Here is a 57,671-nt window from a genome sequence, read left to right as displayed (position 1 = left end):
CGGTGTCCCGAGCCCGGCATCCTTCATTACTTCACGAAGCTCATCATTCTCCAGCTGTTTGCCCGCACTTTCCATGGCCTTGAGCAGTGTGCCTTCCGTGTAGGCTTTCGGTGGTTTGGTCGCCTTCTCTTTGGCATCTGCCTTCTTGCACTGAACTGGACGATCCGAATCAATGGAAAAAGGCTCGTTCACCAGCTCTTCCTCGGTTTCCTCTTCATCTTTCTTTCTTCCCCTGCCGCTTGAAGAGCCTGCCGCCTCATCATTCTGGCAGATTTTCCAGCCCGGCGAGAGCAGCTCTTTGACATTGGTCTTAAAGGTTTCCTCCTGCACCAAAGTAAACAGCGTATGCTGTTTATATTCCGCTGGCGAATAGAAATGGGACAGAAACCGCCGAATCACCAGATCATAAATCTGCTGTTCTTCTTTGCTTAATACAGGAGGACGCTTCAGGGTCGGCAGGATGGCATGGTGGTCCTCAACCCGCTCCGGGTTGCAGACCGCTTTATTATTTTTATGGATTCTGCCAGGTTCTGCGCCTTCTGCAAGCTCTTTGTACGGAGTTGATTTCAGCATATGAAGCGCTTTGTGCATGCCGTCGATATTCTGCTCGGTAACGTAGTTGGAGTTCGTCCGCGGATACGTAATCACTTTATGCCGTTCATACAGCGCCTGCGCGATGTCGAGCGTCTTCTTGGCTGAGAAGCCGTATTTGGCGTTCGCCTCACGCTGCAGCAGAGTCAGGTCGTACAGCCGGTAAGGATATTCTTTCGTCTCTTTAACCTCGTACTGCTTGATGCTGCCTTCCTGCTTCCGAACCTTGTCAGCGATTGCCGCCGCTTTGTCCGCGTCCGTCAGCCTGTCTCCCTGCCACGTACCGGTATATGTACGTTCTCCCTGCTGAAATACCGCCTTAATCTCATAAAAAATCTGCGAATCAAACTGTTCAATCTCGATTTGCCGGTCATAGATCAGCGCAAGCACCGGGGTTTGTACCCGCCCCACGGACAGGAGCTCGCGGTGTTTGGTCGTAAACGCCCGTGAGGCGTTCATCCCAACCAGCCAGTCAGCTTCACTTCTGGCCCTGGCCGCAAGCGTCAAATTATCAAATTCATGGCCATCCCGTAAGCCGCTGAAGCCTTTGGCAATACTTTCAGAGGTCAAATCCGAAATCCACAGCCGCTGAACGGGCTGCTTCAGCTTGAGCTGCTGCTGGATCAATGCAAAAATATACTGCCCTTCCCGCCCGGCGTCGCAGGCATTAATGATCCGGTCGCAGCGCTTGGCCAGTTCTCCAATCGTCTTCAGCTGGTCCTTCGTTCTCGGGTTCGGTACAATACGGAACTGCTCCGGCAAAATGGGCAGGTCGTTAAAATTCCACTTCTTGTACTTCGGATCATAAGCGTCCGGCTCAGCCAGCTCCAGCAGATGCCCGATCGCCCAGGTAATAATATAGTTGTCGCCCTCCAGATAGACTCGGTTATTCTTGGCCCGCGGTTCAATGACCTTGCCAATTGTCCGTCCCATGTCCGGTTTCTCTGCTATAACGAGCGTCTTCAAACCCATTCTCCTTTCTCTCGAGAAGAAAGGACCTCCGCCAGCTCTGATGTGACCCGGCGAAAGTCCTTTTCTACCATTAACTCTATTATAACATAATTTTGCTGAGTATAGAAAAAAGGCCGGAATCACCCGAAGATGATTCTGGCCTCTGTAAACCATAAATAATGATGATCATTAGGATTGCTGCAACTTCAATTAAGCAAGAACTGTTGCACCCATCAGGAATTTATCTACTTCACGAGCTGCTTCACGGCCTTCGTTGATCGCCCAAACGACCAGGCTTTGACCGCGGCGCATATCCCCTGCAGCAAAGACCTTCTCATTGTTCGTCACAAACTTGCCGTATTTCGCCTTAACGTTAGATCTGCGGTCGGTTTCCAATTCCAGCTGTTCAACAAGCGTTTGCTCAGGCCCGTCAAAACCGATCGCAATCAAAGCCAGCTGAGCCGGGAAAACGCGCTCCGTACCTGGAATCGGCTGATAAATTTTACGGCCAGTTTCGTCCACAATACGTTCAATTTGAATCGTATGCAGCTCCTTGAGATTGCCGTTCTCGTCGCCCACAAATTTGGTGGTCATGATTGAGAACTCGCGCGGATCGCTGCCGAACACCGCTTTCGCTTCCTGATGTGCGTAGTCCAGCGTATACACATTCGGGAACTGCGGCCAAGGGTTCTGGATCGGGTCGCGTTCCAGAGGCGCTTTAGCGTGAGTGCCAAATTGGGTTACGCTGTTGCAGCCATGGCGCAGAGCAGTCGCTACGCAGTCGGAACCGGTGTCGCCGCCGCCAATAACGATGACGTCCTTGCCATCTGCTGACAAGTATTGACCGTCTTCCAGATTGCTGTCCAGGTAGCTCTTAATTGTACCGTTCAGGTATGGCATTGCATATTCAACACCGTTCAGGTCGCTTCCTTCAATATTGAATTCACGAGGCTTCGTTGCGCCGCCGCACAACACGACTGCATCATAATCGTCAACCAGCTGCTGAGCCGGAATGTCTTTGCCGATTTCGGTGTTCGTAACAAACGTGATCCCCTCTGCTTCCAGCAGCTTCACCCGGCGTTCAACAATACCTTTGTCCAGCTTCATGTTTGGAATTCCATAGGTGAGAAGTCCGCCGACACGGTCAGAACGTTCATAAACCGTTACCAGATGGCCAGCTTTGTTAAGCTGGGCTGCCGCAGCCAGTCCGGCTGGGCCTGAGCCGACAACCGCTACGCGGCGTCCGGTCCGTTTCTCAGGAGGCTCGGGAACAACCCAGCCTTCCTCAAAGCCTTTTTCAATAATCGCTTCTTCAATTGTCTTGATCGTAACAGGCTGTCCAATCAAACCAACCGTACAGGACCCTTCACATGGTGCCGGACAGATCCGGCCCGTAAATTCAGGGAAATTGTTCGTCTTATGAAGACGGTCTAAAGCCTCTCTCCAAAGCCCGCGATAGACCAGATTGTTCCATTCCGGAATTAAGTTGTGCACCGGGCATCCCGATGTGCCGCCTGTCATATCAATACCTGTGTGACAGTATGGCGTACCGCAGTCCATGCAGCGTGCACCCTGTGTACGAAGTTCTTCCTCTGACATATGATCGTGGAACTCTTTCCAATCCTTAATCCGCTCCGCAGGACTACGATCGCCCGGAAGCTGGCGCTTAAATTCCATAAAACCCGTAGGTGTAGACATAACCATTCCCCCAGTCTGCTTCGTTATCCTTACTCTTGTTCATGTTTCAAATAGTTTATCACCGCATATGTCAGCATTTTAATGGACTTATAGGTGAATTATTTGTACTTTTATACATGTCATTTCGAACGTTCATACGTGACGAACTTGTATTTGTACGGATTTTTCTCATCACGTACGCCCTGCTGCTCTTCCACAACGCGGAACTGGTCCCAGTCAAACTCCGGAATAACCACGTCGCCCTCGAAGGACTCGTTAATAATGGTAACCAGCAGTCTGTCGGCAATCGGCAAAAAGTATTTGAAGATTTCGGCGCCGCCAATAACCATTAATTCTCCCTGCTCCGCATATTTCAAAGCTTCTTCAAACGTATGAATGACTTCAGCGCCTTCCGCCTTAAACGCTTTATCGCGGGTAAGCACAACATTTAGACGATTTGGCAGTGGTCTGGCGTTCATGGATTCCCAGGTTCTGCGTCCCATCAGCACGGTTTTCCCCATTGTCTGTGCTTTAAAGAAAGCCATATCTGCAGGCAGACGCCAAGGCAAAGCATTATTTCTTCCGATAATACCGCCTTCAGCCATCGCCCATATCAACGTAATGCTCATTGCTTCAACCTCCGCTAGATGGCCACCGGCGCTTTAATCCCCGGATGATGCTGATAATTAACAAACTCGAAATCCTCATATTTATAATCAAAAATAGAGTTCGGCTTCCGCTTTATCATAAGCTTAGGCGACTCAAACGGTTCCCTGGAAAGCTGCGTTCTTACCTGCTCCAGATGGTTCAGGTAAATATGAACGTCTCCGCCGGACCAGATAAACTCTCCGACTTCGAGGTCACACTGCTGGGCGACCATATGCGTCAGCAGTGCATAGCTGGCAATATTAAACGGCAGACCAAGGAACGTATCGACCGAACGCATGGTCAGCATGCAGGACAGCTTGCCGTCTGCGACATAAAACTGAAAAACAAAATGGCAGGGCGGCAGCTTCATTTGATCAATTTCAGCTACGTTCCAGGCACTGACAAGATGACGGCGTGAATCCGGATTCTTCTTGATGCCCTCGATCAGCGCTGCAATCTGGTCAATCTTGCGGCCGTCAGGCGCCTGCCAGGTGCGCCACTGTGACCCGTACACCGGACCAAGCTCGCCATTCTCATCCGCCCACTCGTCCCAGATCGATACCCCGTTCTCTTTGAGGTAAGAGGTGTTGGTATCTCCCTTCAGAAACCAAAGCAGCTCGTGAATCACCGATTTCAGATGAATCCGCTTTGTGGTTACAAGAGGGAACCCTTGGCTGAGATCAAACCGCAGCTGGCGGCCGAAGACGGATAAAGTGCCGGTTCCTGTCCGATCTTCCTTTTTCGTGCCATGGTCGAGAATATCTTGCAATAACTCCAAATATGCTTTCATTAAAGTCTCCTGCTCCTCATTATGCTGCAGCCTGCAACGATAGCAATACTGCAATATATTTAACGTACATTATATCATCCCGCGTCAGGTTTAGGGATTCAAATCCTTTATCAGGGTAACAAACGCTCTGTATATTAAATAGTAAACAGAAAAAAAAAGAGCGAGAACAAAACGTTCTCGCTCCTTGTGTATCTTGATTCTGCAGCTTATTTTTTTGGTGCCAACACGTGGATTGGGTGGCCTTCAACAAGCTCTGCAGTTTCCATAACCAGTTCACCAAGAGTAGGATGAGCATGGATCGTCAAGGAAATATCGTCAAGCGTTGCGCTCATCTCAACTGCCAAGCCCAGCTCAGCGATCAAGTTAGAAGCTTCAACGCCCACTACCTGAGCACCGATGACCACATTGTTCTCTTCGTTAGCTACGATCTTCACGAAGCCGTCAGGCTGATTCAGAGACAAAGCACGGCCGTTGCCCGCATAAGGGAATTTGCCGACTTTGACTTTGTAGCCTTTCTCTTTCGCTTCAGATTCTGTGTAGCCTACGCTTGCGCATTCCGGATCAGTGAAGCATACAGCCGGAATCGCTTTGTAGTCCACAACAGATGGAAGACCGGAGATCGCTTCAGCAGCCACTTTACCTTCGTAAGAAGATTTGTGAGCCAGAGCAGGGCCTGGAACAACGTCGCCAATTGCGAAGATTTTAGGGTTGGAAGTACGGCCCTGGTGGTCGACTTTAATCAAACCGCGGTCTGTTACTTCTACGCCAGCCAGTTCAAGACCGAAGTCACCATCTGTGTTAGGACGGCGGCCAACGGTTACAAGCAGATAGTCTGCTGTAATTTCTTTGGATTCGCCGTTAACGGAATACTTAACCGTAACTTCTTTATCGTTCTGCTCAGCACTTTCCGCTTTAGCGTTAGTAATGATTTCGATATTGGTTTTGGCCATGTTCTTCGCTACAAGGCGGGTCATGTCCTTGTCAAAACCAGGCAGGATGCTGTCCATGCCTTCGATAATCGTTACTTTTGTACCGAATTTAGAATACATTTGACCAAGCTCTGCACCGATGTAGCCGCCGCCGATCAATACGAGACTCTTAGGAATCTCAGGCAGGCTCAACGCTTCTGTTGAGGACAGGATACGGCCGCCGAACGGGAATGCTTTCAACTCAATTGGACGGGAACCTGTAGCGATAATGCAATGCTTGAAGCGGTAACGAGGAGCTTCGTTGTCGTTGAACAAACGAGCTTCCGATTCGTTAATGAACATGCATTCGCCTCGGAAAATTTCTACTTTGTTCCCTTTCAGCAGGCTGCCAACGCCGCCGGTCAACTGCTTAACGACTTTGTTCTTGAACGCTTGAGTTTTGCTGAAATCAACTTTTACGTTCTCAGCGGAAATACCGAAATCGTCGCCATGAGTTGCATTCTCGTATTGATGAGCTGCAGAGATCAAGGCTTTAGAAGGGATACAGCCGACGTTCAAGCAAACGCCGCCCAGTTCATTTTTCTCAACGATCAGTACCTTTTGTCCGAGCTGAGCGGCTTTAATAGCCGCTACATAACCGCCGGGACCAGCACCAATGACCAGTGTATCAATATCAAGAGACGCGTCTCCTACTACCATTACTTACACCTCCATAACAAGCAGCTCTGGATTAGCGAGCAGCTCTTTAATGTAGTTCATGAAATTTTGAGCCGTTGCGCCGTCAATCAGACGGTGGTCAAAGCTCAGGGAAAGAGCCATTACAGGAGCAACAACAATTTCGCCATTTTTCACAACAGGTTTTTGGGAAATACGGCCAGTACCCAGGATCGCAACCTCAGGATAGTTGATGATCGGAGTAAAGAACATACCGCCTGCGGAACCGATGTTCGTGATGGAAATCGAGCTGCCTTTCATTTCAGCCGGAGACAATTTGCCGTCACGGCCGCGGCCAGCCAGATCGCGGATGGCGTCAGCAATCATCCAAATGCTCTTACGGTCGGCATCTTTGATAACTGGAACGATCAAGCCGTTATCTGTATCGGTAGCAATACCGATGTTGTAGTATTTCTTATAAACAATTTCATTGTTCTCTTCATCAATGGTAGCGTTAAGCGCTGGGAACTTGCGGGAAGCTGCAACCAAGGCTTTAACGATGAATGGAAGATAAGTAACTTTTGTACCTTTCTTCTCAGCGATTGGCTTGATGCGGGTACGGAACGCTACCAGCTCGGTTACATCAACTTCGTCCATAATGGTAACGTGCGGAGCTGTGTAAGCCGATTTAACCATCGCATTGGAGATCGCTTTGCGGATACCTTTAAATGGTACACGCTCTTCTTCTCCGTTGGCAGCCGCTGCTGGTGCAGATGCTGCTGGAGCCGCTTTAGGAGCTGCTGCGGAAGCTGCTGGTGCAGAAGCTGAAGATGCCGCCGCTTGCGTTGCAGGAGCAGCTGCTGCGGAGCCGCCTTTCTTGAAGGCTTCAACGTCTTCGCGTGTAATTCTTCCAGCTTTGCCGCTGCCTTTAACGAGCGACAGGTCTACGCCCTGTTCACGCGCAAATTTACGAACGCCAGGAGTAGCCAGTACTTCAGCGTTTGGAGCACCTGGAACTGTAGAAGCGTTTGTGTTGGCGCCGCCTTTAGCTGCGTCAGCTTCTTGTGCAGCAGCCTGTGCAGGAGCAGATTCATGACCAGCTTGATCAGGAACTTCACCTTCTGCGTCGATAACAGCAACTACCTGACCTACGCGGAATACTGCACCGTCTTTACCAAACACTTCAAGCACAGTACCATTTACCGGACAAGGAACTTCAACGACAGCTTTGTCGTTTTGAACTTCCATGATGATGTCCTCATCAGTCACTTTATCGCCTGGTTTGATGTGCATTTTAATGATTTCGCCCTCATGAAGTCCTTCACCCAGTTCAGGGAACAGGTATTGGAACTTGGAGGAACCCGCAGATGCTGCTGGAGCTGGAGCTGGAGCTGCTGCTGGAGCCGCTGGAGCTGGCTCACTGTGTGCCTCGGAAGCAGCTTGTTCAGGAAGCTCGCCTTCCGCTTCAATAACAGCAACTACTTGACCTACGCGGAAAACCGCACCGTCAGTGCCGAACACTTCTTGAACGACGCCGTTCACCGGACAAGGAACTTCAACTACGGCCTTGTCGTTCTGTACTTCCATAATAATATCTTCGTCGGTTACTTTATCCCCCGGCTTGATATGCATCTTAATAATTTCGCCTTCATGCAAACCTTCCCCCAATTCGGGAAAGCGGTATTCAAATTTTGCCACCAGGAAGACCTCCTCTGGAATGATGATTAATTAAAATTCACGAACTTTCTGAACTGCATCAATGATACGTGCTGGAGTCGGGAGCCATGCATCTTCGATTTGCGCAAACGGATAAATGGTATCCGGCGGAGTAACACGAAGAACAGGCGCTTCCAAGTGAAGAATCGCTTTTTCATTGATTTGAGCAATCACTTCCGCAGCAATACCTGCGGATTTTTGAGCTTCCTGAACCACGATTGCGCGGTTAGTCTTCTTAACGGAAGCCACAATTGTATCAATATCGAGCGGCACCAAAGTGCGCAGGTCAATTACTTCAGCCTTAACACCCGTTTTCTCAAGCTCGTCTGCCGCTTTGAGTGCAGTGTGTACCATCATGCCGTATGCAATGATCGTTACATCGGAACCTTCACGTACAATTTTTGCTTTGCCAAGCTCAACAGTATAGTCGCCTTCAGGCACTTCATCACGGAATGCATGATAAAGGTTCAAGTGCTCCATAAAGAACACAGGGTCATTATCGCGGATAGCAGAGATCATCAGACCTTTTGCATCATAAGGGTTAGAAGGAATTACCAGCTTAATACCCGGAGTTTGAGCAATCAAACCTTCCAAAGCGTCGGTATGCAGCTCAGCCGCTTTAACACCGCCGCCGTATGGAGTGCGGAATACGATTGGAGCGTTGTAGCGTCCGCCGGAACGGTAACGCATGCGCGCTGCCTGAACTACGATCTGGTCCAGAGCTTCAAAAATAAATCCGACAAATTGGATTTCGGCAACCGGGCGGAATCCCTGAATACCCAAACCAACAGCCAAACCGCCGATCGCGGATTCAGCCAGCGGAGTATCGAATACACGTTCTTCACCAAATTGCTTCTGCAGACTTTCAGTTGCGCGGAATACACCGCCGACATGGCCTACGTCTTCCCCGAAGATTACAACGCTCGGGTCGCGTTCCAGTTCAACGCGCATTGCGTCGCGGATCGCTTCTTTCATATTCATTTGTGCCATTGCTATTACTCCTCCTTAACAATTAACTCATCACGTTCACGTTCAAATCTATGGATCAATCCAGACAGCCATTCACCGGCAGCCCTTCCAATATGTAAGAAGCTGCAGCCGGCGGAGACTGGCGGATATAAGGTCCGATCTTATTTGTACTCTGCTTTTTGCTCTTCAAGATGTTTAGGCGTGTTCTCAAACATGCTGTCAATCAAACCAGGGATGGTCATCTTCTCGGTTTGTTCAGCCTTCTTAATCTGCTCGTTCACTTTCGCTTTCGCTTCATCTTTCACACGCAGCGTATCTTCTTCCGTCCAAAGACCTTTCTTCTCCAGGTACTTGGCAAGACGGTTAATCGGATCTTTCTCGCTCCATTGTCCTTCTTCTTCTTTCGTACGGTACTTGGAAGTATCGTCAGACAGGGAGTGAGGACGGAAACGGTAAGTTACAGCTTCGATCAGCGTAGCGCCTTCACCGTTGCGTGCACGTTCTGCAGCTTCTTGAACGGCTTTGATAACCGCAAATACGTCCATGCCGTCAATCTTAACGCCCTTAATACCAGCAGCAACCGCTTTATGTGCAATAGACAAAGCGCCTGTTTGTTTGGCAAATGGAGTTGTGATGGCATAGCCGTTGTTTTGAACAAAGAAAATAACCGGCAGCTTAAATGCCCCAGCATAGTTCAAACCTTCGTAGAAGTCGCCTTCGGAAGAACCGCCGTCACCTGTGTAAGTGATTGCGACTTGCTTTTGCTTCTTCAGTTTGAAGCCCATTGCAATACCCATCGCATGCAGAATTTGTGCACCGATGATGATCTGCGGCATAAGCACGTTAACACCTTCAGGAATCTGGCCGCCATGCTGATGGCCGCGGGAATACAGGAATGCTTGGTAAAGCGGAAGGCCGTGCCAAACGATTTGCGGCATATCACGGTAACCCGGACATACGAAGTCTTCTTTCTGCAATGCAAATTCACTGCCCACCATTGTAGCTTCCTGACCGGAAACCGGAGCATAGAAACCAAGACGTCCTTGGCGGCCCAGGTTGATGGCGCGTTCGTCCCAAGTACGAGTAAATACCATACGGTACATTACTTCTTTCAATTGATCATCAGTCAGGTCGGGTACTTTATCTGGATTAATAATTTCGCCGTCCGGAGAGAGTACGGACAAAGCTTCTACTTCCTCCGTGTATACTTCATAAGGAACCTTGCTCATGCTTTTCACCTCGACAAAAAATTTGAATATCATGTTCCGCTGTTATAGAATTATTATACTCCTGTTATATCAGTTTCGTCAAAGGATATCCTGAAAAATGTATCCGGAACTATTCTTTGTATATATAACAGTGTTTCGGTAATTGTATAACAGAAGTGAGAATTGTCACAACAGAAAGCGTGTTCATGCTCCATGGATAATCTTACCTGATCACGCCTGCAATTGCAAAATCAAAAGGGAGAGTGACGAAAATGACAGATAGCCGCTATCTCAAGCGAACTGTCGTTAAACACGAGATTCACAGCCATTTTTTAAACGAAACGCGCAAGCTGCGCATTTACCTTCCTCCTGGTTACAACGAACTGCTGAGTTATCCTGTGGTGTACTGCCAGGACGGCGAGGAATTTTTCAACTTTGGGCGGATTGCCACTTACGCAAACCAGCTTATTTTAGATGAAGACATCGAGCCTTTCATTATTGTAGGCGTTGAAGTCAATGTGAAGGTCAGAACCCAGGAGTACGCTCCTTTCGGCAGCCGTCATGAGGCTTATGTTTCTTGTTTTACTGAAGAAATTATTCCCTATGTGGAAAAGAATTATCCCGTGCGCCGCACAGCCGAGGACCGCATTTTAGCCGGCGATTCGCTAGGCGGATCTGTTTCGCTTCACATTGCACTAAAGCACAAAGACATGTTCTCCAAGATCATTACCCTTTCGGGAGCCTTTTACATCCCCAGCCAGGAAATAATTGCAGCAGAGACGGATCTCTCCTCTCTCAGCTTGTATATGGTTGTTGGGCTGCAGGAGCGCGACTACCAGACCGACACCGGAATTTACGATTTTGTTGACCTGAACCGCAGAACCAAAGAACTGCTGGAGAAGCGCGGAGCAAAAGTCGTTTATTATGAAAAAGACGGGAAGCATCTATGGGGCTTCTGGCAGCAGGAGCTGCCCGGCGCGCTTCGCCACTTCCTTAAATAGAAGTTTTGCAAATAATTGAAAAAAGGCCTTGTCGTCAAGACGAGGCCTTTTGTTCTTTCATGCTCATTTCAGCACTTTCCGTTTTTCCGGTGAACAGACTATTCTTGAGCGATCTTCTCGGCAGCTTCCAGCGGTAATGAACAGACAGCATGCGAGAGCAGACGATCACTACAAACAGCACAATCATTTCAGCCGTTGTCTTAGACCAGCCAAATGCAACTGCCAGCCCGCCAATAATGGCCCATACAGCATAAATTTCGTCCCGCAGAACGACCGGCTTGCGGCCAGCCAGCAGATCGCGGATGATTCCGCCGCCAACGCCCGTTAACAAGGCAGCGACTGCCACCGCACTTACCGGATGATTCATCTTCACCGCATACAATGCCCCTTGAATTGCAAAAGCACCTAGACCAATAGCATCCAGCCATGCCTCCGCCCTCTTCCAATGACGTATCCAGGAAACAGGAACGAGAAAGGCGGCAGCAATTGAAATACACGCCACCAGCATAAGCGGCCCTTGGGTCCAAATGGTGGTTACGGGAACTCCGATCAAAATGTTTCTCAGAATCCCTCCCCCAAATGCAGTTGCAAGCCCCAGCACGACAACGCCAAGCACATCGTATTCCTCTTCCATGGCAACAAGAGCTCCGGACACAGCAAACGCGACCGTACCAATAATGCTGAAAAGTTCAAATAGCTCCATTTCCCCTGCTTCGTTCCTCTCCGCAATCTCACATATGACGTTAACATTGTAGCTTTTCCTTCCAAATTGTACAACCAAAAAATCTGTTCTATACTATAACTGACTATAGTCTAATACATAAGCTTCCAAAACGCAGCAAGGAGAGATCAATAATGACATCTTCAAATCGGGTACTTATATTTGCCGGAGGCAATATTATTCCGGACTTTAAAGAGCACATTCGAGAGGGCGATTATATTATCGGAGCGGATTTCGGGGCTTATTTTCTGATGCAGAACGGAATTGTTCCTGATATCGCCGTAGGTGACTTTGACTCCATGACTCCCGATCAATTCAGCCAGCTGAAAGAGGTATGCCGTGAGGTTAAAGCGGTGGATGCGGTCAATAAAGACTTAACCGACGCTGAACTCGCCTTTGACATTGCCTTAAATCGGCAGCCGTCAGAAATACTGATGTTCGGAGTTCTTGGCAGCCGTTTTGATCATTCCCTGGCCAACATCCAAATGATGCTTAGAGCCCTCCAGCACCAAGTTTCCAGCTCCATCTGGGACAAAAATAACTACATTACTTTAACCGGTTCTTCGGCAGTGGTCGAAAGCCGCGGTTACACCTATATCTCTCTGCTGCCTATGACTCCTGAAGTGACGGGAATCACCCTGGAGGGGTTCGAATACAAACTGGACAACGCCTCGCTCAGGATGGGGCAATCCCTTGGAATCAGCAATAAGCTCGAGAACGAACAGGGAACCATACGCATCGAGAGCGGCCTTCTGCTGATTGTTCAGAGCAAGGATTGAGGCAAGCTTTGTGAAGCCGGGGTACTGGTAACATTAATGCCGTGTGATGAGTAACAAAATTGTAATCTTTTTACTTTCGCTGAAAAACGTGAAATAAAAGGCTCAAACCTCTACGCTGTTAGGGTTTCGAGCCTTTTTTCGTTGTTAAGTAAAATTCATTTCTTAAATTTTTGTAATTTTTAATCTATTTTTAATAAAGCAGATCAAACGGTTGATGCCGCTGGGCTTCTCGTGTCCGTGGAAGATCCTAGAAGGTTAAGAAGCTGTTATACTTTGAGCAGGCCCGAGAATACAACATCAGGAGGAACTCACAAATGATTAAAGTTCAAGGACTCTGCAAGAAAGTAATGACAGTTGGTATTTGCGCTTCTGTAGGACTCACAGCTTATATGTTTGGTGGACAAGCATCAGCCTATGCGGCTGCTAACGATACAGCTACTGCAACTGCTTATGAATATTTGAACAATCCCATCACACTTGATTCTCTTGATACACTTAATAAGATTGATACACTTAATACAATTGATACGCAGAATTCGAATACCGATTCCGATCTCACAGCTTCCGATCTCACTGCTTCCGATCTCAATGACAACACTATCAATGCGGACAGTACAGCTGCTTCCAAGGGTCAGAGCATTATTGACTATGGAAAAAGATTTCTGGGTACACCCTATAAATTCGGCGCTTCAACTTCAACAACCAAAAACTTCGACTGCTCGTCATTCACTAAATACGTATTCAAGCATTTTGGAATTACCTTGCCGCGCACCTCTGTGGATCAATCGAAAGTAGGCGTTGCCGTCTCCAAAGCCAACCTGAAAGTAGGCGATCTTGTCTTCTTCTCCAGCGGCAGCCGCGCTAATGGCAGCAATGTTACACATGTCGCTATCTATGCGGGCAACGGCAAAATTTTGCACACTTACGGTTCGCCGGGTGTGATCATTTCGAACCTTAACTCCAGCAACTGGAAGAAGACTTATCTCAAAGCACGCCGCGTGTTGTAATTCCAGCAATTTGCCGGGCCCCGGCTACTGCAGCATATAACCAGCACCTCTAACGGTATGCAGCAGTTTATGCCGGCGGCCCGCGTCTATTTTGGCCCGGATATGCTTAATATAGACATCAACCACATTGGTTTTCCCGGCAAAATCATAGCCCCAAACCTCCTGCAGAACCGCTTCGCGGCTGCAAATTTGGTTACTGCGGCGTACGAGAAACAACAGCAGCTCGAACTCTTTCGGAGTTAGCATAATTTCTTCACCGGCTCTGAATACCCTGCGTTGATTAAGCTCTATTGTAAGATCCTCATAATTCAGATATTCATGATCGCCAAGCTCCAGCCGCTCGAACAAGCTGATTAAATTGGTGATGCGAGCAGTTAGCTCTTCAATAGGCGTATCCTTGCCTAAATAATCATTCACCCCGGCTGAAAAAGCCATCTGCAGCTCCTCAGTCGAGGGGCTTTTTGTTATCGCAATTACGGGATACTGCAGATTCTCCTCCTTCCTATGAAGGTGGACTAATCCTGTAATTTCTTCAGGACCTCTGCCGTCAATGTCAATCAAGACCAGGTCCGGATGCAGCACCATTGCATGCGCTTCGGGCGCGTCATTCACAGCCAAACGACATACCTGATAGCCGGCTCTTTCAAGCCTTTTAATTAACGAATCCCCGTAACTCGAATCTTTCCCTTCAATCCAGACTAATTGATTGGCCATCAGCTGTTATTCACCCCGGATTGGCGGATTAACCGCTCATGATGCTGGTACTAGATTGTGAAAATAATCAGCTGTCCATACCTGCAGGTGCTCTTTAGTTAATTAAGTCATGAGGAAGGCAGTTTAGTGCAGCGCGCCTCAAAGTATCCTTTTGCAGCAGCATCCCGTTCACTGGAGAAGGTTTCTTCTGTACGGTACTGGCCGGCACAAGCTTCTTCGTAAAAGTACTTAATTCCGGTCCGCGTATCAACACCTCCCCATACAGGCTCATGCCTCACCAGCCTGCCGCCGCTGAAGGCAAAATTATTATAATACTGGTCTCCAACCGGAATGCCCTGAAGGAACACCAGGATTCCCGCATCATCAATCGTATTGGTCCATTCCTCGTCCGGAATCTGCGGCAGGGTAAATGTATAATTTACACCTGCTAATTCAGCAAATCGGTTATGAGCGGCAATACGCTGCTCCAAATCCTCTTCGATAGAGGTAACGATGGCTGTCCTGCGGATCGCTTCAACCTTCTCTGATTCAGCTATTAGTGGATCACTGGCGCCCTGTGACAAGTCTGCAAGGCGCCCCTTTAGGAATTGTTTACGGTTTGTATCCAGGTAAGACAGCTGCTGATCAAGTGTAAAAGCAAGAACGCTGCCGGACGAATCGGTATAAACATACGGCTTTTTGGGAAACCAGGTACTCACCCTCTCTTCCGTCCCATCTTGATTCACTGCCTCTTGAATACCGTAAATCCAGTAGCCGTCATAATCCATGACAACAACAGCCGGAATATACATCATAAATGCCCGCTGCCCCGCAGGATCATCTGCAAGATTAAAGTTCAGAAACAGCGTGTGCAGCAGCGCATCCAATCCGGATTGTTTATCTACACGAAACTGTTTATCTGAATTGTATCCCGCTTCATAGACAGGCTGTTCATTCAGGTTAAGCTGGCTGGCGCCATCCTGAACAGCCGTTTTTAACACAGCATTGTAGCGCTGCTCAAGCAGCAGCACCTCCATCCGGTTATCAGCCCGCACAGATGCTGCCCAGAACAGCGGTCCAGTCAGCAGAACGAAGAGAATGGCCCATTCAGTAATCTTCATTTAGCACCATGCCCCCATATTGCAGCTCCGTTTCGGCCGCGGCATACCACTCCCCATACAGGACTCGGCCCAGCACCGAAGAAGGCTTTGTGCTGTGGTCCTGAACCTTTACATCAAAGTAGTCCCCCTCCGACAACATATATTTTCTTGTATCTCCAGCTGCAGCTGCTGTGGCAGGAAATAACTGCTCCAAAATTTCGGCTTGGTAATGCGCTTCCTCGTGCACGCTGTACTTCTCCAGAAAGGTCGATGGATTAGCCGGATCACTGTATTCAGGCTGATATTTTTTATGACGATGTTCAAGCTCCACATCAAAGCCTTCAAGCACCGTACCCAATTGCGCAGTAAAATCCTCGTACATATCTGCAGAAAGATAGCCTTTATTCCGCACCGCATCTACAAATGCGCCAACGATCCGATATTCATTCAGCTGGGCAATATCCTCCTGCCTCTTGGCGTTCTGCATCATCGGAAAATAATACAGCAGCAGCACTGCAAGCAGTGCGGCCGTGAGTTTAGACAGCACATTCGACAATCCATCCCCTCCCGTTTACTGTCCGCTCAATTTAATTCCAGTAATTTGATGCTGATCATTGTACATATATTCCGCCTGGTAGACGGCTGCCGGCTGGATCCCGCTGACCGGTATCTCCCACTCCGGATCTGGATCAGGTCCCGGGGAAGGCAGAGCCGTTCCATTTAAGAAGATTTGAATATTCTCCCGATAGCTGGTTCTCCACATAAAGATAACCTGGGACCCAGTGTACCGCTCGATTATATTCGGCTGCTCTATTCCCGCCCCCGACCCGCCAGTATACACAGTCAAAGACTGATTAGTATAAACGCTTGAAGCCAGCTGATCCGACTGCCGGGCGATGTCCAGTCCCCTCCCTGCCAGCTCCCAGGCGGTTAGGAACAAGCAGATACCGACGGCAGTCCATAACATGTGTTTAGCGTTGCTCAGCAGCATCTTAAATTATCGGACCGAAGTTTGTGTAAACACTAAGCCGCGCACGACGTTTGAGCTGTCCTTAATGACTTCGGCTTTAAACTTGCCGCTTGGATTAACGTATTCATTACTAGCCTCGTCCCACGTGCTTCCAATGCTCGCGGCACTATCATTCAGAACCGATCCGTAGCTGGAACTGGCAGTATTCGAAACGTCCAGCTTATAGCCGTACCATTGGCCGGTTGTATTTTTGCCCGTCTTTACCTCAATCCCAAATTGCAGCTTCCCTTTATATTTGCGAAGTGCGTTCGTCACCTGCGAGCCGCTGATCGTAGTGTCATCGTAAACCGTGAAAGAAGCTTGAGCCAGCTCGGTTTGGATATCCGAGAAATTGTTCTGCGCCGTCTTGGTTGCTTCTTGCGCGGAAATAAATAATATGACGACTATTGTAATCAGTGCGATTGTGAGAAAAATGCCTGCAGCTACCTTTAATGCGGACGATGCGTTATTCATGGAATCATACCCTTCTTTTATAATTTTTGAATTTGTTCATAATACACGCTCATTTGACTGAAGCTCATCCAGATCAAAGGAAGCACTAAATACATAAAGATAAGAGCATACATGGGCGTAAAGCCGATCATTTTCCCCATATTTGCCTTTAAATCAAGCGTTTTCTCGTAGTCCAGCTTTCTCTGCTCAAAATAGAAACCCATCTCGTGATCAACATCATCAAAAGCCTGTTTGACAGTAATTCTGCCGGCAGCAAGCAGCAGCTTGTCTGTAAGCCTTTCGAATTCCGGAAACGCAGCATCCTGCTTCATCCCTTCAAGTGCTGCTTCCTGGCCATGTTCGTAGTGAAGGAGGCATTTCTCAATGGGCGCTTTAAAAATTACGGCGAAAGAGTTCAGCCACTCCAAAATTTCTTCAACCGACATGCGCTCCATCTCCCGCAAAATGAGAATGAGCGTATAAAATTGATAAATTTCATGCTGCATGTCCATTCTGCGAATCCGTCTTTGAAACATTAGTAGCCAATAAGGTCCGTAATAGGCGCCTGCCGCCGCACCTACAGCAAGGATGATCTCCCATACCTGCAGCACCTCTGAATTCCAGCTGCTTAGCTTTCCGGCGATCCGGCTGACAGCTGTATTTAATTCCTCCCTGGATTTCGGAGCATCCTCTCTCTTGGATAAGCGGTCTGCAATTTCTTCATAACCGGCATTCTTCGACATTCCCAGCTCTTTCATAATCTCTTTGTCCAGCGCTGCTTCTTCGGCCAGTTTCAGCCGCTCTTCCTTGTCAGGCGAACCAAACACCACCTGCGCAGCTGCCGGTAAGTTCAGCAGATGATATCTCTGATTCGCATGGAGAAACAGAAACACCGACAAAGCAACCCCAAAGGCCGCCAATGCATAGACAAGCCGCCGGACATAGAACCACTCTACACGCATTTTGCTAAAGGTATCTCTAAGCAGCTCCGCATTCCGAGCGTAGGTTTGAGAGCGGACTGACGGCAGAAGAGGCTGAACCAGACGGCGAACCCAGCTTCTTTCATACAGCTTCATCTCCCAGCTCCTGGATGCCTTGACTGGCTTCACTTCGTCCTCACTCTTAATCTTCTGCAGCAATATGTAACAAACAAGAATAATTAAATAGATAAACATCTTGGTAAGCATTCCGTACTTGCCGGCATAGAACACATCCATCAGCGGAAAATTGCCCCTGGCCCATCTCTCAATCGGTTTAGTAAAGAAAAGCGGAGCGAGCGCGATTACATTTAATCCCTTCAGCACGTAGTCAAGCTTAGACAACCTCAGGATTTCCAAATGAATCTCCTTGCCCAGCTCTGCCAGTGCTCTCAAATAAAGAGAACCTCCGCGCCCGTCTTTATCGCCGTACTCCATAATTAAGAACGACACTCCGGCAAAGGTACGGAGAAACCTGCCCGGTGACCTTTCATAATAAGACTCCAGGCATTTCTCCGGATCAGGAGCATTCAGTGCTTCATAAATACAGTATCCATGAACAGAAATTTCACGTTCCGCTTCCTCCGAAGCCTCCTGAATGGCCTCATCCACAATACCATGGCGCTGATAGGCATGGCGTACACCTGAGAACAGATCAATAGTTTGGCGCAGCAGCTTTCTCTGAATCCGGTTGACATAGGCGTCAAGGAGAAGCCCGTGAATAACCGCAGAAGAAATTAGGAGAGTAAGGAGATACACAACGTCAGGGTTCAGGCTGTACAGCAGACTTATGACCGTGATGAATAACAGCAGAAGCCCATATACCGTGCCGGCCGTGCGAAGCCTTAAAGGGTACTCCTCCCATTCCATCCCAACCGTTAAGCGGCTGCGGATTCTCAGGGTATAGCTTCTTAAGAATGGGATCTTTAAGAACTGCTGGTAGGACCGCTGCAGAAAGACATGAACAATGGATTTCCATCGAAGCTTATCAGACAGATCTCTCGCTGAGGCCGCGTTTGCCCCGTGCTCTCTCTCCAACCGTCCGGCAAGTACGGCTGCAAGCAATAGGGCTCCGGCAAATCCGGCTGCACTTAATCCCCCAATCCAAAACAGCAATGATTTAAGCTCCAATTTGCTCCCCCCAGTAAGCGGCAATAAATTGATCAAACTGGGCTGCATCCTCGTCAATCATCTCTTCTTTCATTTCCTGCCGGGTATGCATGGACAGCGGCTCCTCAGCCAGATATTCTCCATTGCGGTAAACAATAATATTTCTTGCTTCGTACAAATCAGGATGGTCCTTAAGAGGAACACACTCTGTAATCCGCTCAATATACCTTGTTCCATCCATGCCGTGACGCATATGTACATCGAAAGTTACCGCACGTATGACCTGTTTCTCTGCTGTCCGGTCATCTCTGAACATGCCTGTTTTGAGCAGGGAATTTCGCAGGGACTGGATCAAGTCGTTAAACGTTTTGGCATGATGAGTGAATATCGTAAACAAACTTGCGACCTGTGACATTTGGATCATCCACGCGGCTACCTCGTCCGTAGCCACCTCGCCGAGAATATTGACGGAGCCATCGGTTTTTTTCTGTAAATCAAGTCCCTGCTGGCCTGTAATATGATCGGTTTCCCTAAAGGTCAGAATATTCCGGGTTGGATAAAGCCTCCTTAAATGAAGCTCGAAAGACATCTCCTGGATCCGAAGCGAATAGGAAGCATAGATATGCTTGATCATTGCCATGAGCAGAGTTGTCTTCCCGGAGCCCTGCGAACCGGTTATCGCTGTAATCCGTCCCCCCTTCATTATAAATTTCAGCAGCCCGATTGCTGCTTCAGCTCCTTTTCCCGTTATCAGCTGCTCCAGCGAGATGTTCTTGATATCAAATTTCCTGACGAAAAATGCCCAGCTCTCCGCAAACGGAGGTCTGACAACCACAACCCGGGAGCCGTCCTTCATTTCATTCACTTTATAAGCGGAAGCTTCGGACAGCTGGCCGGGCAGATTATATTTGTAAATGTTCTGGCAGACTCTCTTCAGCTCGCCTTCTGAACCGAAGGACAGGAAGGATAACCGGATCGACTTCCCTTTGAAGAAGATCCAGATGCTGTCATAGTTTCTTTGCCCATTACTAGAATCTGCACTCCCCGAATCTACACCCAAATTATACATGGACTCCAAGCCTTCAAAGCTTCCTGTATCCGCAAACCCGCTGACTCCGCCGCTGACCCCGTCAATGGATTGATCCCTGATTTCATCTATGACTGAAAATCCTTTATACATCTGATAAATTCTTTGAACTACTAATTCCAGCTTCTCTCTGTAATCCAGCTCACGATACTCCATGTAAAAGATATGATTAATGTCTTCGCCATCAATCTCATACCTGAAATTTCCTTCGCCATCTCCCTTCTGTTTGGGCGCATCGAGCGCATAATCTCCGATTAGGACCGACAAAGCGTCGGACCCGTATTTTTGCTTGAATAAATATAAAATAATTTCAAATTTGTCCTGCAGGCTTAATCGCTCACGATGATCGAAGGAAATCATGCGGTTGATAGCCTGGTTATTGATCCGGTATCCGTTCTCGAGCAGGTCAGTCATATAGTTCTTCACAAACATTTTGTCTCTGGGATCGCCGGAACCGCAGCTTTTAAGCGCCTGCTTCAGCTCTGCCCGCTGGTTTCGTTTGCGCTTATACTCCTCTTCGCTTAATCCGTAATCATCAAGATGATTGCGGCTCATATCATGCAGGGACTGCTTAACAAAATTCAAGGCCCGCAGAATCTCGGCCTCTTCATGCTTTGAAGCTGTAAAACGGGCAGGCGCAGTTTTTGTCATAATTTTCCTCGACCGGAAATACCAAAGCGCACCCGCTGCCAAAGCCGTTACTCCCAGCGTTGTCCATCCAGGTTGAAGCATCAGACCACTTCCTCCTGGTCCTTAAATTTCGAAGCCTTGTCATAAACATTACAGCAGTCGATTAATTGGCGGAGAGCGTTCATAAATGAATAATTAATCTGTGACTTCTTTATGGAAGATTTGTTTCTGAGCAGAAAAGAAAGCACCTCACCGGTATTCCAGGCGTTGGAGAAATCGGTGCTGTGAGGAATGCCGACCACTTGTACCCCGCCGCCGAAGATTCTTTTCACATTTTTGGTGCTGAGGACCGAGGCTTCATCGTAAGGATACAAGGCGATTAGACATTGTCTCCGCCAGGTTTGATCGGTTAACGAGTACCGGTTGTAGAAACGCTCAAGAATGCCTTTGTTCTGCCTTAGAACTACAATGGATGTATCCTGGGGCTCAGGTCCGCTTTGCTGAATGGTCCACTCGGAACCCTGGACGATGATGCGGTCATATTGCATAGCTGCCGTCCGCCAAATTTGCCGGTAAATCCGTTCCTTTGCAGACAAGTTCTGACGGGAGGACCGCTCATGACCGGATGCCAGATCGAGCCGCCCTCTAAGGATAGGCAGTGTATAATTCATAAGATTATCCCGAGTCAGCTTTCCGCTCTCCGACAGCCTGAATAGGGCATCCATCCCTTCTTCAGAAAAATGCGGCTCTAAACGGTTATCCATTCTCCGCGGAAAATGAAACCCTTGTTCTGCCCCTTCCCCTTTAATGCCTATATGAGCCAGCAGACAGGACGCTTCACCGCTCATAGACGTGAGAATCCCGAGACAGGCCGCAATTTCCTCGGCCCCATAAGATTGCTCGCCTGCATAGACTAGGAATTTGCCCATACCTGCCTCCTTGCCGTGCTTCTCAGCAGACTCCTTGTTTGGATCGGGCTCTTGCCCGAGATCCGGTCTGCCAGAATAGTAATCGCTTTTTTATAGCTTCGGGATAAGGGTTTCATATGGAGGGCACGATTGTGCTCATTCTCCAGCTGCACCCCATAGTCACGCTCACTCCATTCCACCTTTACCGCTTCTTCCTCCCATTCCAGGGGAAGGTGCTGAATCAGCATTCTTATGTAAGTTTCTTCAATCAAGCTTTCAACATACCGGATGAAGACCAATCCGCATGCCAACCCTTCCAGCGAAGGGTATTTGGAGAATAACAGCTTAAACCATTCTGCACTGCGCTCTACTGCAAAACGTTCAAAAGCGGTAACCCAGAATACGCCCTTGCTAATCCTCCAATCCTCCTCATCACAGAAGGTTAATTTCTCCAAATCATAAAGTACGAAATCATAATGCTCCAATGCCGAAGTCTGCTCGTTCAAATACACCTTCAACGACTCGGAAGAGAAAAAGCCGCATGCCACATCAAATCCGCAATATTCGGTTATCGGCATGGATTTATCAGGCTGACCAATTGAATAACGGTACAGCTGCCGCTCCGTTCCGTCTACTAACAATACCTTGGCTCCAGAAGCAGCGAGCAGCCTGCATACATACATCAGCAAATCATGCTTATCGCTCACTCCGGCGTATATCCAGCTCTCCATTCCCTTTCTCCTTTCTCCATTTTCCTGTTTTCATTTTTCTTTCAGCAATAAATCCCTTTTACTTTCCTGTTAAGCTTTCAGCAGACTGCTCTTCTGAGGTAACTGTACTCTGCCCCTCCAGCTCCAGTTGAGTCGCTGCGGAGGCTGCCGCTTCCGCCTGGCTGCTGGCAAACGTCAAGGCGTTTTGCTCGGAAACCGCATTAAGGCTCTTCTCCAGAAGTTCTCTGGAAGACTCAGACTTGAGGTATTTTTCCGCCTTTGACACGATATTAGGATCTCTTGACAGCAGCTTCATCACCTGCCCATTGGCCGGGTATGTAGGAATTGCTTTATCCTGAATGCCCGGTTCAACGTAGGTTAGGGCATAAATGGAGGCTTTGTGCAAGTAAGCATCCACAATCGCACTGGATAACAGCAGCAGCTCCTGCTCATTCAAGGTCAGTGACATGGTGGGGCGGGCAAGGGCGTTTACTTTCTTCTTCGATAACAAAATATAGTCTTCGCCCGTAGGAAACTGAATGCGTATATCTACTGAGTCCCCTTTTTCCAAAGACATTGGAAGCTGTACAAAGCTCATTTCACGGTTTCTTAAATCACCGGACATCGGCTCTTCTTCATACAGTAACGACCCTGTGATCAGCGTATTGGCATCCAGTCCCACTTTAGCCGTCTTGCCTTCTATCTGCTCTTTGGAAGCCACATAGTTAGCAGGAACCGAGTCTTTCGGCAGCTCCACCTGTACAAGATCTGAAGCTGAAATTTTCTGCCCGGATGCGATCGGCCTGTTCGGTGCCCAGCCTAGCAGCACCACAGCCTGCGCTTCCCGCTTCATCTGTGCCACTTCTTGACTGTACTGCTCCCGGAGCTGCCCTTCCGCCTGACTATGATGAATCTCATTTCGCAGTATAAGGCTTCCCAGCAGCAATACCGGCAGCCCTGCTCCGGCAGCAGCTCCATAAAGAAGGTATCGCGTTCTCTGTCTAATTTGAATCAACTCCAATCTCTTTCTCACAATTCCCGGTTATCTGATCTTCAGCCATCCCGGCATCCACCTTCCGGATCGCTGCTTGTTTGGAAGCACCCCTTCACATATGCGCCGTGCCAGCTCAACTGTTCCTTCTCCCGGGTTAAAAGGATCAGGCTCCGCCGGCAGTCCGTAAACCTTTGAGCCTTTAAGCAGCCTGCCGATCTGTTGAACTCCATACTGATCCGCCAGCGGAACTATATACTTCCTGTGTCTTCCCGGATAAGCAGCCAGCCGGCTGCTGCACTGCTCAATCTCTTTCCTTCTCCAAACTGAAGCCGGGAGCACAACCAATTGAAGATCCGAGCGGGCGAACTCTTCTAATCCGTCCTTATCCATATCGACCCCCAAGTCCATAATGATCATTCTGCTGCCTGAGCCCAGAATCTGCAGCCATTCCGCCCTGGACGGTTTCTTGTGGTAGGTTACCGAGCGCATTTCAAAGCTGTCAGCCAAGGAACCTGAATAACTGGACAGGGCCAGAAGACCCGCGAAAGCGGAAGAACGAGCGTTCCAGTCAACATATGTGATTTTTGGAAACAGCCCTGCCAGCGCGTGTGCCAGCATCAGCGAAAAATGCGTAACGCCCACGCCCGGTACTGCCCCGGTAACCGCTACAACGACTGGCCTTTTGGAAACCTCGTTCACCCGGACAAAACCAGCTGGAAAAGAACTTAGCCGGTGCAGTTCCTCCTGCACTTCGCGTGCTGATTGAAATCTGTCTCCCGGTTCGTAGCTGAGCAGCTTCCGGATAATTCTTGTTAATTCCGGCGATATCTCCCTGCTTCCAGGTAAGCCGCCTTCTTTAGGCCACTGCGTATATTTTCCGTTCGAGGCAAGATAGAGCATAATGGCACCTAATGCATACATGTCCGTTCTGGGATCGCTTTGAAGTCCTAAATATTGCTCCGGGGCTGCAAAGCCCACGGTGCCAAGCTGGATCGTGTCCTCGGATAACTGGGGCTTGTACGCCCTGGCTGTTCCAAAATCGACGAACCGGATTTCTCCGCTTTGTTCGACCATCAGGTTGGACGGCTTTAAATCCCTGTAAATAATGGGCGGTTCCCTGGTGTGCAGATAATGAAGCCCCTCACACACCTGATCGGCAATGCGGAGCAGCTGAGCTTCACTGACAGCCCTGCTCTTCTGCAAATAATCTTCCAGCGTCACTCCTTCCACGTAGTCCATCACCAGAAATGCAGCTTCATCCTGTATAAAAAAATCTACGATCCTCGGCAGTCTCGGATGATCCAGCGCGATCAGCATGCCTGCCTCTTCCTCCATCCGGCTGATTCCCTCCGCTGCCGTGAGGGTCTGCTTAACCGCCCAAACCTTGCCCGGCAGCTTCAGGTCGTTAGCCACATAGACATGACTGCTTCCTCCGCTCCCTGTATGGCGCGCAATTGTATATCTGTCCCCCAGCAGCGCCCCTGGTTCCAATAAATCCGGCATTTGAGCCATCTGTTTCACTCCTTTCGCACAACAAAAAAGGGAAAGCCGCCAACCCGAGACCCAGAAAGAGGTCTTGAATTGGGATGCTTTCCCTTGTATCAATTGTATATTTTTGGAATCATTATAAAGCGAGAACCTGTGCGATGTAAAGGATTTTTTTCAAAATAGAAATAAGCTTAATTAATAACGTTAATATTTAATCATGTATAACGTAATTTCATCCCGGTTGTGAAACAGCTGCTTGGCGCGGATTACCTGGAGCCGGGCATCGGTATACATAGCAATAATCTCCTTGATTAGAGCCAGCGGTTTCTTGCTCAGCAGCTTGATCGTCACCACAGCGGTACCGCCTGGCGCCAGACTGTCCAGCAGGTTGATGACCATTTTTGCAGTCAGCTTGGGACTCCAGCTCATATCGCAGACCAGAAGGTCAAATTCTCTGCTGCCAAACGAGACACTGTCCGCATTTTTCTTAAGATACGTCAAGCGCGGATTTCTGAGCAGCTCGGCATTCATCTCGGCGGGATCCACTGCCGTAACCGACAACCCTCGATCCAGCAGAAAAGACGTCCAGCCGCCCGGAGCGGCACCGATGTCCAGCGCGTGCTTAAACCCGGCAAAATCAATCTCAAATACACGTTCCGCTTCAAGGAGCTTGAATTTCGCTCTCGATATTTGGCCTTCTTCACGCTGAAACCGAATAGCTCCGCCATTCCAGTCCGATAAATTCTCGGAAGGAGCGGATATTCCGGCATAAAGGCTCTCCTCACCGGCAAACACGGACAGCACCAGGTCAGCATCGCGCGAAACAAAACGCAAGCCGGGGGAAGCATCGCACCACCGGGTCTCAATTTCCTCTTTGAGCTCGAGGGCACTGCCTGCCCAGAGGCTTTCCCCGCTTTTTCTGACTTGAACGGCTGCAGCAAGCCCTTCATTTTCCTGAGGGAGAGATTCCTGATTCTTTAATCTGCTAAGCAATTGCTGCTTGGCAGCTTCTACAGTTCTGTCCAGCAGAGCGTGCGGTGTATCCCCAGGCTCCAGCTTAACCTCTGTTTGTACCGGAAATAGATGCCTGAGAAACATAGGCGGCTCTCCTTGCAGCTGCTCCAGCACCTGCTCAGTCCCGGCCGGCAGCGTCACCAAACCAACCTCGCCCGATTCCAGCACCTGGCTCTTCAGAGAACCGAATTTACGGCGAAGCTCTTCTTGGGCATAGGGGAAGAAGCCGTGATTGGACGTGCAGATCCACCGCGACGATGTCGCCCTACTGTCTGTCTCCGCTCCTGTATCCCCAGTCTGCCGGTCTTGCAATTCCTTATTCATATAAACTCGTTTCCTCCTGGCGGCACCTGCAGATGCGCAAATACTCAATCCTTACTTCTTCTCGTGTTCTAACTCAATTTCATCAAGCCGTTCGAATGGAACCGGACAGCTGTGCAGAATCACATGCTCCGGCTTATTTGTATAAAGCATTTCATACATGCTGTTCCGGCCATACAGACTCGAAGTGTGCAGATAGATTTCCTTGGCATAAAGCCCCTCATTGACCATCACAGCCACCACTTCGGCGCCGGTCATCTCATCAGGACCCATGTCATAATCAAGAGACAAAATATCCACTTCCATCTCACGCAGGATATCCAGACATTCCTGCCCCGTACGCGCAAGTACAAAACCAGTCGGACAACGGCGCAAATCATCCATATATAAATGAATCAAATCCGTTCTTCCTTTCCCTCGTTATTGCCTGCCTTGCGGTCAGATGGACGCCCAACCGCTTACAAGATCTATATCCTCCCGGTAGGTTAGGTCAGGCCCCGCCTCTGTTTCCATAATCAGCGGTTTCCCGCCAAGCTCTGCAATTTCCGTAAATTGGGTCAACGCTTCCTCCCCGATGTATCCCTGACCCACTCTGGCGTGCCTGTCCTTGCGGCTTCCAGCCGGATACACCGAGTCGTTCAAATGAACACATTCGACGAAATCCCAAAACCCCAGGCTTCCTGCTTTCTCCCAGAAATCATGATCTCCGGCACCGGACCAAATTCCGGCGGCATAAGCGTGACAGGTATCGAAACAAAACCCAACCAGCTCCGGGTTCAGACAGAGCTTTCTGATCTGCAGCAGCTCTTCAATCGTCATCCCCATATCGCCGTGGTTTCCGGCCTGATTCTCCAGCAGCAGCTTGGCCTGCCCCTTCCAGTCGGATAGAATCCTATTTACACATTGTATAATATTTTTATAACCTTGTAAGGGGTTACTTTTCTTATATATACCAAAATGAACAACAATTCCCTTCGAACCGCAAGCCTCAGCAATCTCCAGATCATTCCGCAGGGAGGCGACAGTTTTGTGAAATAAAGAGCCGTCCTCTTCCTCACTCAAGGCAAGATTACTTGGATAGGGTGTGTGCGCAACCGATATCAGGCCATGCTCGGCGCAAAAGGTTTTGCATAGCCCGGCATCCTTTCTATTCCAGTCTTTGACCCCAAGGCTTCTCGGATTCTTCGGAAAATATTGAAAAGCTCCCGCTCCCTGAGCCAGCGCCGCTTTAGCCGCTCCGGTATAGCCGTTTCGAATGCTGTAGTGAGCGCCTATGCGGACCGGCTGGTTATTTTCCATGCTGGCAGTCAGCGCAGTAGAAGGCTTTGCGTGAAGCAAGTTCAGTCTTTACAATCGGGTGTCCGCAGCGGACACAGCTTTCTCCTTCGCGGTCATACACCTTGCACAGGTCGTTATATCCTCCTGTCAGCTTGTCATCTGCAGTCAATGGCAGCTCCATGTATCCGCCGTGCTCGGCAGCATCCATCAGAACGTCCCTGACGGCTTTGTAAAGACGGATCAAATCCTGTTCATCCAGCTCCTGCAATTTGACATCAGGACGAAGCTCTGCCGCAAAAGCAATTTCATCTGCATAACAGTTACCGATGCCGGCCACGATGTTCTGATTAACCAGCGTCGTTTTGAGCATGCCCTTCCGGCCTGAAAGCAGCTTCACAAACTTCTCTTCATTCATGCGCCGGTCCAGAAGCTCAGGCCCCAGCTCAGACAGCACTTCTTCAGTTTGTTTGGCTGTCAGCAGATGCAGATAACCTAATCTTAACCCGATAAAATACAGGGTTTGGTCTCCAAACTGAATCTCCACCTGCGTATTCCGCTTTGGCTTGTCTTTGTCATTCCCGAAATACAGGAGTCCGCCCAGCATGAGATGAAGCAGCAGCCGCCGGCCGTTATTCAAGTGAAAGATCAAATATTTGGCTCTGCGTTCCACAAAAATAATCTTTCTGCCGATCAGCTCCTGCCCGAACACTTCAGGCTCCAGATTCACGGATTTCTCGCGGTTGATCACAACACCGCTGATTTCTTTATCAAGCAGCAGCGCTGACAGCAGGCTGCGGTAATTTTCCATTTCCGGCCATTCCGGCATAATTCATCTTTCCTTTCCTTGAAGAGCAGAAATCAGCTCATATAAATCCTTGAATATTTCATCAGGTGAATGACCTGTCAATTCCTTATAATGATTTAAGTTCTGTTCCGTTGTAACTCCGGTTAACGTAAGAATAGTGCCGCATCCGGCATTTTTGCCTGCCCCAATATCAGTAAGCATATTATCACCGATTACAGCCGTTTCAGCTGCCGTAAGCCCCAGACGTTCGATCGCCTGCAGCATCAGGATGGATTCCGGTTTCCCGATCGTCACTGGTTTGATGCCCGTTGCAGCCTGAATCGCTGCGGATAGAGTCCCTGCCCCTGGAGATAATCCGTTCTGGCCGGGAAGAAGCAAATCCGGATTGGTCAAAATGTAGGCTGCACCGCCTGTAATCCACTCGGCCGCCTTGCGCAGGGTTTCATAATTGAATTGACGGTCGATTCCCTGTACCACATAGTCCGGATGCTCTTCCGTGATTACCAGTCCGGCTTCTATTAATGCCGTTAACAATCCATGCTCGCCGACGACGGCAACTCTTGCCCCAGGGTCTTTATCAGCCAAATGCCTGGCGGCGCCAACCGCCGAAGTACAGACCTGTTCCGGCAGAGCTGGAATGCCCATCACCCGCAAGCTTTCTGCCACTTCGGATGGCGTCCGCGAAGAATTGTTCGTCACAAATAAGAAGGGAATATTTTGCCGGTTAAGTTCACCTATTAGTTCGTCTGCTCCGGGAACCATCTGTGAACCATGATAAAGGGTGCCGTCCAAATCGATCAAGAAACCCTTCCATCTCAAATTCATGGTGGTCACTTCCTTAGAAACAAATATGTATGGAATGCCGCCATGTCAGCTGCCGCATTCGTATTATTGTAGTCATAAAATGATGGGAATGGCAAATCCCCCGCGAAGTTCCGGCACATAATCCCGGTTCGAATTTAGACAAGCCCGGCAGAAGTTTATCGAAACAGAGTCGAACTCAAGCGAATGCTGCAGCTGCAGAGCGAAAGGACCGGGCAAAACTTTGCTAGAGTCTGTCACTTCCTGCGCTTTCCCGGAAAATAATTTTACGCTTAAAGAATGTAATGCTTATCCGGTCACTGCTTCTCCGGGCGCTTATGGATCGGATACAGGACATGCTCTACAGCTAAATGCGAATTTGGAAAAATAGCCTGGGCCTCCTCCAGCAGCGGAGCCAGCTGGTCTTCATCTTTGTACCGGGAGCTGAAGTGGGTCATAAACATCTCATAAACTCCAGCTGCCTTAGCCTCTTCCGCCGCCTGTACAGCCGTGCTGTGATGATATTCGTAGGCGGTCTTGCTCAGCTCATGCAAGAACGTTGCCTCATGTACCAGCATATCTGCATCACGGGCAAGCTCGACAGCCGCCTGACAAGGACGGGTATCTCCAAGGATCGTTACGATCCGCCCTTTCTTGGGTTGACCAAGCACTTCAGAGGATCGCACAACCGTCCCCTGCTCGGTGACGATGTTCTCACCCTTTTTAAGCTTGCCGTATAATGGCCCCGGTTTAATCCCGTGCTTCTTCAAGATTTCGAAATTCAGCTTGCCCGGCCGGTCTTTCTCGATAATCCGGTAACCATAGCTGTCAATCCGGTGCTCAAGCAGCGCCGACTCCACACGGAAGGTCTCATCCTCAAACAGGACACCGCCTTCATGCTCATGCACGGTCAGCTCGTAATTAATCCGCGATTCGCTGATGCCCAGCGTAAGATCAATAAAGGATTTTAGCCCTTTTGGGCCATACACCGTCAGCGGCGTGTCTCCCCCCTGATTCGACCGGCTGGACAGCAGACCAGGCAGGCCAAACAGATGGTCTCCGTGCAGATGGGTGATAAAAATCTTCTCCAGCTTGCTCAGCCGCAGCGGAGAACGAAGCACTTGATGCTGCGTGCCTTCCCCGCAGTCAAACAGCCAGAAAGAGCGTCTCTCTTCCAGCATTCGAAGCGCCAGCGAAGTCACATTTCTTTGCAGAGAAGGAACTCCTGCATTTGTTCCCATAAAATACAGCTCCATGCTCAGCCGCCTCTCTCTATTCGGATTCGATATTTCATACCGCTCAGCAAAAAATCCCCCGCTTTCTCCGGGGGATCGTTCGCACAAGGGCCAGATTAAGCTTTATCCACATTAAAATATTGCGCTTCAGGATGGCTGAACACCATGGCGGATACCGAAGCCTCAGGCTCCATCATATATCCTTCGGTCAGTTCCACGCCAATTTCTTTCGGATTCATAAGTGCAAACAACAGCTCCTGCATCTCCAAATCCGGACATGCCGGATAGCCGAATGACACGCGGATCCCTTGATAGCGTGCGCCATGGCGCTGTTTCATCGTCATATCCTGCGGGTCGGGGAAGCCCCAGGTATCCCGGATCATATGATGAAGACGTTCTGCCATGCCTTCAGCCATTTCGAGGGCCGTCGACTGCAGCACGTGTGATCTTAAATAATCGCCCTGCTGCTTCCATTCCTCTGACTTCTCGCGGATTCCTCTTCCGGCAGTAACAACCATAAAAGCGACGTAATCCATTGTTCCGCTTTCCACAGGCTTCAAATAATCGGCCAGACACAGGTACGGCTCTACCCGCTGTCTAGGAAAAGTAAAGGTTTGCAGCACTTTGGACAGATCATTTGGATCATATATCAGGACATCATTGCCGCGGGACTGCGCCGGAAAGAACCGGTACATCGCGTTTGCCTGAATGAGGCCTTTCGTTACTGCTTCGTGCATCACCTGATCAACGGTCTCTTTAAGCTGCACAGCTTTAGAGTCACCTGCATTCAGGAGCTGCTCCACATTCCCTTTAAGACCTAAATGGTGCCCCAGCAGCATCTGCATGTTTACATAAGGAATAATATGTCCCAGCGGATAATTTTTCAGAATATGCGGCTCCAAATCAGGCGGAATATAAACAGGCGCGTCAACGGAGATTTGGGAGCGTACGGCACGCGTCAATTCAGGCAGCGGTGCTGCTTCCGCCTGCGCCTTGTCACTCTCTTTCTCAGCTTCGAGGTCCAGTCGCAGCTTCTCGCGGGCCGCTGGATTCGTCAGCTTGTTCGCCAGATCAAGGCCGTCCATCGCGTCTTTGGCATAAACGACAAGACCGTCATATTCAGGTCTGATTCGAGTCTTCGTAAATTTCCGGGTCAAAGCGGCGCCGCCAACCATAATCGGTATATCGATCCCCGCGCTGCGCAGGTCCTGTGCGGTGGTCACCATTTGCTGAGCCGATTTTACGAGCAGGCCGGATAAGCCAATCACATCGACTTTTTCCTTCCGGCAGGCTTCGATAATACTCTCCGGTGGTACTTTTATACCCAAATTTACAATCTGATAACCGTTATTGGACAAGATGATTTCCACCAGGTTTTTTCCGATATCATGGACGTCGCCTTTGACGGTGGCAAGCAGAATTTTCCCTTTGACCGACGTTTCATTCTTCTCCATAAAGCCTTCGAGGTAAGCAACAGACGCCTTCATGACCTCCGCACTCTGCAGCACCTCGGCCACGATGAGCTCATTGTTATTGAACAGGCGGCCGACCTCTTCCATCCCGGCCATCAGGGGTCCATTAATAATTTCAAGCGCTGAATAGCGTCCGAGTGCTTCCTCAAGGTCCGGAATCAGCCCTTCCTTTGTCCCTTCCACGACGTAAGAAGCCAAGCGCTCCTCCAGAGACAGATTCATAACCTTTTCTTTCTTCTCTACCTTCTTGTTGCGGAAAGCAGCGACAAACGCTGCAAGCGTCTCATCATTCGTGTTGTAGATAAGCTCCTCCGCTAGTCTGCGTTCCTCTTCAGGAATGGAAGCGTACCGTTCAACTTTTTCCGTGTTGACAATCGCGTAATCCAGTCCTGCTTTGGTACACTCATACAAGAAGACGGAATTCAGCACCTCGCGGCCAGCCTCCGGAAGACCAAATGAAACGTTGCTGATCCCTAATATGGTATGACATTCCGGCATCGCTTGCTTAATCAAACGGATCCCTTCCACCGTCTCTTTAGCAGAACCAATGTACTGCTCATCCCCCGTCCCTACAGGGAATACCAATGGGTCGAAAATGAGGTCCTCCGCCTGCAGGCCATACTTGTGAACGAGCAGATCGTAGGAGCGCTTGGCCACTTCCAGCTTGTCTTCGCGGGTGATGGCTTGTCCGCGCTCATCAATCGTACCGACGACGACAGCCGCCCCATATTTATGAATGATTGGAGTGACGTGCTCGAATTTTTCTTCACCATCTTCAAGGTTAATGGAGTTAATTATCGATTTCCCCTGGCAGTATTGAAGCGCAAGATCAATAACCTGAGGATCTGTTGTATCGATCATCAAAGGAACTTTAACCTTCTTGACCACCAGCTCCAGGAACTGCTCCATATCGATAGTTTCATCCCGGTCCGGATCCTGTACGCACACGTCAACGACCTGGGCGCCGTTCTTGACCTGAGCCCGTGCAATTTCAGAGGCTTCTTCGTATTTTCCTTCCACAATCAGCCGTTTGAACTTTCTGGACCCTAATACATTCGTCCGTTCCCCGACCATGTATGGACGGTTGTCCGATTCAATGTAGACTGGCTCAATTCCTGAGACAGCTGCCGGATGTCCGCCGGTGATCGGACGAGGCTTGTACGCCGAAAGCTCATCGGATAAGGCCTTAATATGTTCAGGAGTGGTCCCGCAGCAGCCGCCGGCAATGTTCAGCCAGCCCTGCTCGGCAAAGGCTCCAATTTTCCTAGCAAGTGAATTTGGCGATTCATGATAGTGGCCGTTTTCATCCGGCAGACCGGCGTTTGGATAGCAGCTGACAGCTGTCTTGGACATTTCGGACAAGGTCCGGATATGGTCGCGCATGAACTCCGGACCGGTCGCACAGTTCAAACCGATGGAGATAGGCTGGAGATGCTCCAGCGAGACATAAAAGGCTTCAATATTCTGGCCGGCAAGCGTCGTTCCCATCGGCTCGATGGTGCCAGAAATCATAATAGGCAGTGTTATTCCCGTATTCGAAAAAGCTTGTCTGATCCCGATACTCCCTGCCTTCACATTCAGTGTATCCTGTGATGTCTCGAGCAGCAGAGCGTCTACTCCCGCCTCAATAAGAGCTGCTGCCTGCTCCTCATAGCTTGCCACAAGCTCACTGAAGGTGACGCCACCGGTCACGGATAACGTTTTGGTTGTAGGCCCCATCGCACCTGCGACATAACGGGGATGTTCGGGCGTACTGTACTTCTTCGCGGCTTCAACGGCAAGCCTTGCCGCTGCCGTATTTAATTCTCTAGCCTTGTCCGGTATGTCATATTCAGCCAAGACGACCGAGGTCGCGCCGAATGTGTTGGTCTCTAAGAGATCCGCACCCGCTTCGAGGTATTGTTCATGAATTCGAGAAATGACGTCAGGTCTTGTCAGTACCAGCATTTCGTTACAGCCGTCCAGCTGCTCGCCTCCGAAGTCATCTGGGGATAAATTTTCCTGCTGAATCATGGTTCCCATGGCACCGTCAAGAATTAAAATTTTCTCTTTCATTCGTTCTGCAAGACTTGGTTTATTCAATCCCAATAACCTCCCTTCAAACATTAACATTTAGTTTAGCAGAAGCGATTGTGTAAGAAAAGAAAATTCCAACTGAACATGTCAGATTTTCTATCCCCTTCCTCAAAATAAAAAGCCGCCAGCCGTCCTCAAGGACAGCCAGCGGCTCTTATCCTATCTTTCCACGATCTCCATCAGCTCGGAAAGATGGCGAATTTCATAGTCTGGAATGATTTCATCATTTCTAGTCTTGCCGTCACGATTGATCCACACCGACGGGATACCGGCAGCCAGTGCGCCCTTGATATCCGTTGTAAGCTTATCGCCAACCATTACGGTTTCCTGAGATGAAGTACCCAGAAGCTCCAAAGCGCGTTTAAAAATCGTCACATCCGGCTTGCCGCGCCCAAAGTTTCCGGAAATGATCACGTGATCGAAATAGGGCAGCAATTCAGGCACTCCATTAAGCTTCTCCTGCTGCAGGGAAGGACACCCGTTCGTTAACAGCAGAAGTTTCACCTTGCCTTTCAGCTCGATCAGCACTTGAAAGGTTTCTTCATACGTATAGGGCCGTGACCGTCGTTCAGAAGCAAACAGCTCCCCTAACTCAGCGGCCAGGCTTTCGTTGTCTATACCGCAGGCTTTAAGGCCTCTGTACCAGGATTCCTTCCGGTAAGAAGGCACCAGGCTCTGCAGGGCTCTGAACTCAGGCTGCTCCCCGCCGTCAAAGTTAGCCCACAAGCCCTCAAACGGATTAATACCGATCATTTGAGTGAAAGGAAATGTCTCATAAGATTCGTACAAAGCTCTCGCTTCGGCACGTACAGCAGCCTCCAGCTGGTCAACATCCACTCCAGTTTCTTCTTGCGCTCTCAAGCAAACTGCATGAAACGTTTCTTTCACACTGCGTTCATCCCACAAAAGTGTATCATCAAGGTCGAAACAAACTGCTTTCACTGACATCCCCGTTCCCCCCGGTTCGTGACGATTAATGGTGTTAATTCTTCTCCAGTACTACTCCGTGTGCAGCTGCGAATTGCTGCAATGCCTCTCCCATTTTATCTGTTTCAAAGAGGTTGCGGCTCCGTGAAAAGGTCCAAACAGGCTCTTTTGTTTTTGGCACGATGGTGATGGTTTTGCCAGACCATTTAATTTTTGCGATGGAACCCGCTTCCAAGCTGCGGTCCCGGTTAAATTTGGTTGTGAAAAGTTTATTTTTGTAAATTCGCAGATAGGGCTTTCTCAGGAAGATAATCAGCGCGAATACAAAATACAGGGCAACCGTAATGACGTAAAGGGTGTTAATACTCTCCGTACCGCCCACAAATCCCATAGCGGCGTAAAGTGCGCCCAGGAAAACAAACAGCATCGGCAGGAGCATATTGCGCCCTTTAAAAATGGTTCCTTCGCCTCTGCTCCCTAAAGTGCCGCCGGGCTTTACTCCCTTCTTCTCCTGCTTAAGGTTATATTTTTGGCGGTTCTTTTCTACTTTTCTCTCAAATGATCTTGACATTCCCTTGCTTCCTCCCTGACCGAGTATCCGGATAATCCCGGCTAATTCTTATCAACGATTTCAATCGATTCAAGCTGCTGACGGAAGTTTCTGCGGATGTTGCCAAGATATATTTCACGCAGCTCTGCGCGTTCCAGCTTCTCCTCTTCAGTAAGCCCTTCTGCTTTATGTTTGCGGGCCAACTCGTTAATGCGCTGTACCAAACTATCGATGTCCATATGGTCCTCCTTCATTAAAGGCATTACTCTTAACTTTGACATGTCAAAAAGAGCTTGTCAAGGCGCGAAAGGGCCGCAGCAAGCTCTGAATTTTTCAGCACTATTTCAGCACTACTGATTAAATTTACTTGGCCGGAATTTAGGTGATCAAGCGCAATTTCTGCTTAATTAACTGTAATCAGTTAATGTTAGGTAGATTAAGAACATCACCGGCGGCAATCCCGCTGTCTGAGAGATGATTCAATACAATCAGTTTGTGTACGTATTTGCGGGTATCCATGCCATCAGGCTTATGGGTCAAGGCAATATTCCAAAGCGTATCTCCGGACATAACAACAATTGTTTCATAGGCTGGATCCTTTGCTGGCGTTGACGATGATGCAAAAGCGGTAATAAAACCTGTAAACGAGAGAACAAGAACAGCTATTACCAGCAGCATGCGAACATGAGATTTACGAGGCAAGCGTGAAAAGGACTTCTTATCAGATATAATTACCGAGCCAGTTGAAGACGCAAGAGAAGTCTGCGGCGAATAGATACTCTTATATGTACTGTATTTCAACATCATAACCACTCCCAAACATTTGTTCTGTTTCTGCTGAAATCAATATAACACGAACATGTGTTTCGATCAATAGTTTTTCAGAACAATTGTTCCCCTGTTTATTATATTCATTTCTATTCTATTTAGAACTTACGTTTGTACGAACGGAGGTTCTATGTTATAATTTTTCCAAACGTTACTAAGATGGGATTGATCACTTATGTCGAAAGTGTCCAGCCGCCAGCAGGCGATCTTGGAATTTATACGCAATGAAGTCCGATTGAAAGGTTATCCTCCATCTGTTCGGGAGATTGGGGAGGCTGTGGGGCTTGCCTCCAGTTCAACCGTTCACGGCCATCTTGACCGTTTGGAGAAGAAAGGCTTCATTCGCAGAGACCCGACAAAGCCGCGGGCGATCGAGCTGCTTGGGCAGGAGGAATCCGAGAATTCAAGCATGTTTGCCCAGACAGTATCCAGAATTCCGGTCGTCGGCAAAGTTACTGCAGGTGTTCCGATTACAGCTACAGAAAATATCGAGGATTACTTTCCTCTGCCGAACCATTTTGTAGGCGATAAAGAGGTTTTTATGCTTGCAGTCATGGGGGAAAGTATGATCGAAGCAGGCATTCATAATGGGGATTACGTTATCGTCCGGCAGCAGCAAACCGCAGAAAATGGAGATATCGTAGTAGCAATGACGGAAGAAGATGAAGCGACGGTCAAAACCTTTTACAAGGAAAGGGACCATATCCGGCTCCAGCCGGAGAACCCCGCTTTTGAACCGCTTCGCTTGAAGCATGTGACGATTTTGGGTAAAGTGATCGGTTTATTCAGAGATTTCCATTGAAACTGAAATTATTCATTTAGTTTGTTGGAGCATCCAGCTTACTTATTTTTAACCGTTACATAAAAGGCAGCTTTCTCCGGTCCGGAGATTGGCTGCTTTTTTATTCCCTGAGTAGCTGGACGATTTTAAGCGAGGGTCATGAGGGATATAATAAATAGAGATTTTATTAAAGATGTGGTATATTGATAAAAAAAGTTATCTGAATTGATAATTTATTTCTATCATTATCTGCGAGTGAAACTATACAAAAAAGGATTGAACCCATTGAATCTGCAAGGATCTTCAGAATTTATCAAACGAAAGACCGCTCCCCTCAAGCCTGCCCAGGAAGTTGTTATTATTCTTCTATCCGCATTGCTCGTTGCTGCCGGTTTAAACCTGTTTCTGATCCCCCATCAATTGCTGTCAGGCGGTATAGCGGGCGTTGCTTCTATTATTGGTTACTTGACCGGCTGGAATATTTCGATCGTTTATTTTGTACTTAACGTGCCCTTAATCATTTGGGGCTGGAAAGCTGTTGGCCGGCGGTACATCGTATTAAGCTTAATCTCGGTAGTTGCGACAACCTGGTTTATGGCAGTTATCCCTGTAGTTAATATTACTCATGATCCTACGCTAGGTGCGGTTGCAGGAGGGATTATCTCCGCGATCGGGATCGGATTTTCACTGCGGGTGGGCGGTTCTACTGGCGGATTTGATATTGTCGGCTCCATCATTACCCGAAAATACGACTTGCCTATCGGCAACATTCTGTTTGTTCTGAACGGGCTTGTCTTTATTGTGCTCGGCTTCTATAAGAACTGGGATCTTGCCCTTTATTCCCTTCTTTCAACCTTTATCAAAGGAAAAGTCGTGGATTCCATACATGTTGGACATATTAAAGTGACCTGCTTCATTATCACCAGAGAAAAAGACCGGATGCTCACTGAGCTCCGCAAGCTTCATCACGGCATTACCTGCATAGATTCCCAAGGGGGTTACAGCCAAGTCGGCAATGCAACCCTTATGACCGTTACGACCCGTTACGAGCTTGCGGCAGTCCGAAAAGCTGTACTCACAACTGATCCTCATGCCTTTATGAACGTCGTGCAGTCCACGGAAATTGTCGGTCGTTTTGCGAGAGGACATATGAAATAGACAAGTATGTACAAGACAATAATAAACCCCATGGGCTGGCCAGAGCCAGATCGTCCATGGGGTTTAATTTTTTTAGAATTTAAAAATGATCTCAGTCCTCTTCGACCGCTACACCAAGTGCACGGTTCTTCTCTTTGAAGCGGCTGTTGTGTGAAGAGACATAGGCCACCCGCTCGGCGCTTGGATCAATATACAGCTTGGCACTATTTACGGCCAATACGGCATCCGTAAACGTCCCTGCAATGAGGCGCACTTTACTGTCATAATTGACAAAATCACCCGCGCCAAAGATACCAGGAATATTCGTCTCCAGCTTGGAATCCACATCAATCCACCATTGGCCGAGATTCAATCCCCAATCCCGAATCGGTCCAAAATCTGTTTTCATTCCATGGCTGACAATTATCGCATCTACATCGATTTGCTCGGTTTCTCCAGACTCAGTATGACTGATGGTTACCTGCTCAATGGCCTCCCCATCATTGCTGTGAAGCTTCTCAAGAACATAAGGTGTTTTGATGACAGTTGAAGACTGCTTCATCTTCTCAACGCTCCGCTCATGTCCTCCAAACTCTTCCCGGCGGTGCACAACAGTTACACTCTCAGCAAGGGTGACAAGCTCATTTGCCCAGTCCACCGCTGAATCTCCGCCGCCAGAGACCAGAACACGTTTACCGCGAAACACTTCAAGCTCTTGAACCGTATAGTGCAAATTGCTTACTTCGAAGCGGTCTGCACCCTCAATTTCCAGCTTAGCCAGCTTACGAAATCCGTAACCAATCGCCATAATCACGGTCTTGGTCCAATGCTGCTGACCCGAAGCTGTTGTAAGCAAGATCGTCCCGTCCTCCAGGCGGCTGTACCCTGTAACCTGCTCATTAAAAATCAAGGTTGGATCAAAGGTTCTAGCCTGCTTCTCCATTTGCGCCATCAAATCAACACATAAGATGGGGCCAACTCCCCCAACATCCCAAATCATCTTCTCCGGATAAATAAGCATTCTGCCGCCAAGCCGGTCGTTCGCCTCAATCAGCTTGGTCTTCATATCCCGCATTCCGCTGTAGAAAGCCGAATACATACCGGCAGGGCCGCCCCCGATAATCGTTACATCATACAGCTCAAGTGATGGGTTCAACATTATGTACGTCCTCTCTCTCCGCATAGACTTATCTATCATTCCAGTATGTTTACGTCTTATGATTTCAGTAAATCCATTATACACCAAATGATAATAATTATCATTATCATATACAATAAAATTTCACAATTCACTGGTCAGCGTCAGCGGAGAAATTAAAGGATTTACCAAATAAAAAACCCCCGAGGCCTACGGCCCCAAGGGTTTGTCCACTTAATACAAAGTCATATATTGATCGCGTTCCCATTGATGTACTTGCGTGCGGAACATGTCCCACTCGATTTCTTTCAGCTCATAGAAGTGAGTAACCGCGTGCTCGCCAAGTGCGTTAACAACTACTTCGCTGCGGATCAGCTCGCTGAGCGCTTCTTTCAAGTCCGACGGCAAGCTAGGAATACCCTCTTCCAAACGCTCCTCTTCAGACATTACATAGATGTTACGGTCGATTGGAGCAGGAAGCTTCAGTTCGTTCTTAATGCCGTCCAAACCTGCCTTAAGCATAACAGCCAATGCCAAATATGGATTTGCCGCCGGGTCAGGGTTCCGAACCTCTACACGTGTGCTGAGACCGCGGGAAGCCGGAATCCGGATCATCGGGCTGCGGTTGCTGGCAGACCAGGCTACATAACAAGGCGCTTCATAACCTGGAACCAGACGTTTGTAGGAATTCACAGTCGGGTTTGTTACTGCTGCAAATGCGCGGGCATGTTTCAGAATACCGGCCATGTAATAACGCGCTTCCTGGCTCAAGCCCAGATCGTCGCTCTCATCATAGAACGCATTCTCATTGCCGCGGAACAAGGACTGATGGCAGTGCATACCGGAACCATTCACTCCGAACAGCGGTTTTGGCATGAATGTAGCATGCAATCCGTGTTGGCGGGCAATGGTTTTTACAACAAGCTTAAAAGTCTGAATTTGGTCAGCTGCTTGAACTGCATTGGCGTATTTGAAGTCGATTTCATGCTGGCCAGGAGCTACTTCGTGGTGGGATGCTTCGATTTCAAAGCCCATTTCCTCAAGACAAATAACAATTTCACGGCGGCAGTTCTCACCCAGGTCCGTAGGTGCCAAATCAAAATATCCGCCCTGGTCATTCAGCTCAAGAGTCGGGTTCCCTTTATCATCAGTCTTAAACAGGAAAAATTCCGGTTCCGGACCTACATTCATTGAAGTATAGCCCATTTCTTCTGCTTCTTTAAGCGCACGTTTCAGAATACCGCGCGGGTCTCCAGCAAATGGAGTTCCATCCGGCATATATACGTCACAAATCAGACGTGCAACCCGATCTGAAGTCACCCAAGGGAAAATGACCCAAGTGCTCAGGTCAGGGTACAGATACATATCCGATTCCTCAATACGCACATAGCCTTCGATGGAAGAACCGTCAAACATCATTTTGTTATCCAGTGCTTTCTCAAGCTGGCTTACCGGAATTTCCACGTTCTTGATTGTACCGAGCAGATCCGTAAATTGAAGACGGATAAATCGAACATTCTCTTCTTCTGCAATCCGCAAAATATCCTCTTTGCTGTAACTCACAATACCCTCTCCTTGTCAGTGATATTCTATCTTGGTAACAACCGTGATGAACAAACATATGTAGAAAAATAGGTAACATCAGGTTGCCCCGGGCTGTCATAAGCGGGAGCAGGAGCCCGATTATGACTTAAAGAAACGGGAAAGTTCCCCTTGGATCAATGAAACCTGACCAGGTCTTCTCCCGGTTACCAACTGCTGTTTAAGCATTCTGTATAATTGCGAATCCGTTAATTCCTTGCGCTTCTCCTCGGTATCATCGGTAAGCACGGTCGCATCCTGGGATTCTTTTGCAACCGGATTCATAACCTGTTTGATTCCAGCGATGTTAACGCCTTTATCGATCAGCGCCTTAATCTCCAGCAAACGTTCAACATCGTTAAAGGAAAACAGACGCTGGTTACCCGAAGTTCGTGCAGGCACAATTAACTGATGTTGTTCATAATAACGGATCTGGCGAGCCGATAAGTCAGTAAGCTTCATCACAATACCGATTGGGAATAAGGCCATGTTTCTCCGTATTTCATCACCCATCGCTCTCAACCTTCCAATAATGTTAATGTTTTTTCTGAGTTCATTTTATGTTACGTTGTCTAACATGTCAAGCCAGAATCAGGTAAACATTAGAGGAGATTGATGTCTTTCATCTTTTCAAGCGAAGACATTATAGCAAATTTGACATGAGAATACGTAAGTCCGCCCTGCATATAAGCAATATAAGGCTCGCGAATCGGTGCATCGGCACTAAGCTCAAGGCTTCCTCCTTGTATAAAGGTCCCAGCAGCCATAATCACGGGATTCTCATACCCCGGCATATCCCAAGGCTCCGGAACAACATGCCCGTCAACCGCAGAAGCCTTCTGGACACCCTGCACAAAAGAAATCAGCTGATCCGCCGTTTCGAACGAGATCGCTTGAATCAAGTCCGTCCGGGGTTCGTTCCAGCGAGGCTTTGTAACAAAGCCTGCCTGCTCATAAACAGCAGCAGCAAGTATGCTTCCTTTAAGTGCTTGTCCAACAATGGTTGGAGCCATAAACAACCCCTGATAAATTCCCCTGGTCGTTCCAAGCATGGCGCCGACTTCACCGCCAATTCCAGGAGCCGTTAAGCGGTAAGCAGCAAGCTCGACATACTTGGATTTGCCGCAAATGTAGCCGCCCGTTTCAGCCAGTCCTCCACCCGGATTCTTAATTAATGAGCCTGCCATGAGATCCACGCCAACCTGGGTCGGTTCAAGCTCCTCCGTAAATTCTCCATAGCAATTGTCGACGAATACGATAAGATCCGGTTTAACTGCCTTCAGCCGAGCCACCATCTCTCCGATTTCCTGGACTGAAAAAGAGCTCCGCCAGTCGTATCCTCTTGAGCGCTGTATGCCGATGACTTTTGTATGCTCGTTAATTCCTTCGGTCACGGCATCCCAATCAACTTTTCCGTTCTCCAGAAGGGCGGCTTCCTTATATCCGATTCCAAAGTCGGCCAGCGAGCCGGTGCCGTCGCCGGATTTTCCGATCACTTTATGTAACGTATCATAAGGTCTTCCTGTAATGTAAAACAGCTCATCTCCCGGACGCAATACGCCGAACAGAGCCGTAGAAATCGTATGCGTGCCTGAAGCAAAATGAGGCCGCACCAGCGCGGCTTCCGCACCAAATACTTCGGCGTACACCAAATCCAGCACTTCACGTCCACGGTCGTTATAGGCATATCCGGTAGAATTGGAAAAATGATAATCGCTCACCTTGTGCTTCTGGAAAGCTTCAATTACCTTCCATTGATTCTGATCGACGATCCGGTCAATGGCAGCCAGCGCCGGTGCCGTTAAAGCTTCTGCATCTCTAACTCTAGTTAAGGTTTCCTCTGAAAAAACAGCCATTCGCTTTCTTCTCTCCTCTTAAATCGAGGTTCACCGCGGCTGGTCAAGCAGCAATGAACCTCTTATGTCACTTGAATGTCATCTCTATGTTACTTAAATTACCACTTTGTCACAAGTTACGCCTTAGTCACGTAAGGTTCAAGCTTATGCTTCTGTTTCAAATAATCATCATGATTCACTTGGACTTTATAGATCACAGAATCCTGCTCCGTGCCCTGTTCTTCTACCCTGCCGATCCGATGAATTAATGCAATCAGATCACCTTGGGAGGCAGGCAGCTTAAAGGTAACCGTTTCGCCGGTTAAATGCTCCTGGATTGCTGCCACTACTCTAATGAGATCATCATCATTATAAGCACTGATCTTCAAGGCAGAACCGGAAGACGGCAGCATTTCCAGCTGTTCAGGTCCGCAGAGGTCGATCTTGTTAAACAAGAGGATCTGCGGTTTGTCTCCCGCCCCAAGCTCATTCAGAATATCGCCCACCACCCGCATCTGCTCTTCCCGGTTATCAGAAGAAGCATCAACTACGTGGAGGATCAAATCTGCTTCGTTGACTTCTTCCAGGGTGGCACGGAAGGAGGCAACCAGGTCGTGGGGCAGATTCTGAATAAAACCAACGGTATCCGTCAGAACGATTTCTTTCCCGCTGGGCAGGATCAGATTACGAGTCGTAGGGTCCAGTGTTGCAAACAGCTGGTTTTCGATATAGACGTCTGCTTCCGTCAATTGCTTAAGCAGCGTTGATTTGCCCGCATTGGTATAGCCGACAAGCGCAACCTGAACAATGCCTGTTTCCTTCCGCCGGCTCCGGTGAAGCTTACGGTGGCGGGTAACCTCCTCAAGCTGCCGTTTCAGATCATGAATCCGTCCGCGAATATGGCGGCGGTCCGTTTCCAGCTTACTTTCACCTGGACCCCTTGTCCCGATTCCGCCTCCGAGCCGTGATAAATTCTTGCCGTGCCCGGATAACCGCGGCAGAAGATACGAGAGCTGGGCAAGCTCGACCTGAATAATCCCTTCTCTTGTTTTCGCCCGCTGCGCAAAGATGTCAAGAATCAGCTGCGTGCGGTCAATAATTTTGACATCAAGCCGCTCCTCAAGATTACGGACCTGGGCACCCGAGAGCTCCTGATCAAATATCGCCGTATTGGCTTCCTGCTCGTGGATCAGGCCGGCCAGCTCCTCCACCTTGCCTTTTCCAAGAAAAAAGCGGGCATCCGGCGTTTCCTTGTTCTGGACAAGCTGTCCTCTCACCTCAACGCCGGCGGTCTCCGCCAAATTAACCAGCTCCTGGATGGAATAATCCGGGTCTATGCCGGTGCGTTTAACCTCATCAGTAATCAGACTCACTAGAACCGCTCGGTCCGGAAGGAACGGGGTCGTATCGTACGTTGTCTGCTTCATCTCACGCTAAGCTCCTTTTGCCAAATCACATGACTGAGCTGATTATAGAATGCCTGGCTTCTTCTCCGCTTTGGAATCAACCTTCAAATCTTCAGTCCGCAGGGTCATAAGCTCCAGCTTGCCCGGAGAGGACCCGCCGTATTGATTGAGCAGCCGTACGGCCTGCTGTCTGATCGAACGTTCGATCACGTTGCGCACATATCTTGCATTGCTGAAGGCGTATTCGCTTTCCAGCTTCTCCGCCATTAAATGCTGCTTTAATTTGAGTATCGCCTGCGGCATCAAAATATAATCGCGTTCCTTCGCCATCATTTCGGAAATTTGGATCAGCTGATCGACTGAGTAGTCCGGGAAATCAATTTGAATGGGAAACCGTGAGGGCAGCCCCGGGTTCGTCTCCAGGAAAAACTCCATCTCGTCCGAGTAGCCGGCCAATATTAGAATAAACTGATTCTTGTGATCCTCCATCGCTTTCACAAGCGTATCAATCGCCTCTTTGCCGAAATCCTTCTCACCGCCCCGGGCCAAGCTGTATGCCTCGTCTATAAATAAAATGCCGCCCATCGCTTTCTTCACAAGATCACGGGTCTTCTGAGCCGTATGACCGATGTATTCACCTACAAGGTCAGCGCGCTCTGCTTCGATCAGGTGCCCTTTGGACAATACGCCCATCTTCTGAAAAAGCTTGGCAACAATCCTGGCAACGGTTGTTTTGCCTGTACCCGGGTTGCCCCGGAATACCATGTGAAACACCTGGGCTTCAGACAGAAGCCCTGCGTCAGAACGAAGACGCGCAACCTGGAGCAGTGCAAAAATCTCATAGACCAGCGTCTTAATATTGTCGAGGCCTACCAGCTGTTCAAGCTCTTTGCGGATCTCCATAAAAGCGCCCTGCTGCTTCTCAGCAGGAGCAGGTGCGGCTTCCGTGTCCGGTACGGGTTGGGAAATGACGGGAGGTTCAGAGTTTCGGAGAATGACATTGATTTGTCTGGACGGTCTTTCGTCAGAGCGTCCGCTGCCGGCCATGGCACGCCCTTGCATGAAGGCATCACCTCATTTTAAAGTAAGGACTTTGAAAGTTACTGTTACACTATATTCTAGTTGACCTTACCTTATTAAAAGTTTTGGATGCACTCAAGTTACAGCCATGGTGATCAGCTGCAGCTTCCATTTCGTATAAGCCAGAACCTCGCGGATTTTGTAATACCCCTCATTCATCACCTTGGTACGCATCAGCGAAAGCTGAGGCCACTTGTAATCCAGTGCCCGGGCTATTTCCAGAGAGCGGCGTCCGTGGAAATCATGAGTAATGATGATAGCTGTCTTCAAGTTATGTTCTTCCATAATCCGCTGACTGTAGAGCAGATTCTCGTAAGTGTCGGTTGCCTTATTCTCAAGAAGGATCCGGTCCGCTGGGATCCCCTTGCTCTCCAGATATTCCGCCATGCCCTCCGCTTCGGTCAGCTGTGATTTGTCAGTGTCCAGTCCTCCGGTAACAATCAGCACGGAAAACTTGCCGTTCCGGTAATCCTGCACCGCACGTTCCAGGCGCTCCTCAAGCCCCGGGCTTGGTTTGTCATCCCACAAAGCAGCTCCCAGCACAATGCCGACATCCGCCTTCTCGGCCGGTTCTTTGCTCCGTTCACTCTCCACCTGCAGGGCAGCGTAGGCCAGCCATACAGCCAGCAGCAGGATCAGCAGTCCTGCCCCTTTAGCCAAAGATTTATAAAGGCTCCTCCTCCCTGCAGCAGCCAATCCATTAGCTTGATAGGTTCGCCTGCTCATGAAATGCCTCCGCTATCCCGAAATTTTAGCCTCTCCAGCTCAAAGCCTTGTCTGCAGTGATCTAGCGACATCAGGAAATAAGGGAAAGCATGCGCATCAATCATATGAAGCACCTCTCTGGCCGTCTGGGTGGCAAGTTCATAATCGCGCATGGTAATAATTCTGCGTCCCAATGCGTCATCAAGCTCATCCTGGTCGAGCAGAAATACTTCTCCGTTTCGAAGCACCACAATATCCAAATACAAATCATCAAACCAGGGAACTCCCTGGTCGGTCACACCCTGATGCTTGCAAATATCTATATACCATTCCACTATTTCATTCCGGTCATCAAACATCGCCGTTATAATATAATGAGCGTCTTTGGGGTAATACTGAAGCCAGGAATAACCTTTGTCTGCAATCCTAAAGGTATGTTTTCCGTAAGTTTTCCATAGCGGTTCTCTAAGCGCCTCAATACCGTATAACGTAATGTATCCGGAGAAATGGGGATCTTCTACATACCGCGAAGCAAACCTGCGTTGTGTTACGCGCCTCCAGTTCGCACGGTCTCCGAATTTTCGTTTCATGGTCAAGACCCTTTCCAGCACATATTAATTCCAGCTTATCACATTTGGTGTCCAGTCTCAAAAAGCGATTATCACCTTACATGTAAAATATCACATAAAAAAAAGAGATCAAGCAAAGATTTCGTCTCTCCGCTTGATCTCTATTCAAGTTAATTCATAATGGGTCAAGATAACTCATCATGGGGTCAAGTTAATTCATCACGGGGCGGTAGGAAGTTCGGTGCCGGATGCGCCCACCGGAACCCCAGGGTCTTCGCTTGCGGTTCCCGATGCGTGTTTCCCCTGCCCGTTCTCGGTTGATGCTGCTCCGGAGCTGCCCGGCTGTTCGGAGGCTTGCGTCCCCTCGTCCCCGCTGTTATCCTCGTTATTTCCCTCGCCCGTATCACTGCTCTCAGGCGCAGTTGTTTCACCAGGAGGGGCTGAAAGCATGTCACCCGCTGACTCTTCAGGCGGCGGACTTTCCTCCGGTGCGCTGACATCCGGGCTCGGTTCTTCCGAAGCCGGGGTCTGCTCTTCCGGAACGTCCACTTCCACTTTACCGGAAGGATCGCTCTCTTGGCCTTTCTCCTTATCGTAATACGTCACATAGTATTGATAAGTCTTGCCCGGTGCTACGCTCAGATCCTCGGCATCGGTCGTCAGCACGCTCATCAGCATCGAGAAATCCTGCTCATCCGATGCTTTGCGGTAGATCCGGTATTCGCCTCCGTCCGCCTGGTCAGGAGCGTTCCAGCTGAGCTTGACGGTTGCTGTGGAATTGTCAAATGATCCGCTGAGGCCTGTCACGCCTTGAGGAGCACTCTCCGAAGGAGGCGGCGCTGTCGGTTCAGACAAGTCGGAAGGCTTCTCAAAATCCGTAATCGGCACGTCTTTAAGAGCTTCCTTCATGACGGCACTGAACAGCTTGGCGGATTCACCGCTGCTGCCGTTCAGCAGATGATCTTTGTCCGGCTTGTCATAACCCATCCAGACCGCTGCGGTGTATTCCGGTGTGTAGCCGACAAACCAGGCGTCCCGGTTCTTGCTGCTGCCGGAGATGCCGCTTTGGGTGGTCCCGGTTTTACCTGCAATCGGGCGTTCGCCGAGGCTGGCATTTTTCCCCGTACCTTCGGTGACCACGTTCTGCATCATTTCTGTCATATAATAAGCGGTATCCTCGCTCAGCACCTGCTCCTGTTCCGGATTCCCGTGCTTATAAACGGTTGTTCCTTCCGGATCAACAATTTGTTTGATCGAATAAGCCTCATTATATTTACCATCATTGGCAAAAACGCTGTAGGCCTCAGCCATTTCCTTGACCGTTGTTCCTTTGGTCAGACCGCCGAGGGCGATCGCCAGGTTGTTGTCGGACGAATCCAGCTGAACGCCCATCTTCTCAGCATAGGAGATCCCCGTCTTAACACCGATCTGATTCAGCAGCCAGACGGCCGGGATATTTTCCGATTTCGTAATGGCCTCGGTCATCCCAATCGTATTCGAATACCCGTGCAGGTTGGTAGGACAATAATCGTTAAAGCACTGTTTCTCGTTGCTGAGCTCAGAGTTGACGTTGAACTTGCCTGTGTCAAGAGCCGGAGCATAAGCAACAATCGGTTTAAATGCAGAACCCGGCTGTCTGCGGCTGGTAATCCGGCTAAAGCCTTTACGTTCGTATTCGCGTCCGCCAAGGAGCGCCACAATGCCGCCGTTCTCATGATTCATGATGATCATCGCAGCCTGAACAGGCTGATCGTCAACACTTTCCTCGAAATTGTCATCATCGGCAAAAGCCTTCTCTACAGCCTTCTGCGCCTGGGCATCCATGGTGGTGTAGATCTTATATCCGCCGCGCACCAAATCGTCCTCGGTCAGGTCAGGCATCACGTCTTCTGCTTCGTCCATTACATAATCAATGAACGCCAGATAGTTCTGCTTGCTCGCCGGAGGCTGATAGTCATACACAACCGCTTTCGCCTCATCGCGCTGCTCTGCAGTAATGTAGCCCTGGTCATACATCAGATCCAATACGACTGCACGCCGCGCTGTCGAGGCTTCAGGATGGCGGAGCGGGTTATAAGCAGACGGTCCCTTCGGCATTGCAGCCAGAGTGGCAATCTGCCAGACATCCAGCTTATTCAAATCGGAGATGCCGAAATATTTTTCCGAAGCTGCTTTAATCCCATAGGTCGTGCCGCCAAAGTTGATCCGGTTCAGATACATGGTCAGGATTTCGTCTTTCGTATACTGGCGTTCGAGCGCCATGGCGATCGACATTTCGGTTGCTTTCCGGAAGAAGGTTTTGTCCCGGGTCAGGAAGATATTCTTCGCCAGCTGCTGGGTGATCGTGCTTCCCCCCTCAACCATACTTCTGGCTACAATGTCCTTCACCGCCGCCCGGCCGATCGACCAGAAATCGACCCCGCTGTGCTCGTAGAATCGTCTGTCTTCTGTCGCAACAAACGCTTCCTTCACCAGCTTCGGTATATCTTCACTGTCCACCGGATCGCTGGTCTCCAGGGACATTTCACCCATTAATTTGCCGCTGCGGTCAAACACCTGTGTCGGTCCGTTGATCTGCAGCTTGTCTTTATTCGCATCCAGAAGCTTCTCTCCATTTACCGTTATAAACAAATAACCTACAATTCCGCAGATTACAGCGATCGCAACGGTAAAGAAAGAGGTCCAAAAGATCATTCTGCCATTCAGGCGTTTCTTGTTCTTCTTGCCCTTCGGCTTCTCCGACATTTTGTCCGGTTTCTTATGGTTGCGTTCCATTCTTGACGGTCTGTCTGTCGGCATAACTTCATATGACTCCCTTCCGTGCCAAACTTGTTTCTTTCCGAAAGAAAAGAACAACCTGGGAAGGTTGCTCTCTTTCTCGGACTATAATATTAACGTTAAGGAATTGAAAAAGTTTCAAACGGGAGCTTACCCTTCCTGCTCCTGCATCAGCGAAACATTGCGCTGCGGCTGGAAAGTGGAAATCGCGTGCTTGTACACCATTTTCTGGCGTCCGTCGCTGTCAATAACGATCGTAAAGTTATCAAACGCTTTGACGGTTCCTCTGATCTGGAAACCGTTAGTCAAAAAGACGGTAACCGGGATGCTCTCTTTGCGCAATTGGTTCAAGAACGTATCTTGGATGTTAATGGATTTGTTCATTACCGTACCCCCAATAGGATCAATTAGTGTTTGTAATTATATTCAAGAGGAATCCCGAACTTTCCTGCTATTATAGCATGGATCTCCGCCAATTGTTCCGGAAACTTTTCACCGTCCGTCACATCGAACCAGTGGATATCCTTCATATGGCGGAACCAGGAAAGCTGGCGTTTGGCAAAATGCCGGGTATCCCGCTTCAATTTGATAACGGCTTCCTCAAGCGGCAGTCCGTCCAGAAGATGCTCGGCAATTTCCTTGTATCCCAGCCCCTGCAGGGACACTAAACTGCGCGAATAGCCTTTGTCAAGGAGCGATTCGACTTCCTTAACCAAACCTTGCTCAAGCATCAGGTCAATCCGGGCCTCAATTCGGTTATATAGCAATTGACGGTCCATTGTCAAACCGATGAGGCAGAGATTATACGGTGAAACCTTGTTTTGGCCTTTCAGCTGGCTGGATAAGGTCTGTCCAGTAAGATGGTGAATTTCCAGTGCCCTGATAATTCTCCGCAGATCATTCGGATGAAGTCTGCCGGCCGAATCCGGGTCAATGGCAGCTAATCTGTCATGCAGAGCTTCCGGCCCATGCTCATCGGCAAAACGCTGCTGCTCCGCTCGAAATTCCTCGTCCGCCGAGGCTTCAGCGAATTGATATTCGTAGCAGACGGACTCCACATAGAGACCTGTCCCGCCCACAATAAAGGGCAGATGTCCCCTGGAGGAAATCGCAGGAACCAGTTCGGCGCATGCCGCCTGAAAACGAGCAACAGAGAAAGCATCATCAGGCTCCAGCTCGTCAATCAAGTGGTGCGGCACCCCCTGCATTTCTTGCTTGGTAATTTTGGCTGTTCCAATATCCATACCACGATAAACCTGCATTGAATCGCCCGAGATAATTTCACAGGAAAAAGATTTAGCAAGCTCGATGCTGAGCTTTGTTTTTCCAACGGCTGTCGGCCCGACCAGCACCAGCAGATTCGGCTTATGTACGCCTGTTTCAGCGGTCAAGATGCATCACTCCGTACGTAATTTTTGTGCGGTTGCGCTCCGGTGTCCCGAAGCCGAGGCGTTCGAATTCGCCGCTGTCGCGCTTCTCTTTGAGCACCACGGTCTTTCTGGCTACGCGCCGTGCCTCTTCGATTGCCGCTAAAGACAAGGGCTCGTCATTGGCATAAGCCCTGAGCGGGGAAAGCGAAGAAGACTCCATTGTCGGCTCCCGGAACATAGGATCGAAATAAACGATGTCCACGCTCTTATCCGGGAGTGACTTCAGGCCTGTCAGGTGATCCGTATGACGGACTTCAATCCTCTGCAGCGCCTCCGTAAATTCCGCGATCTTCGCCCGGTAAGTCCGAAGCCCCTCTTTAAGCAGCATATAGAGAGGGAACGAGCTTTCCATAGCGATTACAGAACCCGCTGGGCCTGTCCCCACCGCAAACATCATGGAGTCAGCCCCCAGGCCCGCTGTGCAGTCCACGATCACGTCGCCGGGTACGACGCCTGCCGCCTCCAGCATTAAGTCTTTCTCGCCCTTCAGCACCCGTTTGGCGCGGACATAGGACATACTGGGGTGAAATTCCATCGGACGCTCAGAAGCCCCGGCCAGTCTTATCCGGTTCTCCAGGACGACCAGGACATCGCTGTCCCCTTTTACTGCTTTCAGTTCCTTCAGCGACCGTCCCGCCCGGCGGACATAGACTGCCCCGGCTTCAGCTTGTGCAAGCTCCTTGGCCCGGGCTACCGTTCTCGGAGATTCGTTCTCCCCGGTTGTAATAATCAAAATTTAACCCTCCAGTTACATCACTCTCTTAAACAGCTTCTCCAGATCATAAGCGGAGAAAGAAACGACAATCGGACGCCCGTGCGGGCAGGTGTAAGGCTGCCGGCAGGCGGCAAGCCGCTTGAGCAGCGTGTCCGCTTCGCTCGCTGTCAGCTTCTGATTCGCTTTGATTGAAGCTTTGCACGAGACCATGATGGACGACTTCTCTCTCAGCTTGGCCAGGTCGATGGAGCGCTCGTTCAGCACCCACTCGGCCATCTCTTCAACAAGCGCGGCTTCCTCGCCCTGCGGGAACCAGTACGGCAGCGACACCACACGAAAGGTTTGGCCGCCGAAATGCTCAAGCACCACGCCGACCTGTTCAAACCAGTGCAGGCGCTCCTTCAGCTTGGCGCTCTCGGAAGGCGTGAACTCGATGGTAATCGGCAGCAGCAGCTCCTGGGAAGCATCGGCCGGAGCACCGAATTTATCATAATAATATTCGTAGTTGACCCGTTCATGGGCCGCATGCTGGTCGATCAGATACAGCCCAGTATCGTTGTTGGCGATCAGATAGGTGCCATGATGCTGCCCGATATAGGTCAGCTCCGGAAACGCCGGCAGAGCAGCCTCTTCCTGCGCCGATTCATACAAACGGCTGGCTGCTGCCGAAGCGGAACGCTCCTGCTGGCCTTTGGCTGAATAGGGAGATGGAGATGAACCTGTAGCTCCCTCCGAATTCGTGTACGTCCGACCGGACCCGTACTCCGGCGGAGCACCCGCCGGAGAGCCGCCTCTCGCTGGGGAGACTGCTCTGGCAGGAGACTCCGTTCTGGCCGGAGAACCGGCACCGTTAGCGCCGGCCTGCCGCTGCCTTTTCCCCGAATACAACGGATTCAGGGAAGCCTGCTCACGAACTAAGGAGCCTGCTTCATCACCGGCACGTTCTCCCGGATAGTCTTCATTCGCTGCATGCGGCGGCGGAAAGCCAAGACCAGGCTGGGCTGCTGCTTCTGAAGAAGAGCCGCCTTGCTCTGAAGCCCGCGGCACTGGATCAGCATGAGTGGACGCAGCGGTTTCTTCATAGGACTGTCTGGAAGGAAAATGAAACTGCTCCTGAATCACCGAAGTGCTGCTGCCCCGGCTGATCTTCTGCTGCACCACTTTGGGAATCAAAACTTCCGAGGACAGTGTTTGTTTGATAGCCGTCTCCACGAAAGCAGTCAGCTCGGCTTCCTTGCTGAATCTGACCTCTAGCTTGGCCGGGTGCACATTCACATCGACAAGGGCGGGATGCATCTCCAGCTGGAGCACAAGTAGCGGGTACCTGCCGATGGGCAGCAACGTGTGATAGGCCCGCATTATCGCCTGCTGCAGCGCAGGATTACGGATATACCGGCCATTCACAATCGTTGACATGCCCGCCCGGTTAGAGCGGGTCAGCTCCGGTCTGCCGATATAACCGGTTACCTTGTAATCGGGATCCTCATGCGCCACACTCAGCATGCTTTTGGCCGCTTGATTGCCATAGATGGCTGCAATAACCTGGAGCATGTCGCCGGTGCCCGTCGTTTGAAGCAGAAGATTGCCGTTATGCCGCAGAACAAACCCGATTTCGGGGTGAGCCAGCGCCTGCCGGTAGACCACGTCAGAAATATGACCCAGCTCTGTCTGGATCGTTTTCATATATTTCAGCCTTGCCGGAGTGTTGTAAAATAATTCCTTAACCGTAATATCCGTCCCCTGCGGTGCGGGAGCATCCTCGGACGCTTTCAGGGTTCCGCCCTCAATCACAACCTGCCGTCCAAGCCCGCTGTCATTGTTAGAGGTTAACAGCGTCACTTTGGCCACTGCCGCGATACTCGGAAGAGCTTCCCCCCGGAAACCGAGGGTCCGGATCTGATAAAGATCCCGGCCGCTGCTGAGTTTGCTGGTAGCATGACGGTAAAAGGCCGTTTCGCAGTCCTCCGGATCAATCCCCGAACCGTTATCCGTAATGCGGATGCTGTCCAGACCGCCTTCCTCCACACTGATCTCGATTTTGGATGCTCCGGCATCAATGGAGTTCTCAACCAGCTCTTTGATGACCGAGGCTGGACGCTCGACTACTTCACCGGCTGCAATCTGGTTGGCGATATGCTCGTCAAGCACCTGAATTTTTGCCATTTATAGGTTCACCTCCGCATGATCAACGCGTTAGATTTGAGAATGAGATAAGAATTGAGAATGAGATAAGAATTGAGAATGAGCTGAACACGCTACAGATCCTTGGCTTTCATCTTCAGCTCATTCAGCAGTCCCATGGCCTGCAGCGGCGTCATGTTCATAATGTCCGCCTGCTTAAGCTGCTTGAGAAGGCCGCGGAGTCTGGCATCCTCCTTGGCAGAAGCCGACTGCGGCTGAACCGGCTCGTCACCGAACATGGAGAGCTGAATGATCCCCATGTCTGAAGCGGGCGCCGGCTTGGAATCAGCCGAAGCGGAAGCGGGTTCAACAGCCGCATAGACCGGAGAAGCATCTTCACGAACAGCTGAGACAGCATCCATTGAAGCAGCAGGAGAGGACATCTTGCCGGCTGCGACCGGTACTTGTTCCAGTTCGCCCAGCAGTCCCGAAGCCCGGTCGGTAATGACGGACGGCAGACCTGCAAGCTTGGCGCAGTAGATGCCATAGCTGGTGCTGGCCGCGCCAGGCACAAGCTTGCGCAGAAAATGCACCTTCTCGCCGCTCTCCTGCACCGCCATTGAATAGTTGCGGAGTCCGGGCAAAGCTGATTCGAGATGCGCAAGCTCGTGGAAATGCGTCGATACCAGCGCTTTGCAGCCGATTACGTCATGGACATATTCAATAACCGCCTGCGCGATGGCGATCCCCTCGGTCGTTGAGGTGCCGCGGCCCAGCTCGTCGATAATAATGAGACTGCGGGCGGTCGCTTTGTCCGTCATGACCTGGATATCCGCCATCTCCACCATAAAGGTGCTCTGGCCTCCGATCAGATCATCTGCGGCTCCGATGCGCGTGAAGATCCGGTCCACAATCGGAATCTCGGCACGGGCTGCGGGCACAAAGCAGCCAATCTGCGCGAGAATCGAAATCAGCGCCACCTGGCGCATGTAGGTGCTCTTGCCGGCCATGTTCGGCCCTGTAATCAGCAGGATGCTTGCATCCTGCTTCAATGCAGTTCCATTGGCAATAAAAGCTCTGCCTTCCATAACCGTTTCAACAACAGGATGCCGGCCGTTCTCCACGATCATGTCGTACCCGTCCGTCAGCACCGGTTTAACAAATCCCGAGTCTGAGCTGACCTCGGCCAGCGACCGCAGCACATCGATTTCGGCCACCGCTTCGGCCAGCCGCTGAAGCCTAGGAATATTAGCGCTCAGCTTGTCTCTTATTTCAGTAAACAGCCCATACTCCAGATCAAGCATCCGGTCTTCGGCTTCAAGGATAAGCGCCTCCCGCTCCTTCAGCTCCGGAGTTACAAACCGTTCAGCATTGGCCAGCGTCTGCTTGCGTTCATAGCGGCCTTCCGGCAATGCCGTCAGGTTGGATTTTGTAATTTCAATATAATAGCCAAATACTTTGTTGTAGCCCACCTTCAGCGACTTAATTCCCGTTGCCTGCCGCTCGGCTGCTTCCAGATCGGCGATCCAGCGCTTGCCGTTAGTGGAGGCTTCCCTGAGTTCGTCCAGCTTCGCATGATAGCCCGGGCGGATCAAGCCTCCATCCCGCACCGAAACGGGCGGATCATCAGCGATCGCCTCTTCAATCAGTTCAGCCAAATCCCCGCAGTCATCGAGCCCTGAAGCAAGCCGGGACAAGGTATTTGAGCGCGAATCCGAGCACAGCTCCTTCAGCTCAGGGATCTGGCGCAGCGACAGCTTCAAGGCGTTCAGATCACGTCCGTTAGCCGTTCCAAAAGCGATGCGCCCGACAAGACGCTCCAGATCGTAAATTCCTTTCAGCTTGTCTTTCAGGTCTTCACGCAGCATGAAAGCGCCAAACAGCTCCTCAACCGCTTCGAGCCGGGCTTCAACCTGACTGCTGGACAGGAGCGGCTTGTCCACCCAGCGCCGGAGCAGACGGGCGCCCATTGAGGTCTGAGTCCGGTCAAGGAGATGCAGCAGCGATCCCTTCTTGGAACGGTCGCGCACCGTTTCAACCAGCTCCAGATTCCGCCGGGTAAACGGATCAAGAATCATGAACTGCTCCGGTTCATAGGCGGAAATCCGGCTCAGCTGGCCGAGAGAGCGCTTTTGGGTCTCGCCCAGATAGGTGACCAGCATCGCCACGCAGGCTCTGCGCTCCGGCTCCAGCCTGATCCAGGCGGCTTCGCCGAACTGCCTGCGGCCGCTTTCATCCGGCGCCTTGGACCGGGGCGTATAAACTACCGGCTTGCCCAGCGGGCCGGCCTGCTCCTTAATCCAGCCGATCAGCCCCTCATCGCCGATGATTTCGGACGGTGTATAGATGCCGATTTCGTCCCGGAGCCATTCTTTACTGCTCGGAGAGGAGGTGACGTGAAGCTCTCCCGTGGAAAGGTCGCAGGCCGCAACGGCCATCACCTTGTCGATCTCAGTCACTGCAACCATATAATTGTTGCTCTTCTCCGAGACGGCTTTGCCTTCCATCATTGTGCCCGGGGTTACGACCCGGACAATCTCCCTGCGGACAACCCCTTTGGCTTCCGCCGGGTCCTCGACTTGTTCGCAGATGGCGACTTTATAGCCTTTTTCAATCAATCTTTGTATATAGCTTTCTGCCGAATGATACGGGACGCCGCACATTGGAATCTTCTCGTCGGCACCGCCTGCGCGGCCGGTTAATGTAATCTCAAGTTCTTTGGCTGCCAGAATCGCATCATCAAAAAACATCTCATAAAAATCACCCAAACGGAAGAACAGAAACGCGTCCTTTGCCTCTTCCTTCACGCTCAGATACTGCTCGATCATCGGCGTATATTTAGCCATTTGACGTACCCCCATGCCCATTCATAGAACTCTATTATATCAGAAAACAAGAACAGCTGCTCTGGTGGAAAACGGGGGAAAACAGGAAATGGAGACGAAAGGCAGCGGGTAACGCCGCGTATAGCTTCTCTTTCATTCCGAACCGGTTCAGTCTGCCTGCCCCTCTGATGCTGCCGTCAGCCTCCAGGCCCTGCGGATGTCACGGCTTTCGTCCCAGGTCCGGCCTTCTCTGACCGCCTGAAACATAGGCGCTATATACGCTTGGAAGCTCTCGTATGAAGCTAGCGACTCTGCGGCCTCGAGCGCTTTCAAGGCGAAAGGGCGAAGCGCTTCGCGGTTCCCTGTGTAAAAAGCTTTGAGCGCCGCCTCCGGAACCGGCGGTACCTCCGGGAGCCTGCCCGCCTTATATTCGGCAGCCACCAGCAGGGCGAGCGCTACCGCGCCTTTGGTGACCGAAGGGGACACCAGGAAGCTGGGCAGCGTCCGGTACTCGAAGCCGCCGTGGCTCTGCCGGCGGAAGTCCCCGAGACAGCCGTAGCGCGGGCGCCTGGACGCGCTGCGGCGGTCCTCCAGCACCGCGATTGGGATCGCCAGAAAGTGATCCAGAGCGCGCAGCAGCTGCGGCGTCAGCAGCACGCCGCTGAAATGCAGATGGCCGCCCAGAGGCAGGCCAGGCTGCGGCAGGCCGCCTGCCAGCCACTGCAGCGACTTGTCGGCGATCCTGCTCGAGGCTTCGCGCATGGCCGCCATAAGGCGGAGCACCGCCTCCCTCGGCTCCCCTGCCGGCTCGGGGCGCAGCTCTGCCAGCACAAACCGCCGCCTGCCCTGGATTCTGACCGAATCGGCTCCAGCCCGCCCGCTTGTCTGCAGAAATCTTGAAGCGGGAATAATCTTCCGCGCGCTTTGGTCAAACAGCAGAAACTCCGGGTCCATGCCGATCAGCAGGGCATTGTCCGCCTGCTCTTGACCCTTCTCTTTACCTTGCTCATGACCGCGTGCAGCCCACTTCCCGGGAAGGCCTCCGCCCAGACCGTCTGGCGGCAGCTCCCTCTCTGCTGCCCTCTTCTCCGCATTCTGCGCAGTTCTGTCAGCCGCAGCCTGCGCGGCCGCCCAGTCCCGGGCCGTTTGCAGCACCGCCCCGGCAAACAAACGGGCAGCGTCAGGGGCGCTTAAATCCGGCAGCTCCGTGATCCGGGCAATCTCCCAGCCGGCATTACCCGCCTGCAGGAGGACCTGCCCGAAATCAAGCCCCTGGGCGTAAAGGGCCTTGACCGCGGCTCTTTCAAGCCTGCGGAACTGCGGCGAATCCGGCTCCAGCCCGGATTCGAACGGCGTCCCGTCTTCGGCCGCGTGCACAGCCCGCAGGCCGAAGACGGTCACGGTGCAGCGGCGGCGGTACGCCCAGCCGCCGCTGCACCGCTCTGGCATGGCCGGCGCCAGCC

General features: G+C 50.2%; 51 protein-coding genes (1 of these 51 running past the window's edge). 5 read left to right on the top strand and 46 right to left on the bottom strand.

Annotated features, from left to right (window positions below):
* From FCN15_RS03090 to pdhA, 8 genes are all read right to left on the bottom strand, one after another.
* Positions 1–1,557, bottom strand: the 5' portion of a protein-coding gene (locus tag FCN15_RS03090; RefSeq protein ID WP_138493496.1) for a type IA DNA topoisomerase. Its footprint begins 705 nt before the window's first position; the window shows 1,557 of its 2,262 coding nt (coding positions 1–1,557); the start codon lies at positions 1,555–1,557; its stop codon lies off the left edge, out of view.
* A gap of 195 nt (positions 1,558–1,752) precedes the next feature.
* Positions 1,753–3,240, bottom strand: coding sequence for a glutamate synthase subunit beta (locus FCN15_RS03085; protein ID WP_138493495.1), 1,488 nt, complete (start codon positions 3,238–3,240; stop codon positions 1,753–1,755).
* A gap of 119 nt (positions 3,241–3,359) precedes the next feature.
* Positions 3,360–3,848, bottom strand: a complete 489-nt coding sequence (locus FCN15_RS03080; protein ID WP_138493494.1) for a dihydrofolate reductase — start codon at positions 3,846–3,848, stop codon at positions 3,360–3,362.
* A 14-nt stretch (positions 3,849–3,862) separates the two neighbouring features.
* Positions 3,863–4,657 carry a thymidylate synthase gene (thyA, locus tag FCN15_RS03075; protein WP_138493493.1) on the bottom strand — a complete coding sequence of 265 codons (795 nt, stop codon included), beginning with the start codon at positions 4,655–4,657 and terminating at the stop codon, positions 3,863–3,865.
* A gap of 206 nt (positions 4,658–4,863) precedes the next feature.
* A complete protein-coding gene (lpdA, locus tag FCN15_RS03070; protein WP_138493492.1) occupies positions 4,864–6,285 on the bottom strand; it encodes a dihydrolipoyl dehydrogenase in 1,422 nt (473 codons plus the stop codon).
* A 3-nt stretch (positions 6,286–6,288) separates the two neighbouring features.
* On the bottom strand, positions 6,289–7,938 hold the full coding sequence (locus FCN15_RS03065; RefSeq protein ID WP_138493491.1) for a 2-oxo acid dehydrogenase subunit E2: 1,650 nt from the start codon (positions 7,936–7,938) through the stop codon (positions 6,289–6,291).
* Positions 7,939–7,968: 30 nt separating this feature from the next.
* Positions 7,969–8,946 carry an alpha-ketoacid dehydrogenase subunit beta gene (locus tag FCN15_RS03060; protein WP_138493490.1) on the bottom strand — a complete coding sequence of 326 codons (978 nt, stop codon included), beginning with the start codon at positions 8,944–8,946 and terminating at the stop codon, positions 7,969–7,971.
* A gap of 140 nt (positions 8,947–9,086) precedes the next feature.
* Positions 9,087–10,154, bottom strand: a complete 1,068-nt coding sequence (gene pdhA / locus FCN15_RS03055) for a pyruvate dehydrogenase (acetyl-transferring) E1 component subunit alpha (protein WP_138493489.1) — start codon at positions 10,152–10,154, stop codon at positions 9,087–9,089.
* 251 nt (positions 10,155–10,405) lie between these two features.
* Between pdhA and FCN15_RS03050 the strand changes: the two genes are divergently transcribed.
* Positions 10,406–11,134 carry an alpha/beta hydrolase gene (locus FCN15_RS03050; protein WP_138493488.1) on the top strand — a complete coding sequence of 243 codons (729 nt, stop codon included), beginning with the start codon at positions 10,406–10,408 and terminating at the stop codon, positions 11,132–11,134.
* A gap of 34 nt (positions 11,135–11,168) precedes the next feature.
* On the opposite strand, the gene FCN15_RS03045 is transcribed toward FCN15_RS03050, so the two are convergent.
* Positions 11,169–11,837, bottom strand: coding sequence for a trimeric intracellular cation channel family protein (locus tag FCN15_RS03045; protein ID WP_138493487.1), 669 nt, complete (start codon positions 11,835–11,837; stop codon positions 11,169–11,171).
* A gap of 152 nt (positions 11,838–11,989) precedes the next feature.
* Between FCN15_RS03045 and FCN15_RS03040 the strand changes: the two genes are divergently transcribed.
* Positions 11,990–12,634, top strand: a complete 645-nt coding sequence (locus FCN15_RS03040; RefSeq protein ID WP_138493486.1) for a thiamine diphosphokinase — start codon at positions 11,990–11,992, stop codon at positions 12,632–12,634.
* Positions 12,635–13,137: 503 nt separating this feature from the next.
* Positions 13,138–13,641 (top strand): C40 family peptidase, encoded by a 504-nt coding sequence (locus tag FCN15_RS19390; protein WP_420819541.1) that lies wholly within the window; start codon positions 13,138–13,140, stop codon positions 13,639–13,641.
* A 24-nt stretch (positions 13,642–13,665) separates the two neighbouring features.
* Here FCN15_RS19390 and FCN15_RS03030 read toward each other — a convergent pair whose 3' ends face one another.
* The 22 genes from FCN15_RS03030 to FCN15_RS02925 form a co-directional block, all read right to left on the bottom strand.
* The gene (locus FCN15_RS03030; RefSeq protein WP_138493485.1) at positions 13,666–14,355 is read right to left on the bottom strand and encodes a response regulator transcription factor; all 690 of its coding nucleotides are present in this window, start codon (positions 14,353–14,355) and stop codon (positions 13,666–13,668) included.
* 107 nt (positions 14,356–14,462) lie between these two features.
* Positions 14,463–15,455: a hypothetical protein gene (locus tag FCN15_RS03025; RefSeq protein WP_138493484.1), complete on the bottom strand. Its 993-nt coding sequence runs from the start codon at positions 15,453–15,455 to the stop codon at positions 14,463–14,465.
* A complete protein-coding gene (locus tag FCN15_RS03020; protein WP_238996519.1) occupies positions 15,442–15,981 on the bottom strand; it encodes a hypothetical protein in 540 nt (179 codons plus the stop codon). The genes FCN15_RS03025 and FCN15_RS03020 overlap by 14 nt, the downstream gene beginning before the upstream one ends.
* Before the next feature lie 24 nt (positions 15,982–16,005).
* Positions 16,006–16,401 carry a hypothetical protein gene (locus FCN15_RS03015; protein WP_138493482.1) on the bottom strand — a complete coding sequence of 132 codons (396 nt, stop codon included), beginning with the start codon at positions 16,399–16,401 and terminating at the stop codon, positions 16,006–16,008.
* Positions 16,402–16,431: 30 nt separating this feature from the next.
* On the bottom strand, positions 16,432–16,917 hold the full coding sequence (locus FCN15_RS03010; protein ID WP_138493481.1) for an ABC transporter permease: 486 nt from the start codon (positions 16,915–16,917) through the stop codon (positions 16,432–16,434).
* 17 nt (positions 16,918–16,934) lie between these two features.
* Positions 16,935–19,004 carry a hypothetical protein gene (locus tag FCN15_RS03005; RefSeq protein WP_138493480.1) on the bottom strand — a complete coding sequence of 690 codons (2,070 nt, stop codon included), beginning with the start codon at positions 19,002–19,004 and terminating at the stop codon, positions 16,935–16,937.
* Positions 18,994–20,802 (bottom strand): ATPase, T2SS/T4P/T4SS family, encoded by a 1,809-nt coding sequence (locus FCN15_RS03000; protein ID WP_138493479.1) that lies wholly within the window; start codon positions 20,800–20,802, stop codon positions 18,994–18,996. Before FCN15_RS03000 ends, FCN15_RS03005 begins: the two co-directional genes overlap by 11 nt.
* The gene (locus FCN15_RS02995) at positions 20,802–21,629 is read right to left on the bottom strand and encodes a hypothetical protein (protein ID WP_138493478.1); all 828 of its coding nucleotides are present in this window, start codon (positions 21,627–21,629) and stop codon (positions 20,802–20,804) included. The genes FCN15_RS03000 and FCN15_RS02995 overlap by 1 nt, the downstream gene beginning before the upstream one ends.
* Positions 21,614–22,339: a hypothetical protein gene (locus tag FCN15_RS02990; RefSeq protein WP_138493477.1), complete on the bottom strand. Its 726-nt coding sequence runs from the start codon at positions 22,337–22,339 to the stop codon at positions 21,614–21,616. Before FCN15_RS02990 ends, FCN15_RS02995 begins: the two co-directional genes overlap by 16 nt.
* A gap of 58 nt (positions 22,340–22,397) precedes the next feature.
* On the bottom strand, positions 22,398–23,351 hold the full coding sequence (locus FCN15_RS02985; RefSeq protein WP_238996486.1) for an SAF domain-containing protein: 954 nt from the start codon (positions 23,349–23,351) through the stop codon (positions 22,398–22,400).
* Between the two features lie 9 nt (positions 23,352–23,360).
* Positions 23,361–24,824 carry a serine/threonine protein kinase gene (locus FCN15_RS02980; protein WP_138493476.1) on the bottom strand — a complete coding sequence of 488 codons (1,464 nt, stop codon included), beginning with the start codon at positions 24,822–24,824 and terminating at the stop codon, positions 23,361–23,363.
* Between the two features lie 180 nt (positions 24,825–25,004).
* Entirely contained in the window at positions 25,005–26,138 is a 1,134-nt protein-coding gene (locus tag FCN15_RS02975) for an SAM-dependent methyltransferase (RefSeq protein WP_138493475.1), read from the bottom strand.
* A gap of 51 nt (positions 26,139–26,189) precedes the next feature.
* Positions 26,190–26,534, bottom strand: a complete 345-nt coding sequence (locus FCN15_RS02970) for a cyclic-phosphate processing receiver domain-containing protein (protein ID WP_138493474.1) — start codon at positions 26,532–26,534, stop codon at positions 26,190–26,192.
* A gap of 39 nt (positions 26,535–26,573) precedes the next feature.
* Positions 26,574–27,434 carry a deoxyribonuclease IV gene (locus FCN15_RS02965; RefSeq protein WP_138493473.1) on the bottom strand — a complete coding sequence of 287 codons (861 nt, stop codon included), beginning with the start codon at positions 27,432–27,434 and terminating at the stop codon, positions 26,574–26,576.
* Entirely contained in the window at positions 27,424–28,239 is an 816-nt protein-coding gene (locus FCN15_RS02960) for an Fpg/Nei family DNA glycosylase (RefSeq protein WP_138493472.1), read from the bottom strand. The genes FCN15_RS02965 and FCN15_RS02960 overlap by 11 nt, the downstream gene beginning before the upstream one ends.
* A 3-nt stretch (positions 28,240–28,242) precedes the next feature.
* The gene (locus FCN15_RS02955; protein ID WP_138493471.1) at positions 28,243–29,043 is read right to left on the bottom strand and encodes a TIGR01457 family HAD-type hydrolase; all 801 of its coding nucleotides are present in this window, start codon (positions 29,041–29,043) and stop codon (positions 28,243–28,245) included.
* A 293-nt stretch (positions 29,044–29,336) separates the two neighbouring features.
* Positions 29,337–30,275, bottom strand: coding sequence for a ribonuclease Z (gene rnz, locus FCN15_RS02950; RefSeq protein ID WP_138493470.1), 939 nt, complete (start codon positions 30,273–30,275; stop codon positions 29,337–29,339).
* 95 nt (positions 30,276–30,370) lie between these two features.
* Positions 30,371–33,808 carry a methionine synthase gene (gene metH, locus FCN15_RS02945; RefSeq protein ID WP_138493469.1) on the bottom strand — a complete coding sequence of 1,146 codons (3,438 nt, stop codon included), beginning with the start codon at positions 33,806–33,808 and terminating at the stop codon, positions 30,371–30,373.
* Between the two features lie 153 nt (positions 33,809–33,961).
* Positions 33,962–34,750: an HAD family hydrolase gene (locus tag FCN15_RS02940; RefSeq protein WP_138493468.1), complete on the bottom strand. Its 789-nt coding sequence runs from the start codon at positions 34,748–34,750 to the stop codon at positions 33,962–33,964.
* A gap of 34 nt (positions 34,751–34,784) precedes the next feature.
* Entirely contained in the window at positions 34,785–35,168 is a 384-nt protein-coding gene (locus FCN15_RS02935) for a hypothetical protein (RefSeq protein ID WP_238996485.1), read from the bottom strand.
* Positions 35,169–35,341: 173 nt separating this feature from the next.
* Positions 35,342–35,518, bottom strand: coding sequence for a DUF896 domain-containing protein (locus FCN15_RS02930; RefSeq protein ID WP_138493466.1), 177 nt, complete (start codon positions 35,516–35,518; stop codon positions 35,342–35,344).
* A 178-nt stretch (positions 35,519–35,696) separates the two neighbouring features.
* Positions 35,697–36,080: a LysM peptidoglycan-binding domain-containing protein gene (locus tag FCN15_RS02925; RefSeq protein ID WP_420819538.1), complete on the bottom strand. Its 384-nt coding sequence runs from the start codon at positions 36,078–36,080 to the stop codon at positions 35,697–35,699.
* Between the two features lie 202 nt (positions 36,081–36,282).
* Here FCN15_RS02925 and lexA point away from each other — a divergent pair, with 202 nt between their 5' ends.
* Together lexA and FCN15_RS02915 are read left to right on the top strand one after the other, a co-directional pair.
* Positions 36,283–36,909, top strand: coding sequence for a transcriptional repressor LexA (gene lexA / locus FCN15_RS02920; RefSeq protein ID WP_138493464.1), 627 nt, complete (start codon positions 36,283–36,285; stop codon positions 36,907–36,909).
* 270 nt (positions 36,910–37,179) lie between these two features.
* Positions 37,180–38,046 (top strand): YitT family protein, encoded by an 867-nt coding sequence (locus tag FCN15_RS02915; RefSeq protein WP_203232086.1) that lies wholly within the window; start codon positions 37,180–37,182, stop codon positions 38,044–38,046.
* A gap of 91 nt (positions 38,047–38,137) precedes the next feature.
* On the opposite strand, the gene FCN15_RS02910 is transcribed toward FCN15_RS02915, so the two are convergent.
* The 15 genes from FCN15_RS02910 to FCN15_RS02840 all read right to left on the bottom strand — a co-directional run.
* Positions 38,138–39,181: an NAD(P)/FAD-dependent oxidoreductase gene (locus FCN15_RS02910; RefSeq protein ID WP_138493995.1), complete on the bottom strand. Its 1,044-nt coding sequence runs from the start codon at positions 39,179–39,181 to the stop codon at positions 38,138–38,140.
* Between the two features lie 216 nt (positions 39,182–39,397).
* Positions 39,398–40,726 carry a type I glutamate--ammonia ligase gene (gene glnA / locus FCN15_RS02905; protein WP_138493463.1) on the bottom strand — a complete coding sequence of 443 codons (1,329 nt, stop codon included), beginning with the start codon at positions 40,724–40,726 and terminating at the stop codon, positions 39,398–39,400.
* A 120-nt stretch (positions 40,727–40,846) separates the two neighbouring features.
* A complete protein-coding gene (locus FCN15_RS02900; RefSeq protein ID WP_068695526.1) occupies positions 40,847–41,257 on the bottom strand; it encodes a MerR family transcriptional regulator in 411 nt (136 codons plus the stop codon).
* A gap of 89 nt (positions 41,258–41,346) precedes the next feature.
* Entirely contained in the window at positions 41,347–42,600 is a 1,254-nt protein-coding gene (locus FCN15_RS02895; protein WP_138493462.1) for a methionine gamma-lyase family protein, read from the bottom strand.
* 116 nt (positions 42,601–42,716) lie between these two features.
* The gene (hflX, locus tag FCN15_RS02890; protein WP_138493461.1) at positions 42,717–44,006 is read right to left on the bottom strand and encodes a GTPase HflX; all 1,290 of its coding nucleotides are present in this window, start codon (positions 44,004–44,006) and stop codon (positions 42,717–42,719) included.
* Between the two features lie 42 nt (positions 44,007–44,048).
* Positions 44,049–45,047 (bottom strand): AAA family ATPase, encoded by a 999-nt coding sequence (locus FCN15_RS02885; RefSeq protein WP_138493460.1) that lies wholly within the window; start codon positions 45,045–45,047, stop codon positions 44,049–44,051.
* Positions 45,048–45,140: 93 nt separating this feature from the next.
* Positions 45,141–45,791 carry a YdcF family protein gene (locus FCN15_RS02880; RefSeq protein WP_138493459.1) on the bottom strand — a complete coding sequence of 217 codons (651 nt, stop codon included), beginning with the start codon at positions 45,789–45,791 and terminating at the stop codon, positions 45,141–45,143.
* Positions 45,788–46,360, bottom strand: coding sequence for a ribonuclease FAU-1 family protein (locus FCN15_RS02875; RefSeq protein ID WP_138493458.1), 573 nt, complete (start codon positions 46,358–46,360; stop codon positions 45,788–45,790). The genes FCN15_RS02880 and FCN15_RS02875 overlap by 4 nt, the downstream gene beginning before the upstream one ends.
* 198 nt (positions 46,361–46,558) lie before the next feature.
* A complete protein-coding gene (locus FCN15_RS02870) occupies positions 46,559–49,138 on the bottom strand; it encodes a PBP1A family penicillin-binding protein (RefSeq protein WP_138493457.1) in 2,580 nt (859 codons plus the stop codon).
* A gap of 129 nt (positions 49,139–49,267) precedes the next feature.
* Positions 49,268–49,501: an RNA chaperone Hfq gene (gene hfq, locus FCN15_RS02865; RefSeq protein WP_138493456.1), complete on the bottom strand. Its 234-nt coding sequence runs from the start codon at positions 49,499–49,501 to the stop codon at positions 49,268–49,270.
* Positions 49,502–49,524: 23 nt separating this feature from the next.
* On the bottom strand, positions 49,525–50,508 hold the full coding sequence (miaA, locus tag FCN15_RS02860) for a tRNA (adenosine(37)-N6)-dimethylallyltransferase MiaA (protein WP_138493455.1): 984 nt from the start codon (positions 50,506–50,508) through the stop codon (positions 49,525–49,527).
* Positions 50,498–51,280 carry a class I SAM-dependent methyltransferase gene (locus FCN15_RS02855; RefSeq protein ID WP_138493454.1) on the bottom strand — a complete coding sequence of 261 codons (783 nt, stop codon included), beginning with the start codon at positions 51,278–51,280 and terminating at the stop codon, positions 50,498–50,500. Before FCN15_RS02855 ends, miaA begins: the two co-directional genes overlap by 11 nt.
* A 15-nt stretch (positions 51,281–51,295) precedes the next feature.
* Positions 51,296–53,425, bottom strand: a complete 2,130-nt coding sequence (mutL, locus tag FCN15_RS02850; protein WP_138493453.1) for a DNA mismatch repair endonuclease MutL — start codon at positions 53,423–53,425, stop codon at positions 51,296–51,298.
* 92 nt (positions 53,426–53,517) lie between these two features.
* Entirely contained in the window at positions 53,518–56,229 is a 2,712-nt protein-coding gene (mutS, locus tag FCN15_RS02845; RefSeq protein ID WP_138493452.1) for a DNA mismatch repair protein MutS, read from the bottom strand.
* 147 nt (positions 56,230–56,376) lie between these two features.
* A partial coding sequence (locus tag FCN15_RS02840; protein WP_138493451.1) for a putative amidoligase domain-containing protein occupies positions 56,377–57,671 on the bottom strand: 1,295 nt, incomplete at its 5' end.

It is taken from the genome of Paenibacillus pinistramenti, assembly GCF_005869875.1.
In the GTDB taxonomy this organism is placed as follows: Bacteria; Bacillota; Bacilli; order Paenibacillales; family Paenibacillaceae; genus Fontibacillus; species Fontibacillus pinistramenti.
Note: the sequence above shows the minus strand (reverse complement) of the source record. Positions and strands in the feature narration are given on the sequence as shown.

Coding starts and splice junctions, on each gene's coding strand:
- FCN15_RS03085 (WP_138493495.1), bottom strand. CDS start 3,240: ATGTCTACACCTACGGGTTTTATGGAATTTAAGCGCCAGCTTCCGGGC.
- FCN15_RS03080 (WP_138493494.1), bottom strand. CDS start 3,848: ATGAGCATTACGTTGATATGGGCGATGGCTGAAGGCGGTATTATCGGA.
- thyA (WP_138493493.1), bottom strand. CDS start 4,657: ATGAAAGCATATTTGGAGTTATTGCAAGATATTCTCGACCATGGCACG.
- lpdA (WP_138493492.1), bottom strand. CDS start 6,285: ATGGTAGTAGGAGACGCGTCTCTTGATATTGATACACTGGTCATTGGT.
- FCN15_RS03060 (WP_138493490.1), bottom strand. CDS start 8,946: ATGGCACAAATGAATATGAAAGAAGCGATCCGCGACGCAATGCGCGTT.
- pdhA (WP_138493489.1), bottom strand. CDS start 10,154: ATGAGCAAGGTTCCTTATGAAGTATACACGGAGGAAGTAGAAGCTTTG.
- FCN15_RS03050 (WP_138493488.1), top strand. CDS start 10,406: ATGACAGATAGCCGCTATCTCAAGCGAACTGTCGTTAAACACGAGATT.
- FCN15_RS03045 (WP_138493487.1), bottom strand. CDS start 11,837: ATGGAGCTATTTGAACTTTTCAGCATTATTGGTACGGTCGCGTTTGCT.
- FCN15_RS03040 (WP_138493486.1), top strand. CDS start 11,990: ATGACATCTTCAAATCGGGTACTTATATTTGCCGGAGGCAATATTATT.
- FCN15_RS03030 (WP_138493485.1), bottom strand. CDS start 14,355: ATGGCCAATCAATTAGTCTGGATTGAAGGGAAAGATTCGAGTTACGGG.
- FCN15_RS03025 (WP_138493484.1), bottom strand. CDS start 15,455: ATGAAGATTACTGAATGGGCCATTCTCTTCGTTCTGCTGACTGGACCG.
- FCN15_RS03015 (WP_138493482.1), bottom strand. CDS start 16,401: ATGTTATGGACTGCCGTCGGTATCTGCTTGTTCCTAACCGCCTGGGAG.
- FCN15_RS03010 (WP_138493481.1), bottom strand. CDS start 16,917: ATGAATAACGCATCGTCCGCATTAAAGGTAGCTGCAGGCATTTTTCTC.
- FCN15_RS03000 (WP_138493479.1), bottom strand. CDS start 20,802: ATGCTTCAACCTGGATGGACAACGCTGGGAGTAACGGCTTTGGCAGCG.
- FCN15_RS02995 (WP_138493478.1), bottom strand. CDS start 21,629: ATGGGCAAATTCCTAGTCTATGCAGGCGAGCAATCTTATGGGGCCGAG.
- FCN15_RS02990 (WP_138493477.1), bottom strand. CDS start 22,339: ATGGAGAGCTGGATATACGCCGGAGTGAGCGATAAGCATGATTTGCTG.
- FCN15_RS02980 (WP_138493476.1), bottom strand. CDS start 24,824: ATGGCTCAAATGCCGGATTTATTGGAACCAGGGGCGCTGCTGGGGGAC.
- FCN15_RS02975 (WP_138493475.1), bottom strand. CDS start 26,138: ATGAATAAGGAATTGCAAGACCGGCAGACTGGGGATACAGGAGCGGAG.
- FCN15_RS02965 (WP_138493473.1), bottom strand. CDS start 27,434: ATGGAAAATAACCAGCCGGTCCGCATAGGCGCTCACTACAGCATTCGA.
- FCN15_RS02960 (WP_138493472.1), bottom strand. CDS start 28,239: ATGCCGGAATGGCCGGAAATGGAAAATTACCGCAGCCTGCTGTCAGCG.
- FCN15_RS02955 (WP_138493471.1), bottom strand. CDS start 29,043: ATGAATTTGAGATGGAAGGGTTTCTTGATCGATTTGGACGGCACCCTT.
- rnz (WP_138493470.1), bottom strand. CDS start 30,275: ATGGAGCTGTATTTTATGGGAACAAATGCAGGAGTTCCTTCTCTGCAA.
- FCN15_RS02940 (WP_138493468.1), bottom strand. CDS start 34,750: ATGTCAGTGAAAGCAGTTTGTTTCGACCTTGATGATACACTTTTGTGG.
- FCN15_RS02935 (WP_238996485.1), bottom strand. CDS start 35,168: ATGCTCCTGCCGATGCTGTTTGTTTTCCTGGGCGCACTTTACGCCGCT.
- FCN15_RS02930 (WP_138493466.1), bottom strand. CDS start 35,518: ATGGACATCGATAGTTTGGTACAGCGCATTAACGAGTTGGCCCGCAAA.
- lexA (WP_138493464.1), top strand. CDS start 36,283: ATGTCGAAAGTGTCCAGCCGCCAGCAGGCGATCTTGGAATTTATACGC.
- FCN15_RS02900 (WP_068695526.1), bottom strand. CDS start 41,257: ATGGGTGATGAAATACGGAGAAACATGGCCTTATTCCCAATCGGTATT.
- FCN15_RS02895 (WP_138493462.1), bottom strand. CDS start 42,600: ATGGCTGTTTTTTCAGAGGAAACCTTAACTAGAGTTAGAGATGCAGAA.
- hflX (WP_138493461.1), bottom strand. CDS start 44,006: ATGAAGCAGACAACGTACGATACGACCCCGTTCCTTCCGGACCGAGCG.
- FCN15_RS02885 (WP_138493460.1), bottom strand. CDS start 45,047: ATGCAAGGGCGTGCCATGGCCGGCAGCGGACGCTCTGACGAAAGACCG.
- FCN15_RS02880 (WP_138493459.1), bottom strand. CDS start 45,791: ATGAGCAGGCGAACCTATCAAGCTAATGGATTGGCTGCTGCAGGGAGG.
- FCN15_RS02875 (WP_138493458.1), bottom strand. CDS start 46,360: ATGAAACGAAAATTCGGAGACCGTGCGAACTGGAGGCGCGTAACACAA.
- FCN15_RS02870 (WP_138493457.1), bottom strand. CDS start 49,138: ATGCCGACAGACAGACCGTCAAGAATGGAACGCAACCATAAGAAACCG.
- hfq (WP_138493456.1), bottom strand. CDS start 49,501: ATGAACAAATCCATTAACATCCAAGATACGTTCTTGAACCAATTGCGC.
- mutL (WP_138493453.1), bottom strand. CDS start 53,425: ATGGCAAAAATTCAGGTGCTTGACGAGCATATCGCCAACCAGATTGCA.
- mutS (WP_138493452.1), bottom strand. CDS start 56,229: ATGGCTAAATATACGCCGATGATCGAGCAGTATCTGAGCGTGAAGGAA.